This window comes from Cellulomonas sp. T2.31MG-18 (genome assembly GCF_964266755.1).
In the GTDB taxonomy this organism is placed as follows: Bacteria; Actinomycetota; Actinomycetes; order Actinomycetales; family Cellulomonadaceae; genus Cellulomonas.
Genome location: NZ_CAXWGW010000003.1, coordinates 285,549 through 343,219, shown reverse-complemented (window position 1 = coordinate 343,219; position 57,671 = coordinate 285,549). Strand labels below are relative to the sequence as shown.

Below are 57,671 nucleotides of genomic sequence, written 5' to 3'. Positions count from 1 at the left end.
AGTGGGATGCATGCGTCCGTCGGTGACAGCGTCGTCGTCCACGGCCGCACGGTCGGCAGCCACGACCGCAAGGGCGAGATCCTCGAGGTGCACGGTCCGGGCGGGACGGAGCCGTTCCTGGTCCGGTTCGACGACGGGCACGAGGCGTTGATCTTCCCGGGACCCGACCTGTCGCTCGTGCACCACGAGCACGGCGAGGCGCCCCGCGCGGATCTCGCCCCCAGCTCCTGACCGGAGGACGGCGATGGCAGGCAACCGCGGCGCCACGGTGACGGGCGGCGGCGGCGCCGTCTACGGCCTCGGCATGATCGGCGCCCTCGTGTGGTTCTGGCAGCAGGTCGACGGGTTCTGGCCGCACGTCGTGGGCATCCTCAAGGCCCTCGTGTGGCCGGCGTTCCTCGTGTACGAGGCGTTCGGCGCGCTGCACCACTGAGGGGCGCTGCGCTCGCCGTGCGAGGCGGGACCGGCTCGTCCAGGGTGGTGGTCATGCCCAGCCAGCCCCGCCGCGTCGTCGAGGACCCCCGGGTCACCGTCGTGGTGGCCAGCAGGGACCGGCGTGCCGACCTGCTCGCCACCCTCGGGCGGCACCGTGCCCCGGTGATCCTGGTCGACAACGGCTCCTCGGACGGGACGCCGGACGCGGTGCGCCGCGCGCACCCGGACGTCGAGGTGGTCGAGGCCGGACGAAACCTCGCTGCCGCGGGCCGCAACGTCGGCGTGCAGCGGGCTCGCACGCCCTTCGTCGCCTTCGCCGACGACGACTCGTGGTGGGAGCCGGGCGCGCTGCACGCGGCCGCCGAGCTGCTGGACGCCCACCCCGAGGTCGCAGTGGTGCAGGTGGACGTCCTGGTCGGCGAGGAGAACCGTCGCGACCCGTTCTGCGACGAGCTCACGCGCTCGCCGCTGCCCCGCGACGGCGCACCGGCGATCCCCGTCCTCGGGTTCATGGCCTGCGCGGCGATGGTGCGGCGGGAGGACTTCCTGGCAGTCGGAGGGTTCGACGACGTGGTGCGGTTCCCGGGTGAGGAGGAGCGGCTGTCGTGGGATCTCGCCGCCGCCGGTCGTTCGCTGGTGTACCTCCCGGGTCCGGTGGTGCACCACCACCCGTCGCAGCACCGGCACGACCCGTTCTCGCGGCAGCGACGCGTCACCCGGTCGCGCGTCCTGTCCGGGGCGTTGCGGCTGCCGTGGCGGGACGCCGTCGGGCGGGTCGGGGAGGAGTGGCGTGCCGGCGCAGCGCGACGGCAGGGTGTCCTCGACGCCCTGGGGGATCTGCCTGCAGCGGTGCGACAGCGGCGGCCCTTGCCCGGGCCCGTGCTCGCGGACATCGCACTCACGTCCGGCGGCTCCACCTCGCCGAGGGTCAGCCGCCGGACGTAGCCCACGCGGCCGGCACGGGGGCCGGCACGGGGGCGTGCGTCAGGAGCCGCGGCGCGACGCAGCAGCGAGGACGACGGCGCCCGCCACCGCGGCAGCACCGGCCAGCACGCCCTTGTGCAACGTCGCCCAGACCTGGGCGCTCGAGTCCTTGGAGCGGCCGTCGAAGTCACCGTGCGCCCCGTGGTCGCCGGGCACCGGCTCGTACAGGTTGACGCCGAGCGGGGGCGTGGTGTCGGTCGTGGTCTGCTGCGCGTCGTAGCCCGTCCTGGCGAGGTACCGGTCCAGGAGCGGGGCGATCACCCGGTTGCCGAGGATCGTGCCGACCGTCGGGTAGCCCACCCAGGTGGTGCGGCTCGGGTGCAGCGCGACGCGGGCCACCGCCTCCGCGCCGACCTCAGGCTGGTAGATCGGCGGCACGGGCTGGGAGTGGTGGGGGAGCAGGTTCTTCAGCCAGCTGAACTGAACGGTGTTCAGCGCCGGCATGTGCACCATGCACACCGTGATGCCGCTCTTGCGGTGCAGCAGCTCGGTGATCACCGACTCCGTGAAGCCGACCATCGCGTGCTTGGCCCCGCAGTACGCGGACTGCAGCGGGATGCCGCGGAACGCCAGGGCGCTGCCGACCTGGACGATCACGCCGCTGTCCCGCGCGCCCATGTGCCGCAGCGCCGCTCGGGTCCCGTTCACCACCCCGAGGTACGTCACGGCGGTGACGCGCTCGAAGTCGTCGGGCGGGACGTCGACGAACTGGCCGAAGACGCCGGTCATCGCGTTGTTCACCCAGAGGGTGATGGGGCCCAGCGTCTGCTCGACGCGGTCCGCCGCCCGGTCGACGTCCTCGTGCACCGCGACGTCCGTCGGCACGCCGACCGCCCGTCGTCCCGCGTGCGCCACGTCGGCGACCGCGCCGGCCAGCCCGTCGGTCCCGCGTGCCAGCACGCCGACGTCCCACCCCTCGGCGGCCAGCGCGCGCACGATGGCGCGCCCAAGTCCTGCGGAGCCCCCGGTGACGACGGCGACCCCGCGGGGTCCCGGCTCGGCGCCGAGAGACTCCAGGGCCGGGTTCTGCTGCGTGCGGGACGACGTGCCGTGCTGCGTCGTGCTGTCCATCGGTGCCTCCTCGGCGCTCATCAGCGGCCCAGCTGCGAGAGCTTGTCCTTGAACAGGGTGGTGGCGATCGCCGCCTTGTGGGGCTGCCCGCGCAGGAACGCGGTGGCGAACTTGCGCGCCTGCTCGTAGCTGACCTTGCCGGGCATCGGCGGCTCGTTCGGGTCCACGACGACGTCCACGAGGGACGGCCCGTCGAACGACAGCGCCTCGTCCAGCGCCCCGCGCAGGGCGCCGGGGTCCTGCACCCGGACGCCGAACCCGCCGCACGAGCGCGCCCAGCCGGCGAAGTCCCCGGGCGGGCTGCCGAACCGCACCCCGTGCTCCGGGTAGCCGAGCACCATCTGCTCCCAGAGGATCTGGCCGAGGGAGTTGTTGTTGTTGATCACCACGGTGATCGGCAGCTGGTGCTGGGCCGCGGTGAGGAACTCGGCCATGAGCATCGCGAAGCCGCCGTCGCCGACGTAGGCGATCACCTGCCGGTCCGGGTAGGCGACCTGCAGCGCGTTGGCGTAGGGCAGGCCCGGCGCCATCGTGGCGAGGTTGCCGGAGAGGAAGAACTCCCGCCCGGCGCGGATGGTCCAGTGGCGAGCGGCCCAGGTCGCGATGGTGCCCGAGTCGCACGTGAGCACGGCGTCGTCGGACGCGAGCTCGTCGATCAGGCCGACGACGTACTGGGGGGCGATCGGGCTGCGCCCGGCGTCCTCGAGGGCCGTCATGTCGTCGCGCCAGGACGCCATCGCCGTCTGGTAGCTCTCGAGGTGGTCCGTGGCGGGCCCGCCGTCCAGCAGCGGGAGCAGCGCCGCGAGGGACTCCTTGGCGTCGCCCACGATCGGGACCTCGGTGGGCAGGCGCACGCCGGCACGGGTCGGGTCGGCCTCGATCTGCACCACCCGAGCGGCGCCCGGCGAGGGCAGGTGCTTGGTGTACGGGAAGTTGGTGCCGACCATCAGGAGCGTGTCGCAGCTCTCCATCAGCTCCTCGCCGGGGCGGGTGCCGAGCAACCCGATGCCGCCGACCGCGTACGGGGAGTCGTCCGGGATGACCGCCTTCCCGGGCAGCGTCTTGACCACCGGCGCGCCCAGGGCGGCGGCGACCGCCAGCACCTCCTCGCGCGCGCCGCGGGCCCCGGCGCCGACGAGCATCGCCGGCTTCTGCGCGCCGTTGAGCACGGCTGCCGCCGCTCGCAGGTCCTCCTCGCGCGGCCGGCCCGGGGGAGCGAGGTAGATCGGCGACGTGGCCGGCGGGCGGGCCGGTGCGACGTGGGCGTACGGGTCCTCGTCCGCGTCGGCGATCTGCAGGTCGTTGGGCACCGTCAGGTGGGCGACGCCGCGGCGGGCCAGGGCCGTGCGGATGGCGATGTCGACGACACCCGGCAGCTGCGTGGGGTTGGTGACCATCAGGTTGTACTCGGTGACGTCCTCGAACACCTTGTCGAGGTCGACCTCCTGCTGGTACCCGGTGCCCAGCACGCTGGTCTCCTGCATGCCGGTGATCGCGAGCACGGGCGCGTGGTCGAGCTTCGCGTCGTACAGCCCGTTGAGCAGGTGGATCCCACCCGGACCCGACGTGGCGAGGCAGACGCCGATCCGACCGGTCGCCTTGCCGTGCGCCGCAGCCATGAACGCCGCCGCCTCCTCGTGATGGACGAGGACGAACCGGATCTTGTCCTGCTGCCGTCGCAGGCCCTCCATGATCCCGTTGATGCCGTCCCCGGGGAGGCCGAACACGGTGTCGACCCCCCAGGCCGCCAGTCGTTCGATGAGGACCTCGGACGCGATCTTCGCCACGCTGGTGCACCGCCTCTCGGCCCCCACGGGCCGTCGCCGTCCGTTCGACGCTAAGTCGGCCTTCCCCGGGCTGCCACCTGGCGACCACGCGGCCGTCCCGATGTGGCGTCGCTCACGGGGCCGGTTCACGATTTGACCAGGTAGGTAAGCCTGACCTAACTTCGCACCGTCGTCGGATGGAGATGAGGGACTCGTGGGGATCGGTCGCACGCTGCTGCTGGGCTTCGTCGCCGGCGTCACGATCCTGCTCGGGCTGCCGGTCGGGCGGCTGCGCCGGCCCGCGCCGACGTTGCGCGCCGTGCTGAACGCCACCGCCGTCGGCGTGCTCCTGTTCCTGGTGTGGGACGTGCTGAGCCACGCGTGGGAGCCGATGGACTCGGCCCTCGGCGCGGTGCACGACGGGACCGGTGGGATCGGCCCGGTGCTCGGCCTCGGCGGCCTCTTCGTCGTCGGCCTCGCGGTCGGTCTCGGCTCGCTCGTGGTCTATGAGCGCTGGATGGCGCGCAACGCCGCGGTCCGGCCGGCCGGTGGGGGCACCGGTCCCGCCGCCGACGTCAGCGGCGACCCGGGTCGTCCGCCCGTCGCCGCCCCGACTGGCCGCGTCGCCTCGGCGCCGGCGGAAGGGCTCGGCACCGCGACCCTCGCACCGAGCCGGGCGACGACGGCCGCCCCGATGGCTGCCACGCCCGCGGCCGTGGGCGAGCACCTCTCGTCGTGGTCTCCCGCGAGGCGGCTCGCGCTGCTGATCGCCATCGGCATCGGCCTGCACAACTTCGCCGAGGGCCTGGCGATCGGGCAGTCCGCCGGGCGCGGCGAGGTGGGCCTCGCCACGCTCCTGGTGATCGGGTTCGCGCTGCACAACGGGACGGAGGGGTTCGGCATCACGGCACCGCTCGCCGGTGACGTGGACGCCGACGGCAACCGGCGCCGGCCGTCGTGGGCGTTCCTGCTGACCCTCGGGCTGATCGGCGGCGGTCCCACGTTCGTCGGCACCGCGCTCGGCCACGGGTTCACCAGCGAACCGGTCAGCGTGCTGTTCCTCACGCTGGCCGCCGGCTCGATCCTCTACGTCGTCACCCAGCTGCTCGGCGTGGCCGCCAAGGCGAAGCGTGCGGACCTGCTGGCGATCGGCCTGCTGATCGGCCTGGTGGCGGGCTTCGCCACGGACGCGATCGTCACCGCCGCGGGCGCCTGACCAGGCCCCTGAGCAGGCCAAAGCCCTCGCCGCGGCCGTCGCGTCCTGCGCGATACTGGTCGCCGTCACGGGTATCCGTGTTCGAGAAATGCGCTGAGGGCATCCGATGGCACGCCGCGTCACCATCGCCGACGTCGCCGAACGGCTCGGCCTCTCCAAGGCGTCGGTCTCCTACGCCCTGAACGACCAGCCGGGCGTCAGCCCCGAGACGCGCCGCCAGGTGCGAGAGATGGCCGCGCAGCTCGGCTGGTACCCCAGCTCGTCGGCACGGGCACTGTCCCGGGCGAAGACGGGCGCAATCGGGCTGGTGCTCTCCCGCGACCCCGACGTGATCGGCACCGAGCCGTACTACATGCGCGCGATGGCCGGCATCGAGTCGGTCCTGGTCGCGGCCGACATGGGCCTGATGCTGCGGATCGTCGGCACCGATCCCGGCCGTGACCTCGCCATCTACGAGCGGTGGGCGGGGGAGCGGCGCGTGGACGGCGTCATCCTGTTCGACCAGCGGGAGGACGATCCTCGCCTGCCTCTGGTCACCCGGCTGGGCCTGCCCGCCGTGCTCAACGGCGGCCCCGCCACGGGCAGCGCCGTCCCGTCGGTCACGTCGGACGCCCGGGCGGACGCCGCCCAGGTGGTCGCTCACCTGCGAGGGTTGGGGCACCGGCAGGTGCTGCACGTCACCGGCCCGACGCGGTTCATGCACGAGCGCCGCCGCGCGGCAGCCCTGCGCGAGAGCGCCACTGAGCAGGGCATGGAGGTCGAGTCGATCGAGTCCGACTACACCTTCGAGGCGGCCGCGCTGACGGTGGCCCGCCGGCTGGGCGGCGGACCCGCTCCGACGGCGATGGTGTTCGGCAACGACCTGATGGCGCTGGGCGGTCTGGACGCGGCCGTCGACGCCGGCCTGGCCGTGCCGGCCGACCTGTCGGTGGTCAGCTGGGACGACTCGATGCTGTGCCGGGTGGCGAACCCCCCGGTGACGGCCCTCGACCGGGACGCGTTCGAGTTCGGCCGCCTGGCGGCGACGATGCTGCTGCAGGTGATGGCCGGTGCCGCGCCGGAGGACGTCGTCACCCCGCCGAGCCGGCTGGTCATCCGCGCGAGCACCTCGACGGCGCGCGCAGCGACCCTCTAGCGGACCGTTGCACCCGCACGGTCCCGGGCGCATACTGCCGGGACCGCACTGAACCGGTTAGGTAACGAGTTCTGCACGCAGAGACAAAGGAGTCGTCTGGTGAGGGTACGTACCGCATTCGCTCTGGTGGCAGTTCCCGCCCTGCTGCTCGCGACGTCGGCATGCTCCGGGAAGTCCGGCTCCGCGTCCGCCAGCGGGACCGCGGGGGGCAGCGACGTGACGCTGACCTACTGGGCCAGCAACCAGGGCACCAGCCTCGACAACGACAAGGAGGTGCTGACGCCGGTCCTCGACGCGTTCACCCAGCAGACCGGCATCAAGGTCAAGCTCGAGGTGATCGGCTGGCACGACCTGCAGACGCGCATCCAGACCGCCGTCACCTCCGGGCAGGGCCCGGACGTGGTGAACATCGGCAACACCTGGGCGGTGTCGTTGCAGGCGACCAAGGCGTTCCTGCCGTTGGACGCCTCGGCGATGAAGACGATCGGCGGCGCCGACAAGTTCGTGAAGACGGCGCTGGACACCGGTGGCGCGGCAGGCACCGACCCCACCTCCGTGCCGCTCTACGGCCTGGCCTACGGCATGTACTACAACAAGGCGATGTTCGCGGCCGCCGGCCTGCAGCCCCCGACCACATGGGAGGACATGGTCGCGGACGCCAAGAAGCTGACCGACCCGTCGAAGGGTCAGTACGGCATGGCGCTGGCCGCCGGCAGCTACACGGAGAACAACCACTTCGCCTTCATCGACGCCGCGCAGAACGGCGCCGACCTGTTCGACTCGAGCGGCAAGCCGACGTTCACGTCCGACGGCGTGGTCAACGGGATCGTCCGGTACCTGAACCTGATGCAGACCGACAAGGTGGTCAACCCGTCCAATGCCCAGTACGACAACGGCACCAAGGCTGTGGCCGACTTCGCCACCGGGAAGGTGGCGATGATCCTCAACCAGAACAACGCCGACGCGACCATCAAGAAGAACGGGATGACGAGCGACAAGTACGGCGTCGTCGCGTTCCCGGCACCCAAGGACGCGAAGTCGCAGGTCGCCAGCCACGTCGCGGGGATCAACATCTCGATCTTCAAGAACACCAAGCACAAGGACCAGGCGCTGCAGCTCGTCAAGTACCTGACCAGCGCCGACGTGCAGGGCCAGCTGGACAAGCCGTTCTCCGCCCTGCCGGTGCTCAAGGACGCCAAGGCGGTGTTCACGGACAACGCCCAGGAGGCGGCGACCTTCACCGACATCTACAACAAGCGCGCCAAGCCGCTGCCGCTGGTCCCCGCCGAGGACCAGTACGAGAGCACCGTCGGCAAGGCGATGAACGCGATGTTCGCCTCGATCGCGACCGGCGGGACGGTGTCCGCCGCGGACGTGAAGGCCGCGCTGCAGACGGCGCAGGACCAGGTGGCCGCGTCGGTCGGGTAGTGCGGTCCACGGGTGGTGCGGGCGAGCACCGCACCACCCGTGGACCCGGCTCGGGGCTGGCGTTCGTCCGGCGGCTCCCGGCCACCCAGCTCCCGGCCACCTCGAGAGGACTTCCCCTGTGACGACGACCCTGCAGCGTCCGCGGAAGGCGCCGCCGGCATCCCCGGGCCCGCACGACCGACGTCGGCGTGCGGGGTGGTGGCTGCCCTACGCGCTCCTCGCCCCGGCCGTGGTGATGGAGCTGCTGATCCACCTGGTCCCGATGCTCACCGGCATCTGGATGAGCTTCACGCAGCTGACCAAGTTCTTCATCAGCAGCTGGACCCAGGCGCCCTTCGTCGGCCTGAAGAACTACCGCGTGGCGCTCGACGTGCACGGTGCCGTCGGCTCCTCCCTGCTGCGGTCCTTCGGCATCACGTGCGCGTACACGGTGCTGGTGGTCGGCATCTCCTGGGTGCTGGGGATGGCCGCCGCGGTGGTGCTGCAGCGACCGTTCCGGGGCCGGTCCGGTCTCCGCACGCTGTTCCTGGTGCCGTACGCGGTGCCGATGTACGCCGGCGTGATCACCTGGAACTTCATGCTCCAGCGGGACACCGGCGTGATCAACCACCTGCTGGTGGACGACCTCGGCATCGGCACCGGCACCGGCAAACCGTTCTGGCTGATCGGCTCGCGCGCGTTCGCCTCGATCGTCATCGTCGCGATCTGGCGCCTGTGGCCCTTCGCCTTCCTCATGCTGATGGCCGGGTTGCAGTCCATCCCGAGCGACGTCTACGAGGCGTCCGCGATGGACGGCGCGCACGCCTTCCGGCAATGGCGCTCCATCACGCTGCCGATGCTGCGGCCGGTGAACGTGGTGCTGGTGCTCGTGATGTCGCTGTGGGTGTTCAACGACTTCAACACCCCGTACGTGCTGTTCGGCACGGCGCAGCCCGCGGCAGGGGACCTGATCTCGTTCCACATCTACAACGCCTCGTTCCTCACCTGGAACTTCGGTGCGGGATCGGCGATGTCGGTGCTGCTGCTGCTGTTCCTGCTGCTGGTCACCGGGGTGTACCTCGCCGTCGTCAACAGGAGGTCGCAGCGTGCATGACACCCGCGCGTTCAAGGTGTTCCGCGCCGTCGTCGTCACCGTGCTGGCGCTGTTCACGCTCCTGCCGCTGTACGTGATGACCACGTCGGCGATGAAGCCGCTGCGCGACGTGCAGGGCCCGTTCACCTGGTGGCCGAGCACTGTGACGCTCGAGCCGTTCGTGGACATGTGGACGACCGTCCCGCTGGCCCGCTACTTCGTGAACTCCGCCGTGGTGGCGACGAGCGCGACGCTGGCCAGCCTGGTGGTGGCGATCTTCGCCGCGTTCGCGGTGTCGCGGTACCGCTTCCCGGGCCGTGCCGCGTTCACCACCACGGTGCTCTCGACGCAGATGTTCCCCGGCGTGCTGTTCCTGCTGCCGCTGTTCATCATCTTCGTCAACCTCGACCAGTCGACGGGCATCCAGCTGGTCGGCACCCGGGCCGGGCTGGTCATCACGTACCTGACGTTCTCGCTGCCGTTCTCGATCTGGATGCTGGCGGGCTACTTCGACGGGATACCGCGGGAGCTGGACGAGGCGGCGCGGGTCGACGGCTGCTCGCCGATGGGTGCGCTGGTCCGCGTGGTGCTGCCCGCCGCGCGGCCGGGGGTGATCGCGGTGGCGATCTACGGGTTCATGACCGCCTGGGGCGAGGTGCTGTTCGCGTCGGTGATGACGACCGACGTGAACCGCACGCTGGCCGTGGGCCTGCGCGAGTACTCGACGCAGACCAACGTCTACTGGAACGAGATCATGGCCGCGTCCCTGGTGGTCAGCGTGCCGGTGGTGGTCGGCTTCCTCCTGCTGCAGCGGTACTTCGTCGCCGGCCTGACCGCCGGTGCGGTGAAGTAGCGCAGGACGGGAGGACGAGGACACCATGCGGCGCACCCTGCACGAGGGCTGGACGCTCCGGCCGGCCGGCGGCGACGCTCCGGCACACGTCGCGGAGGCCGGGGCGGTCCCGGCGACGGTCCCGGGGACGGTCCACACGGACCTGCTGGCAGCCGGCCTGATCCCGGACCCGTACCTGGACGCCAACGAGCGGTTGCTGGCGTGGATCGGCAACGCCGACTGGCGGTACGAGACCAGGTTCACGTGGGTGCCGGGCGACGAGGACCGGGTGGACCTCCTCTTCGAGGGTCTCGAGACGGTGGCGCGCGTCGAGCTGAACGGCAGGACCCTCGGCGCGACGGCGAACATGCACCGCACCTACCGGTTCGACGTCGCCGACGCGCTGCGCGCCGGGGACAACGTGCTGACCGTCACCTTCTCCTCGGCGGTGCGCCACGCCGACGCCGCCAGCCTGGAGCTCGGCGCGCGCCCGCACACGAACGACCACCCGTACAACGCCATCCGGACCATGGCGTGCAGCTTCGGCTGGGACTGGGGACCCGAGCTGGTCACGGCCGGCATCTGGCGACCGGTCGGGCTGCACGCGTGGCGGGTTGCGCGGCTGAGCAGTGTCCGCCCGGTCGTCGACGTCGACGGCACCACCGGCACGGTACGGCTGCACGTCGACGTGGAGCGGGCGGGGCAGCCCGGAGCGTTGACCGTCACGGCCGAGGTCGCCGGACGGGCGGCGGTGCTGCACCTCGACCCGGCGGAGACCTCGGGCGTGGTCGAGCTGCGGGTCGAGGACGTCGCCCGCTGGTGGCCCCGGGGCCACGGCGACCAGCCGCTCTACGACCTCGCCGTCACGCTCCGCGGGGACGAGACGGACGGCGAGCCGCTCGATGCGTGGAAGCGCCGGATCGGCTTCCGCACGGTCCGCGTGGACACGGAGCCGGACGCCGCGGGGACGCCGTTCCGCTTCGTGGTGAACGACCGGCCCGTCCTGGTCAAGGGCGCGAACTGGATCCCGGACGACGCGTTCCCGCACCGCGTCGGCGCGGACCGCTACGCGCAACGGCTGGCCCAGGCCGAGGAGGCCGGCTTCAACCTGGTCCGCGTGTGGGGCGGCGGCGTGTTCGAGCAGGACGCGTTCTACGACGAGTGCGACCGGCGCGGCCTCATGGTCTGGCAGGACTTCCTGTTCGCGTGCGCCGCCTACAGCGAGGAGGAGCCGCTGCGCTCGGAGGTCGCGGCGGAGGTGGAGGACAACGTCCGGCGCCTGATGCCGCATCCGAGCCTCGTGCTGTGGAACGGCGGCAACGAGAACCTGTGGGGCTTCGCCGACTGGGGCTGGCAGCCACGGCTCGACGGCAGGAGCTGGGGCCTGGGCTACTACACGGACCTGCTGCCCGGCATCGTCGCGGCGCTGGACCCGGGTCGGCCGTACTCGGCGGGCTCGCCGTGGTCGGTGCACCCCGACCTGCACCCGAACGACCCCCGGCACGGGACCACGCACATCTGGGACGTGTGGAACGAGGTCGACTACACCACCTACCTCGCCTACCGGCCCCGCTTCGTCGCCGAGTTCGGGTGGCAGGGGCCCCCGACGTGGTCGACGCTGCGGCGGGCCGTCTCCGACGAGCCCCTCACTCCCGAGTCGCCCGGCATGCTCGCGCACCAGAAGGCCGCCAAGGGCAACGACAAGCTCACCGCAGGCCTGGTGCCGCACCTTCGCGTGCCCGACGACATGGACGACTGGCACTGGGCGATGAGCCTGAACCAGGCGCGCGCCGTCCAGCTCGGCGTCGAGCACTTCCGTGCGCTGGCCCCGCACTGCTCGGGCAGCATCGTGTGGCAGCTGAACGACTGCTGGCCCGTGACGTCGTGGGCGGCGGTCGACGGCGACGGACGGCGCAAGCCAGTCTTCTACGCCCTGGTGCACGCGAACGCGGACCGCCTGGTGACGGTCCAACCTGAGGGCGACGGCCTGGTGGCGGCCCTGGTCAACGACGCCGACGAGGCGTGGGCCGGTGCGCTGTCCGCACGGCGGCAGACCTTGGCGGGTCAGGTGCTCGAGAGCGAGGAGGTGACGGTTCTCGTCCAACCACGGTCGGTGGCGACGGTGCCGCTGCCGCCCGCAGTGGTCATCCCGGACGAGCCGTCGCAGGAGGTGCTCGTCGTCGAGGTCGGCGCCCGGCGGGCGCTGTGGTTCTACGTCGAGGACCGCGACTCCGTGCTCACGCTGCCGGCCTTCGACGCGTCGGTGACGGCGACGGGCACGGGCCACCGGGTCGAGGTGACCGCGACCTCGACGGTGCGGGACCTCGCGCTGCTGGTCGACAAGGTCGACCCGGGCGCGACGGTCGACGACATGCTGGTGACGCTGCTGCCGGGGGAGACCGTCTCGTGGCACGTCACCGGGACCGGGGACGACGCGGCTGCGCGGCTGCTCGATCCCTCAGTGCTCCGGTGCGCCAACCAGCTGGTGGTCGGGGCGCGCTGACCGGGTCGGCACCCGACCGGCATGCCACGATTCCGGGGTGACCAACGCGGAGATGCCCGTCGGCGCGGCCGAGCCGGGAAGTGGCACGCCGGCGGCCCCGACGGGCCCGACGGACGCTCCCGAACCTCACCGGTCGCACCGCGGGGGTGCGACCGCGCTGGCGCTGGGTGCACTCGGGGTGGTGTTCGGCGACATCGGCACCAGCCCCTTGTACGCGCTGCAGACCGTGTTCAGCATCGACCACAACGACGTGCAGCCCACGCCCGGTGACGTGCTGGGCGTGGTGTCGATGGTGTTCTGGTCCATCGCCGTGATCGTCTCGGTCAAGTACGTCGCGCTGATCATGCGGGCGGACAACGAGGGGGAGGGCGGCATCCTCGCCCTCGTCGCGCTGCTGCGGGACCGGCTGGGCGACCCGCGGCGGCTCGCCGCGGCGACGCTGCTGGGCATCCTCGGAGCGGCGCTGTTCTACGGCGACAGCGTGATCACCCCGGCGATCTCGGTGATGTCCGCGGTCGAGGGCGTGGTGGTCTCGGATCCCGCGCTGGTGCGGCTGGTGCTGCCGGTCTCGGTGGTGATCCTCACCGTCCTGTTCACCGTGCAGCGGTGGGGGACCGGGGCGGTGAGCCGGGCGTTCGCGCCCGTGATGGTCCTCTGGTTCGGGGTGCTGGCCCTTCTCGGGGTGCCGCAGATCGTGCAGAACCCGACCGTGCTGCGGGCCCTGTCACCGACCTACGCGCTCACGTTCGCCGTCCACCGACCCTTCGTCGCGTTCATCGCGCTGGGCGCGGTGGTGCTGACCATCACGGGCGCCGAGGCGCTGTACGCGGACATGGGCCACTTCGGGCCGCACGCGATCCGGCGGGCCTGGTACCTGGTGGTGTTCCCGGCGCTGGTGCTCAACTACTTCGGTCAGGGCGCGATGATCCTGCGCGACCCGAGCACCACCGCGAACCCGTTCTTCCGGCTCGCCCCGACGTGGGCCACCCTCCCGCTGGTCGTCCTGGCGACCCTGGCCACCGTCATCGCGTCCCAGGCGGTCATCTCGGGCGCCTACTCGGTGTCCCGGCAGGCGGTTCGCCTCGGTCTGTTCCCCCGGTTGGCAGTGCGGCACACCTCCAAGGAGGAGGGCGGCCAGATCTACGTGCCGGCGATCAACTGGATCCTCTTCTTCGGCGTCCTGGTGCTGATCGCGGTGTTCCGGAGCTCGGGCCGGCTGGCCACCGCGTACGGCCTGGCGGTCACCGGCACCCTGTTCCTCACCTCGCTTCTGTACCTCCTGCTCGCCAAGCGGGTGTGGCACTGGGCGCTGTGGAAGGTGGTCGCCTACAGCGTCGTCGTCGGCGGTCTCGAGGTGCTGTTCTTCGGCGCGAACCTGCTGAAGATCGTCAGCGGCGGCTGGCTGCCCCTCCTGATCGCCGCGATCGTCGTGACGCTGATGACCACCTGGCGCAAGGGCGCGGCCACGCTGACGGCACAGCGGACGCGCCTCGAGGGACCGCTCGACGAGTTCATCGCCATGGTGCGCGAGAAGGACGTCCAGCGCGTGCCCGGGTTCGCCGTGTTCCCGCACCCGAACAAGACGACCACCCCGCTGGCCCTGCGCTCGCACGTCACGTTCAACCGGGTGCTGCACCGGCACGTCGCGATCGTGCAGATCGTCAACGAGAACGTGCCGCACATCCGCCACGTCGACCGGGTGGAGATCGACGGCCTCGGCTACGGGGACGACGGGATCGTGCACGTGACCATCCACGTCGGGTTCAACGACAGCCAGGACATCCCCCGCGGGCTGGCGCTGGCGATCGGGAAGTCACCCGAGCTGGACGTCGACATCGCCGACGCCCACTACTTCCTCTCGGTGCTCACCGTGCACGCCACCGGGGCGCCGCGCATGACGGGGTGGCGCGAGCGGCTGTTCGTCTGGATGGCGCACAACGCCGCCAACCGCACGGAGGTGTTCCACCTGCCGCCCGAGCGCACCGTCGTGATGGGCGCGAACCTCGAGCTGTAGCCGGCGAGGTCAGCGGTCGAGGATCACCTGCAGCAGCCGGGCCGCCGCCGCACCGGGGGCTCCCGGACCCTGCCACACCGCGCGGATCCGTCGGCGCAACGGGCCGCCGTCGGACCGTCGAGGCTGCTCACCGGTGGCCAGCGGGACCGGCACCAGCCGCCCCTGGGCCAGCTCGGCCTGCACGGCCAGGCCGGAGATCACGGTCGGAGCGACACCGGACAGGGCCGCTGCGACCAGGGCCGTCGTCGAGGCGACCTCGACCGCGGCGGTCGGCGTCACGCCGTCCCGCGCGAGCCAGCGCTCCAGGACGTCCCGGGTGCCCGACCCCGGCTCCCGCAGGGCGAGCGGCACGCCCGCCAGGTCCCGTGGCCGCAGGGGAGCACTCCGACCGGCCCACGGGTGCGCCGCGCGCACCAGCAGCATCAGCTCGTCCGTGCAGATCGTCGTGCTGCGCAGACCACGAGGGGCGGACGCACCCTCGACGAAGCCCAGCGCGACGGCGCCCGACCGCACCTGCTCCGCCACGTCGGCCGAGTTGGCCATCCGCACCGCGATGCTGATCTCGGGCGCCTCGCGGGACATCCGCACCAGCCACTGCGGCACCAGGTGCTCCGCCACCGTCAGGCTCGCACACACGGTCAGGTGAGAGTCCTGCTCGCGGCGCAACGCCCGGGCCGCATCCGTCAGGTCGGTCGTCGCGGTCAGCACGCGGCGCGCCAGCTCGACGACCAGCAGGCCCTCGTCGGTCAGCCCGGAGCCGGAGCGCCCGCGGCGGACGAGCGCCAGGCCCAGTCGTCGCTCGAGGGCACGGACACCCTCGCTGGCCGAGGGCTGGCTGATGCCGCTCGCTCGGGCCGCGGCGCCGATGCCACCCGTGTCCGCGACGGCGACCAGGAGGGCGAGGCCGCGCAGGTCGGGGAGCGCGGACGGGAGGAAGGTCATAGCCACAGCCTATGACGGCATCGCGAACAGCCTGCTAGCGGCTCCCGGCGCGCGGCCCGACCCTGATGGGGTGACGACATCTGAGACGGACGCGCCCGCGCTGCCCACCCCTCCCATCGGCTCGATCCGCGGCGGCGGGCCGGGCCTCGTCGTCGCGGTGCTGCTCGGGGCGGCGGCGACATGGGTCGGCACCCTCGTGCCGGTCGTCGGCGGACCGGTCGTGGGCATCGTCCTCGGCGTGCTGTGCCGGGAGCTGCTGGTGCGGCGCGCACCGTGGTCGGTCGACCTGGAGACCGGGGCGCGGATCGCCTCGAAGCAGGTGCTGCAGGCCGCCGTGGTGCTGCTGGGCCTCGGGCTGTCGCTGACCCAGGTGCTGGCGACGGGCCGGTCGGCGCTCCCCGTGATGCTCGGCACGCTGGCGGTCGGGCTGGCCGGGGCGGCGGTGCTCGGCCGGCGCCTCGGGCTCGACCGGGAGACGCGCACGCTCGTCGGGGTCGGAACCGCCATCTGCGGTGCCTCCGCGATCGCCGCGACCAGCGCGGTCATCGGTGCGTCCGAGGTGGCCGTCGCGACCTCGGTCACCACGATCTTCCTGTTCAACGCCGTGGCGGCGGTGCTCTTCCCCGTGGTCGGCCACCTGCTGGGGCTGTCGCAGGCGGCGTTCGGCCTGTGGGCAGGCACGGCGGTCAACGACGCCTCCTCCGTGGTCGCCGCCGGGACGGTGTTCGGCGCGAGCGCGCTGGCGACCGCGGTGGTGGTCAAGCTGACCCGGACGCTGATGATCGTCCCGATCACCCTCACGTTGGCCGTGGGGGCCCACCGACGGGCCCGTGCCGCTGCCGGGGCGGCGGGGCAGCGTGGGCCGACGGTCCGCTGGACCCGGCTGGTGCCGCCCTTCCTCGTCCTGTTCCTCCTCGCCGCCGCCGTGAACTCGGCGCACGCCGTGCCGACCACCTGGCAGCCCGGTCTGGCGTGGACCGCACGGCTGCTGACGGCCGTCGCGCTCGCCGGCGTCGGACTGCTGACGCCGGTCGAGGGGCTGCGCCGCGCCGGCTGGAGGCCGCTCGCGCTGGGCGGCGGGCTGTGGCTGGCGGTCGCGAGCAGCAGCCTCGCGCTGCAGGGGCTGACCGGGCGCCTGTGAGGGTCCGGGTCCGCTCAGCCCTCCGCAGGGGGCGGCGCGAGCCCCGGACCCGACGCGTCGGCGACGTCGGCGACGTCGGGGTGCTGCCCGAGGGACCGCGCCGCCATGGCGGCACCCGCGGAGGCGGCTCCGATGGTGACCAGCGCCCCGAGCACCAGGGCCGCGGGGACCCCCGGTCCGAGCAGACCCGACTGGGTGCCCAGCGTCGCGGCGGCGACGGGGACACCCAGCTGCGCGGCCGCCAGGGCACCGAGGGACACGGGCTGCCCGACGGCTCGGGTCACGACGTGGGCCAGCACCGCCCCGAGACCGAGGGCGATGCCGAGCCCGACGAGCGCGGGCCGTCGGCCCAGCGCGTGCAGGTCGAGCGACGCACCCAGCCAGACGAAGAAGACGGGGCCGAGGAAACCCTCGGTGACCGCGAACAGCTGCCGCGCCAGCCGACGCGGCTCCCCGATGGCGGCGACCACCAGTCCGAAGGTGAACCCGGCGAGCATGACCGAGACGTGGCCGAGCTGGGCCACCGCGGCGAGCGCGAACAGGATCGTCAGGTTGCTCCGCAGCTCGAGGGCGAGCTTGCGACGTTCCGACACCCGGTGCAGGTGGTGCCGCCAGCCGCGCCGCTCGGCGGCCCGCAGCACCACGTACAGCACCACCGCCGACGCGACGACCGCGCCGGCGCCCAGCGCCGCGCGTGGTGCACCGGCCGGGTCGACGGCCAGGGGGACCGCGACGATGCAGGCGGCGTCGGCCACGGCGACCTGCGGCAGCAGCCGCAGCACGGGCGGCCCGTCGAGCCGCAGGTTCTGCACGGTCGGCAGGATCACCGCCGCCGACGACGACGCCATCAGGACCGCGTACAGCGCCGCGTGCCCGGTGCCGGTGAGCGCTGCGACGCCGAGCGCCAGCGGGACCGCGGCGACGACCACCACCCCGAAGCGCAGGAGTCCCACCGGCAGCGCGTCGCGCAGCCGCCGGTCGGCGACCGGGACGTGCGATCCGGCCACGAACATCACCAGCGCGAACCCGACGTTGGCGAGGAACGCGAAGGTCGGCTGGGACGCGTGCAGCGCACCGACTCCCATCGGTCCGAGCAGGATGCCGGCGAGCAGCTCGCCCACCACGACGGGCACGCCCCAGCGGCGCGGTGCGGCGAGAGCCGGACCGAGCAGGCCGGCGAGGCAGATCAGCGCCAGGGCGGCGAAGCTCATGCGGCGCCCTCCAGCCCGTTCGCCGAGATCCGCGGCACCGCCCCAGTCTGGCGGGCCCACCCCCAGCGTGGCGTGGGTGCGGCTGCGTGTCGTGGTCGCGGCTGAGTGGAAGCGGGCCGCACGCGGGAGTGCGGAGGCACCGGAGCGCGGTCAGCGGGCGAGCCGCTCCACGATGGTGCCGAACAGCCAGGGCGCCGCCTCAGCGACCGGCACGACGGCGCGCCGCGCGGGCGACGCCGCCCAGGTGACGAGCCCGGTGGTCAGCAACCGGTAGTCGCGCGTGGCGTGCAGCCAGGCGTGCTCGTAGGCGGTCGGGTCGTCGAGGTGCGCGATCGCCGCGCGCGCCTGCGCCAGCCCCACCCGCAGACCCTCGCCGGTCAGCGCGTCCACGTAGCCGGACGCGTCCCCGACCAGGCGGACGCGACCGGCGGTACGGGCCCTCGTCCGCTGCAGCAGCGGTCCGGCACCGCGCACCGTGCTGGTGGGCACGGCGCCGTCGAGCCGGCGTCGCAGGGACGGGAAGGAGCCCAGCACGGTGTCGAAGTCCGCTCCGCGCGGGCCGAGCAGCGCCACGCCGACCTCCTCGCGGCTCACGGGCGTGACGTACGCCTCCGCCTCGGGACCCCAGTGGACCTCGACGCGGTCGGTCCACGGTGCGACCGCGAAGTGCCGACGCAGCCCGAATCGCGGGGGCGTGGTGCGGCGCCGCGGTGGGCCGGCCTCCAGACCGACCAGACCCCGCACCGTCGAGTGCAGCCCGTCGCAACCGAGCAGCCACCGACCTCGCACACCCGCCGCCTCGACGCTCGTCGGCCCGAGCCGGAGCTCGGTGACGCGCGCGACGAGATGCTCGACGCCCAGGGCCGCCGAGCGGGCGAGAAGGGTCTCGTGCAGCACGGTCCGCCGCACGCCCCTGCCGCGCCCGCCCCGGAACTCGTGCTCCGCCCGCCGGCGCTCGTCCCGGTAGGTGATGCCCGTCAGCGGATGCCCCACGGGGTCGACGCCCAGGCGGGCGAGCGCCGTCAGCGTCCCGGGCATCAGCCCTTCGCCGCACGCCTTGTCGATCGCGCCGACGCGGGGTTCGACCACCAGCACGGACAGGCCGGCCAGCCGCGCCTCGATCGCGGCGGCGAGCCCGACGGGTCCGCCACCGACCACCAGCACGTCGGCGTCGACGTCGGCGCTCATGCGGAGGCGGCGTCGGAACGCGCCGCACCGGGTGCGTGCCGCAGCGCCGCCTCCTCGGCCGGGATCCGGAACCCCAGCAGCAGCACGGCGTTCAGCACCGTGAACGCCACCGCGGTGATCCAGGCGCCGTGCACCAGCGGCAGTGCGACGCCCTCCGCCACCACGGCGACGTAGTTGGGGTGTCGCAGCACCCGGTACGGGCCCGAGGTGACCAGCGGCAGGCCCGGCACCACGATGATCCGGGTGTTCCACCGCGGGCCCAGGGTGCCGATGCACCACCAGCGCAGCGCCTGGCTCGCCACCGCGACCGCGAGAGCGGTCCAGCCGAGCGCGGGCACGAACGGCCGGTGCGCCGCCAGCACCTCGGCCGCGCAGGCGACCAGCAGCGCGGCGTGCAGCGCGACCATCGGGGGGAAGTGCCCGCGGCCGTGCTCGGTGCCACCCCTCGCGAAGGACCAGGCGGCGTTCCGGGTGGACACGACCAGCTCGGCGAGACGCTCGAGGGCCACCACGCCCAGCACCACCAGGTAGGCCTCGACCGACACGGTTCAGACCTCCTCGGGACGACGCAGCACCACGACCTCCGCGCTGACCCCCGGGCCGAACGCGAACAGCACGGCGAGCTGGCCGGCGGACGGTTCCGCGTCGGCCAGCGTGTCTGCGAGCACGTGGAGCACCGAGGACGACGACAGGTTGCCCACCGCGGCGAGGGACCGGCGGCTGCGGTCCAGCGTCCCGTCCGTCAGGCCGAGCGCACGCTCGGCGGCGTCCAGGATGCGCGGCCCGCCGGGGTGCGCGATCCACGTGCGCACGTCGGCCACGGCCGCGCCGAGCGGCTCGAGGCAGGCCTCGACGTCGGCCCGCAGGTGCGCCTCGACGACGTCGGCCAGACCGGGTCCGAGCACGATGCGGAACCCGCTGCCGCCGATGTCCCAGCCGAGCATCCCCGCGGTGTCGGGGTAGACGCCGCTGCGCGTACCGACGACGTCCAGGCCGTCCCGGCCCTCGGCACGCCGGTCGCCGACCATCACCACCGCGGCGGCACCGTCGCCGAACAGGCCGCTGGAGACCAGGTTCGCCGGTGAGTCGTCACCGTGCTGGATGGTCAGGGAGCACAGCTCCACCGAGACGACGAGCGCGACGTGGTCGGGGTGTCCCACCAGGTAGTCGTGCACGCGGGCGACCGCCGAGGCGCCCGCCACGCAGCCCAGGCCGAACGACGGCAGCCGGCGGATGTCCGGGCGTAGCCCGAGCCGCGCGACGAGCAGGGCGTCGAGCGACGGTGCACCGACACCCGTGACGGTGGTGAACAGCAGGAAGTCGACGTCGGCCGGGCGCAGGTCCGCGGCGCTCAGCGCCCGACGCACCGCGTCCTCCGCGAGCCCCGTGCCGATGGTCTCGAACAGGTGGTTCGCCTCACCGAACCCGCGCAGCTCCGCGTAGCGCGGCAGCGGCAGCGCGAGGTGTCGCGTCCGGACCCCGCTGGCGCCGTGGAACCGGGCGAGCGCCGCGAGCCGGCCCGCGTCCTGCGACAGCAGCGGTCCGATCGACGCGGTGATCTCCGCCTGGTCGTGACGGTGCGCCGCGAGCACCGGTGCGACGGACACGACCCGCGACATCACGGCATCGTGCCACGGGATGCCGCAGGTCACCCGGTGGCGACGTCGACGGCTCGCGCGCCTGCCTCACGCGGCCACCAGCGGACGGTTCGCCCGAGGTGGTCCAGGTACTGCAGCCCGCCGTGACCGTGCTGGGCGGCCACGGTCTCGACCAGGTTCGGGATGCTCTCCTCGACGGTCAGCGGTGCAGCGGGACCTCCGAGGTCCGTGCGGACCCATCCGGGAGCCAGGAGCAGCAGGGTGCGCGGCTCGTCGTGATGACGGGCCGCGTAGCTGCGCATCAGCTGGTTCAGCGCCGCCTTGGACGCACGGTAGATCTCGAACCCGCCGCGCTCGTTGTTCGCGACGCTGCCCTGGCCCGAGGACATGACCGCGATGGTGCCCGCCGGCTCCACCAGGTCCTGGAACGCCTCCACCAGCCGCATCGGGCTCAGGGCGTTGGTCACCATGAGCCAGACGAACTCGGACGTGCTGACGGTGGCGACGGTGTCGCTCTCGTCGTCCGTCACGCCGGCGTTGACCAGCAGCAGGTCGAACCGCTGCGCGGCCAGCCGGGTACGGAGCGCGTCGACCTGGTCGGGCTCGGTGATGTCGACCGTCTCGACGATCAGCCGGCCGTCGGTGCCCGGCAGCACCTGGTGCAGCGCCGTCGGGCCCGAGCCCCGCACCGTGGCGACCACCGTCGAGCCGCGGGCGAGGTGCTGCTGCGCCAGCGCGAGGCCGAGCCCGCGGGAGGCTCCGATCAGCAGGACCCTGTGGTGCGGTTCCGTCGTCATGACCTCATCCTCGCCGCGGTGCACGACAGGCGGCCCCTCACGGCTGGTCCGGGACCAGCACGATGCGGCCGAAGACGGTTCCCCGGTCCATCTGCCGGTGCGCCTCCGCCGCCTGGTCGAGCGGCAGCACGGAGTGAACGACGGGTACGAGATCACCGCGGAACGCCGCGAGGAACAGCTGCTCGCGCACCCGGTTCCGCTCCGTGGCGCCCACCGTCGCGAGGCTGAAGGTGGCGAACGAGCGGGACAGCTGGAAGGTCCGCAGCAGCGTCGCGGCGAGATCCGCTGGTGGGAACCCCGCCACGGCGCCGACGAGGATGTAGCGCCCGTTGGGGGACAGCCGGTCGAGGAACGCCGGGACGTCCGCACCGCCGACGACGTCGACGGCCACATCGACGGTGTCGGCCGTGCCGGCGTCGCCCGCGCCGGAGCGGTCGAGCACGTGGGTGGCGCCGAGCTCGCGCAGCCGGTGACCGCGGTCGGCCGACGAGGTGGTGACGGCCACGGAACCGGCGCCGGCGCGCGCCGCGAGCTGGACGGCTGCCATGCCGATGCTGCCCGCGGCGCCGCGCACCAGCACGGACTCGCCGGGGGAGAACCGGCCGTGGGCCAGCGCGAGGTGCGCGACGGTCGCGGCGCTCCCGAGCGTCACGGCGTCCACCGACGAGAGGGCCGACGGGAGCGCCGTCACGTCGTCCACGTGCGCCACCGCGTGCTCCGCGTACGCCCCCGACGTCCCGGTCGCAGCCCACACACGTCGACCGAGCCAGGACCGGTCCACCCGCTCGCCGACGGCGCTCACCGAGCCGGCCACCTCGCCACCGGCCACCGTCCCGACGGCTGAAGACCCGAGCCCCCCGCGGCGGATCATCGCGTCGACCCCGCCGACGCCGATCGCCTCCGTCCGCACCAGGACCTCGCCCGGGCCCGGCGACGGGATCTCCCGCTCGACCACCCGCAACCCGCTCGGGTCCCCGACGTCCCCGATGACCACTGCCCGCACGGCCCGTCCTCCTCCCTGTGGCTGCTACCGTCCGGGAACGTTACGGACGCCCCCGTCCACTTGCAGGAAGTGGGACAGATGGCCCCGCAGATGACCCGGCTGCGTGCGGACGCGCAGGAGAACCGCGACCGGATCCTCGCCGCGGCCGCGGAGCTGTTCGCGGAGCGCGGCCTGCAGGTCGGGATGCGCGAGGTCGCGCGCCGGGCAGGCGTCGGGCCCGCGACGCTGTACCGGCGGTTCCCGACACGCCAGGCGCTGGTCGAGGAGGCGTTCTCGGCGGAGGTCGACGCGTGCCGACGCATCGTCGAGGACGGCTGCGCTCAGGCGGACCCGTGGACGGGTCTCACCGAGGCGCTGCGGGGCCTGCTGGTGCTGAACGTGCGGAACCGGGGGTTCGTCGACGCCCTGCTGTCCACCATGCCGACGGGGGCGCTCGCGCAGCATCGTCGGGAGCTGCTCGGCCTGCTCGACGGCCTCGCGGCACGCGCCCGTGATGCCGGTCGGCTCCGGGCGGACTTCGTCGTCGACGACCTGGTGCTCGTCCTGTCCGCCGGTCGGGGACTGGGTGCCGCGCGTCGCGAGCTGCTCCCAGCCGCCGCGCACCGCTTCGCCGACCTGGCGATCGATGCCCTCCGTGCCGACCCGGCCACTCCGCGCTGACCTGCGAAGCTCCTCAGGGGCCGCGTGTCGACCCGGCCGGGACGGGGCGAACGCCCTCGAGCTGCAGCTGCACGTGGCGGCGCCAGTGGCCCTCGGCGGTCATGTTGGCCATCGCCCCACGGGTGATGAGCACGAAGTCCTCGGCGTCGAAGTCGGACCGCAGCACGCCTGCGTCGACCGCACGCGCGACGACCCGCTGGACGACGTCACCGAGCGCGGCCTTCTGCTCCGCGATGGCGTCCCACTGCGGCTCCTGCGGACCGAGCAGCGCACGCCGGAACGCGGAGTCGGCCTCCACGGACTCGAGGTAGCCGTAGAGCAGCCGCTCGAAGGCCTCCGCCGGGTCGGTCAGCTGCTCCGCTGCGAGGGCGAGCTCGGTCGCTGCGTCGAAACGACGGCCGACGATCGCCGCGACCAGCGACCGCTTGTCCGCGAAGTGCCGGTACACCGTCCCGATGCCCAGGCCCGCGTGCGACGCGATCTCCTCCATCTGCGCGTCGTCACCCCGAGCCCCGAGCAGGTCCGCGGCGGCAGCCAGGATCGCCTCGCGGTTGCGACGGGCGTCCGCGCGCAGCGGCTGGCGCTCGGTGGTCATGGCTGCCGAGTGTAGTTGACGGGGGCGCCGTGGGCGGCGTTATGCTGAAGCGGAATTCCGGTTCCGTCTACGGGAGGTCCTCTCATGATCGTCGTCACCGCACCCACGGGGCAGATCGGCAGCGCGCTGGTCCGTCGGCTCCTGGAGCAGGACGAGCAGGTGCGGGTGATCGTCCGCGACCCCGGGCGTCTGGCGCCCGACGTCCGTGACCGCGTCGAGGTGGTCACGGGCAGCCACGCAGAGCCCGCCGTCCTGGACCAGGCGCTGCCCGGGGCCGACGCGCTGCTGTGGCTGGTCCCGCCGGACCGGTCGGCGCCGGACGTGCGGGAGCACTACCGCCGCTATGCGACGGTCGCCGCCGACGCTGTCCGCCGGCACGGCACAAAGCACGTCGTCGGGATCTCCAGCGCCGGCCACGGCTGGACGGAACCGGCGGGCGTGCTGTCCGCCGCCTTCGCGATGGACGACGAGCTCGCCGGATCCGGCGCCGCCTACCGGGCGCTGTCCATGCCGTTCTACATGGAGAACCTCCTGGGTCAGCTCGACTCGATCTGCAGCGCGGGCGTGCTCAGCCTCGCCGTGCCGGCCGACCGGCCCTTCGCGACGGTCGCCACGGCGGACATCGCCGAGGCCGCTGCGGCCCTGCTGACCGACCGGAGCTGGCGGGGTCAGGGCGACGTGCCCCTGTTCGGGCCGGACCGGCTGACGCCCGACCAGATGGCCGAGGTGATGAGCAAGGAGCTGGGCCGGCCGGTCGCCTACCGGCCCGTCACGCTCGAGGAGCTCGCCGCCGGCATGCGCACCGCCGGCGCCGGCGACCGGGCGGTGCGGGACACCACCGACGTCTTCGTGGCGCACGCCGGAGGCATCTACGACGCGGACTGGGCCGTGGCGCAGCTCGGGTCCACCGGCTTCGCCACCTGGTGCCGCACCGTGCTGGGGTCCCGGGCGCGGGCGCACCCCGCCTGGAGCTGAGCGGCCTCGTCGAGCAGCGCACCGATCGTTGCTACCGTGCAAGTTTCCGGGTGGCGCCGAGCACGGGAGGGGCGATGGTGCGCAGCGCGACCGAGGAGGCGCTCCTCGAGGCGGCCCGCGGCCTGATGCGCATCTCGCTGCACGCCGCCGACGGCGTCGGGGACGTGTCCGTGGTCCAGCTGCGCGCCCTGACGGTCCTGGACCACCTGGGCCAGGCGAACCTCGGCGACCTTGCCGATCGGATGGGCGTCACCCCGTCCACCACCAGCCGCCTGGTCGACCGGCTGGTCGTCGCCGGACTGGTGGAACGGGCGACGGCCGAGCACAGCCGCCGGGAGGTCACGCTGCGGCTGACGACCCACGGCCGCGCGACGCTGCGGCGCTACGACGACCTGCGTCTGGCGGCGCTGCACGGGCTGCTCGCCACCCTCCCGGAGCCGGAGCGTGAGGTGGCGTTGCGAGGACTGCTCGCGCTCGGCTCCGGTGCCGCCGCCGTCGGTCGGAGCTGAGCCGCTGCGGCTGGTAGCCGAAACGGGCGGCCGGCCGGCGATCAGAGGTCGGCGCTCCGGCTGTCACCCGACACGCCACTCCGCGGCTGCCTCGCGGAGCGTCATCCCGTGCCCCGGGCCGGTGCCGACCACCAAGGCGCCGTCCTCCACCGGAGGCGCGCCGTCGACGAGCAACGGCTCCAGCCGCGCGTGGTCGGCGAACCACTCGAGGTGACGCAGCGCCGGCAGCGCGGCCGCCACCGGTGCGTGCAGGGACGGCGCGCAGTGCCCGGACACCTGGAGGCCGGCGGCCGCGGCCACCCCGGCACAGCGGAGCCAGCCGGTGTAGCCACCGCACCGGGTGACGTCGAGCTGCAGGCAGTCCACCGAGGGCACCATGCGCGCGGCGTCGTAGACGTCCATGAGGTACTCGCCCGCGGCGATGTCGCACCCGAGCACCCCGCGCAGCAGTGCGAGCCCCTGGAGGTCGTCGCTGGTCACCGGTTCCTCGAACCACGTCACCCCGAGGTCGTCCAGCTCGAGGCCGACCCGGCGCGCCTCGCCGGGGGAGTAGCCGCCGTTCGCGTCGACCATCAGCGTGACGTCGTCGCCGGCCAGGTCACGCAGCTGCCGCACCCGGTCCAGGTCCCGGTCGCGCCGCTGCCCCCAGGACTCGCCGATCTTGATCTTCATCGCCCGGCAACCCACGGACCGCCACCAGCCGACCTGCTCGGCGAGCTGGTCGGCGTCGAACGTGGTGAAGCCCCCCGAGCCGTACACCGGCACCCGGTCGCGCACCCGACCGAACAGGTCGGCGAGCGGCACGTCGACCAGGCGGGCCTTGAGGTCCCACAGGGCGATGTCCACCGCGCTCTGGGCCTGGGCGAACAGCCCGCGGGTTCCGAGGTTGCGGCCGGCACGGTGCATCGCCTCCCAGGCGCCGGGGACGTCCAGCGCGTCCCGGCCCCGCACCACGTCCGCCAGCTCGGTCTCCACCAGCGCGGCGGCGGCGGGGGAGCTGTACGTCCAGCCGAGGCCGGTGCGACCGTCCGCCGTCACCTGGACCGTCACCGCCGTGGTGGCGTCCCAGGTGAACGTGCCGTCGGCCTCCGGCGTCGGGGTCGGGAACCGGTAGGCCGCGACGCGCACGTCCTCGATCCGCGCCGTCATCGGGGCCGCTCCGCGTCGACCAGACCCGTGCGGGCCGCGGCGATCATCCGGTCGGCCGCGCGTGCGGCCAGCGACATGATCGTCAGCGCCGGGTTGGCGGACCCCTGCGTCGGCAGCACGCTGCCGTCGGTGACGTAGAGGTTGGGCACCGCGAAGCTGCGCAGGTCGGCATCGACCACACCGTCCTGGGGCCGACGGGCCATCCGGGCGCCGCCGACCAGGTGGGCGTACCGCTGGACGGTCATCACCTCCTGCGCGCCGGCGGCCCGCAGGATCGTCTCCATGGACGCCTGCGCGGCCGCCATCAGCTGCCGGTCGTTGTCGCACCTGCTGTAGGAGAAGTGCGCGACCGGCAGCCCGTGCCGGTCCTTCTCGTCGGCCAGGGTGACCCGGTTGTCCGGCTGCGGGAGGAACTCGCACAGTGCACCCAGGGTCGACCAGTGGATGTAGTCGCGCATGTACTCGCGCAGCACCTCGCCCCAGTGGCCCTGCGCCGTGACGTGCTCGGACCAGGTGATCGGCAACGGGCTGACCGTCTGGATCGACCACCCGCGCTTGTAGGGCTTCGTCGGATCGGTCTCGTAGAAGGCCTCGCTCGAGACCTCCGGCGGCGGTGCCTTGTACATGCGGACCTCGGAGTCGAACCGGCCCGCGGTCTGCGGCGCGCCCTGCACCATCAGGTACCGGCCCACCTGGTCGTGGTCGTTGCACAGCCCGTCGGGGAACCGCCGGCTCGCGGAGAGCAGCAGCAGGCGCGGCGTCTCGATGCTGTACCCGGCGACGGCCACCGCCCGGGCGCGCTGCCGGTGCTCCAGCCCGTCGTGCAGGTAGGTGACGCCCGTCGCCAGGCCCGTGGCGTCGTCGACCAGGATCTTCGACACGTGGCACCGGGCCCGGATCTCGGCGCCGTGCGCGAGGGCGTCCGGCACGTGCGTGATCAGCGGGCTCGCCTTCGCGTCGACCTTGCAGCCCTGCAGGCAGAAGCCGCGGTAGATGCAGTGCGGTCGGTTGCCGAACCGCCCGTTGGTGATGGCGACGGGTCCGACCCGAGCCTCGATGCCCGCGGCCGCGGCACCCCGCAGGAACACGTCGCCGTTCCCGCCCACCGGGTGCGCGTGGTGCGGGTACTCGTGCGGGTCGCCCCACGGCCAGGGCTGGCCGGCGACCGGCAGCTCCTGCTCGATCTGCTCGTAGTAGGGGCGCAGGTCGGTGTAGGCGATGGGCCAGTCGGCGCCGACGCCGTCGGCGGTCCTGGTCCGGAAGTCCGACGGGTGGAACCGCGGCACGTAGCCGGCGAAGTGCACCATCGAGCCGCCGACACCGCGCCCGGAGTTGTTGCTGCCGAGCGGTACCGGGTCGGTCCCGCCGATCTGCCGGGGCTCCGTCCAGTACAGCCGGTGCGAGCCGCGCTCGTCGCTGACCCAGTCGCGGTCGGGGTCCCAGAACGGTCCGGCGTCGAGGCACACGACCTTCCAGCCCGCCCGGGCCAGGCGCTGCGTCAGCACGGAGCCGCCGGCGCCCGCACCGATCACGACGAGGTCCACCTCGTCGTCCTCGTCGTACCGCCGCATGTCGTCCCGCAGCCGGTGCTGCGCGCGGTCGCCGTCGTTCGGCAGCAGCCACGCCGAGTCGTTGCGCGCCCGGATGCCCGCGTAGTCCGGTCCCCTCACGCCGCTGACCCGTCGCCCGGCTCGTGGTCCCCGGGCCGTTCGTCGTGACCGAGCCGCCGGCGCACCAGCCCGGCGTGCCGGGCCCGGGCGCGCTCGACGCGCTCGGCGAAGGGCACGGGGTCGCGGTCGAAGCTGTCGGCCACCTCGAACGGCTCCCGAGCGTCGACCCCGCGGTTCTTGTAGCCGCGCGGGTAGGCCGGCCCGGGGAAGCCCATCTCGTTCCAGGCCCACGGGTGCGAGTAGAAGGCGGTGCAGCCGTACCGGGTCCACAGGCTCCACACGTGCTCGGCACGCAGGCCCCGCCACGGCGAACCGTCCGCGCCGAGCTGCTGCACCTGCTGCAGCAGGGCCGCCTGGTCCTCGCGCTCCAGCTCGGCGAAGGGCCGGCCCGCCACGTCGTCCGCGTCCTGGTCGAGCGCCGCCAGGCTGCGCCGCCAGGCGTCGCGGTCCTGCGGCATGTCGTCGTAGTGCCAGCCGTCGGTCTCGTCGGCGGCGAGGCGTGCGTCGATCAGCGCGACCACCGGGACCCGCGGCTCGGAGTCCTGGCCCAGGAGGAGGTCCATCAGTGCGACGGCGCAGGCGTTCTCCGCCGGGGAGAAGAAGGACAGCTCCACCGGTGGCGCCAGCCGAGCCAGCACGACCCCCGCGGTCACCATGTCCCACCGGTGCACCTCGTCGAGCACGTCGAAGCCCGGGAACCGGCCCCGGCCCTGTGGCGTCAGCCCGTGCTGGTCGGGTGCGCGGTACGGCCCCGTCACGCGCGGTCCTCGCGCCGCAGGATCGCGGCGAGCAGCCCCATGCCGCCGACCAGGCTGGCGAGCAGAGGCGCGAACAGCGGGGGCCCCATCTCCACGTTGTAGGACGCCATCTGCCAGCCGCCGGGCTTCTGCGCGATGCCCCGCCAGTGCAGGTAGGTGCCCTGCAGGCCGTTGACCACGATCGCCGCCGACGCCAGGGGGAGCACCGTCTTGGCCGCGCGCTTGGAGAACACGCCGGCGATGGCGGCCGGGATCGCGGCGGGCAGGATCACCACCGGCCACCACATCATCTTGTTGCCGAAGCTCGCCGAGTCGTGCTCGGTGTAGATCTCCGCCGCAGTGATCGCCGCGCCGGCCGCCGTCAGCGCGGCCAGCGTCTGCTCGAACCGACCGGTGCGGACGTCCGCCAGCATCCGGTCGAGGAGGTGCTCGGCGGCGCCCGCCGGGGCGGCGCCCCCGCGTCGGTGCGTGCTGCTGCGGACCATCCTGGGACCTCCGATCGGGCGGCCGGGAACCCGTTCATCGTTGGTCGATGGCAAATGTCCTGCAACTCGGCGGGCAGCCGGCGGCCCCGGCCGCGAAGGTCCGGGTGGAGCGCCGCCGGACGCGAACGGCGGCCACGGCAGCACCGCGACGTCAGCGGGTGCTCGCGGGCTCCGTCGTCCGCGCCGCTGCGACCCGACCCGGCACCTCGGCGCGGAGCCGGTCGAGGGCGGCCGGTGCGAGCGGGGTGCCGGTGAGGCGAGCCGCGTACAGGGCCGCACCGACGTCCGGCGGGTAGAGCGGCTCGCGCACGTCGTACCGGGCTGCGCTGCCCCGAAGCTGCCGGACGAACTCCTCCTGCACCACGTCCGACGTGAGCACGCCGCCGGAGCACGACACGGGCACGGGCTCGTCGTCGGCGAACTCGAGGTGCCGCCGCGCGGCGTGCACCAGCGCGGCCAGCTCGCTCGCCGCCTCCCGCAGGATCCGTGCCGCCTCCCGGTCTCCCTGGGCGGCCGCGTCCCCGACGACCCGCGAGAGGGCGGCGACGCGACGCCGGTCACCGTGCCACTGCCCGATGGTGACGTCGATCGCGTCGAGGTCCGACTCCAGCGAGAGCCGTTCCCGCACGAGCGTCGCCAGGGGACCTGCGGGCAGCCTGCCGTCGCTCATCTGCGAGAACACGCCCAGCCCCCGGACGGCGATCCAGTGACCGGATCCCTCGTCGCCGAACAGCTCGCCCCAGCCGCCCACACGGACCCGTCGACCGCCGCGCTCGCCGTAGCAGATGGACCCTGTCCCGCTGACGACGTTGATCCCGTCGGCCCCGCCGAGCGACCCCGCCCATCCCGCCACCATGTCGTTGCCGCAGGCGTAGCGGTCGTGGCCGAGTGCCGCGCGCGGCGCGGCGTCCAGGGCGGGCACGTCACGGCTGACCTCGCCGTACGCGGGCAGGGCGACGAAGGCGAACGCGATCTCGCCGGGGTCGGTGCGCGCCGACCGGCAGATCTGCGCCACCGCGTCGCGCAGGACCCGCTCGACGAGGGCCGGTCCTTCCGCCGAGCCCAGGTAGTAGCAGCTCGGCGCCTGAGTCCGGGCCGCCACGCGGCCCTCGGACGTCACCAGGACGAGTGCCGTCTTGGTCCCACCGCTGTCGATCCCGAGGAACACGCTCACCGACCGTCGTAGGGGTGCACCGTCACGCCCTTGACCACCCGGTTCACCTGGCCGGACGGCGACGGTGAGTCCGGGACGAGCCCGAGCGCCAACGACGAGTCCAGGGCGAACAGCTGGGCGACCAGCACGTAGGGCAGTGCTACCAGCACGTCCGGGGCCTCGTCGAGAGCCGGCACGGTCCAGGTGTCGGTCACGCGGTCGCTGGGCGCCGCCTGCAGCACGACGACGTTCTCCGGGGACATCTGCTGCCTGAGCTCGATCGCGATGTCCTCGTCGTACTGCCGCGTGTACGGGTCGTTCGACAGGTAGACCACCGCCAGGCTCCCGCCGTCGATCACGGACTTGGGGCCGTGGCGGAAGCCGAGGGACGAGTCGAAGTAGCTGACCACCGCACCAGCCGTGAGCTCGAGCACCTTGAGGGCCGACTCCCTCGCGAGCCCGGTCAGGGGACCGCTGCCCAGGTAGACCACCCGCCCGTAGCCACGCGCGGCGAGCTCGGCCACGGCGTGGCCGCGGTCCCGCAGCACGGCAGCACCGGCGTCCGCGACGCGGTCCACGACGTCGAGCCCACGAGCCTCCGGAACCAGCGCCAGCCAGGTCGCCAGAGCCATCGAGGTGAAGCTCGACGTCATGGCGAAGCCCTCGTCGTGGGTCTGCGGCGGCATCAGCAGGACCAGGGACCTGTGCGCGGACCCGTGCACGCGCGCGAGCTCGCCGCTGTCGTTGCAGGTGACGATCAGGTGGTGCACCGACGTGAGCACGCGGTCGGCGAGGACCGTCGCGGCGACGCTCTCCGGGCTGTCGCCCGAGCGTGCGAAGGACACCAGCAGCGTGGGCACGTCCTCGGCGAACGCCTCCGCCGGGTTGGACACGATGTCGGTGGTCGCGACCGCCTCGACCCGGCGGTGCAGCTCCCGGGTGAGGGCCGGTGCGAGCAGCTCTCCGACGAAGGCCGAGGTGCCCGCGCCCGTCAGGACGATCCGCAGGTCGTCGCGTGCCAGCAGCGGGGACAGGAAGGCGTCGACCGTCTCCCGGCGCTGCCGCGTGTCGACGGCGACCTGTCGCCACACGTCCGGCTGCTGGGCGATCTCCCTGCCGGTCGCGCCGGCCCGGGCGTCCTCCAGCCCGGCGGGCCTCGGGTGCGTCAGCGAGCTGCCGCCCTTCTCGGTGGTGCTCGGGGATGCGGTCACGACAGGCTCCTCGCTGGTTCCGTGGTGCAGGCATGTGAGTAGGCGCGAAGCACGTCGCGAACATGGTCGAGGGCGAGCGCCACCGGGTCTGCCGACAGCTGCTGCACCCGGACCCGCGCGTACTGGGCGGGCAGGTGGGCGCTGAGCACCGGCAACGGCACCGGGTGGTCGCGCAGGTTCTGGAACAGCCGGTCGACGGCGGACGACACGCGCGAGTCGGGCCAGTAGTAGCGGACGCGGTCGCTGTAGCTGTACCGCCGGGCGACCCGCTGGGCCTCCGCGTCGCCCTCGTAGTAGCCCTTCCACCAGCGGGGCTGCTCGAGCATGACCTCGTCGACCACGTCGGCCAGGCCGGAGCGCTCGTGCGCGGGCACGATCTCTGCCTCGATGGCGGCGAGCGCGAACAGGGCCTCGCGCAGCGCGAACGTCAGGCCGGGGCCCACCTTGAGCACCGCCCAGTGGTCCTGGACCAGCGCCGTGAGGCTCTCCGCGGTCTGGTAGTCGGTCGAGTGCGCCTCGAACACGAGCCTCTCGCCCTCGATCATGCGGCTGAGGCGGCGGGCGCGGTCGCGGTCGTAGTCGACGACCTGCACCGCGTCGAACTCGACCCCCGGCTGCACGACGAGCGCGACCACCCGGTCCCACGCCTCGGCGAGGCCCGCCTCGGTGAACGCGAGCCGATGCGCCTCGAGGGTGGCCTCGGCACGCTCCGGGGGAGTGGGGGTCAGACCGGCGATCTCCTCGTGGGCCCCGCCCGGGACGGGCACCTCGGTGCCGACCACGTACCGGAGGGTGCTCGCCCCGAACACCCGCCGCGCGGTCTCCTCGGCCACCGCTGCCAGCCGGGCGGCACGGTGCGCGACCAGCTCGTCGGTCAGCGGCAGCCGGTCGTCGGCGCAGGCCATGCTGCAGTCCAGGTGGATCTTGGTGTAGCCCGCCTCGACGTAGGCCCGGACGAGGTCGTCGGCCAGGCTCATCGCCCGCTCCGCCGGAGAGGTGCGCCACACGTTGGGACCCAGGTGGTCGCCGCCGAGGACGACGCGCTCCCGGGGCAGTCCGGCGCGGTCGGCGATCTCGTGCACGAGGTCGCGGAAGTCGGCCGGCCGCATGCCGGTGTAGCCGCCGAACTGGTCGACCTGGTTGCTCGTCGCCTCGACCAGGAGCACCCCGCCGTCCGCGGCTGCCTGCTCGCAGGCCGCCCGGAGCACCAGAGGGTTCGCGGAGCACACCGAGGTCACGCCGACGCTGAGGCCGCCGAGGTGCCGGTCCAGGATCTCGTCCAGCGCGTCGCTCATGCCGGATCTCCTTCGTGGTGGGTCGAAGCTGGGATGTGGGTCTGCGGGGACCTGTGAGGCGCGTCCAGGCGCCACGCGCCCCGACGCCGCGCGGCCCGGGCGGCGGTAGGGCGCCGGCACGGGGTCACTTGGTGCTCCCCGCGAGGAGCCCGTTGACGATGTAGCGGTTGAAGGCGAGCGCGATGACGGCAGGCACCGCGATCGCGAGGATCCCGGCCGCGCTCATCAGCGTGGAGGGCACGACGTGCCGGCCCTGCAGAGCCGCGATCAGGACCGTCAGCGGCTGCGTGGACAGGTCGGTCGAGAGGACGAGGGGGAAGAGGAACTGCGCCCAGCCGAACAGGAAGGTGATCAGGGCGATCGAGATGACACCCGGCACCGCGAGCGGCAGGACGAGGTGCCAGAACACCTGCAGGCGGCCGGCCCCGTCGATCAGGCCCGCTTCCTCGATGCTCGTCGGGATGCTCGCGAAGTAGTTGTGCAGCACCCACACGGCCAGTGGCAGGAAGCCCGACACGTACACCAGGACGATCCCGGTGTAGGTGTTGACCAGGCCGAACGCGCTCATGATCCGGTAGAGCGGGATCAGCGTCGTGTACGGCGGGAACGCCATCGTCGCCAGGACCGTGTAGAAGAGCACGGTGTGCCCGCGGAAGCGGAACCGGGCGAAGGCGTAGGCGGCCAGCGCGGCGAGCACCACGGTGACGACCGTCGCGGCGGCGCACTCGACGACGATGTTGACCAGCGACCGGCGGATGCCGTCGGCCACGCTGCCGTGCCCGGTCAGCAGCGCCCGGAAGTTGTCGAGGGTCGGGTGCAGCGGCACGTACTGCGCCGGTCGGGACCGCGCGGCGCTCTCCGTCTGCAGGCTCGACTTCAGGGCCCAGTAGATGGGGACGACCGACCAGAGCACGACGAGCACCAGGCCCGTGGCCCGCAGCGGATGGCGGCGCGGGCTCACAGCTCGACCCTCCGGTAGACGAGGCGGACGACGAGCAGCGACAGCACCACCGTCACCACGGCCAGCACCAGCGAGAGCGCGTAGCCCTGCCCGAAGTTGAGGTTCTGGAAGCTCACGAAGTAGGTCTCCATGGTCACGGAGGCGCCCGTGGACGCGGCACCGTTGAGCACGTAGGGCTGGTCGAAGACGTTCAGCGTCGCGATGAGCGCCTGCACCATCGCGACCGCGATGCCGGGACGTGCGAGGGGCAGGGTGATGGAGGTGAAGCGGCGCCACTGGTTCGCACCGTCGACCACGGCGGCCTCGTACAGCTCGCCCGGGATCAGCTGGAGCGCCGCGAAGATCAGCAGCGTCGACAGCGGCGTCATCTGCCACACCTGCACCAGGGCGATCAGGCCGACCGTCAGCAGGCGGTCGTGGCCGAGCAGCACGCCGTTGCCAGGACCGAGGTGGAACGTCGCGACCAGGCTGTTGATCAGGCCCGCGTTCGGGTCGAAGATGCCCGACCAGAGGATGCCCTCGACGACGCCCGGGAGCGCCCACGGCAGGATCAGGATCGCGATGACGACGCCGCGCCCGCGGAAGCGGTGCTGGAGCAGGACCGCCATGGCGACGCCGAGCACCGTGGACAACGTGACGCCGACGAGCACGTAGAGCGCGGTGTTGGCCGCGCTGTTCGTCACGGCGTGGTTGTGCAGCAGGTCGACGAAGTTCTTCAGGCCGGCGAACCGTGCCGGTGGGTCGAGCGCGTCGACGGTGAAGAACGACTGCACGATCGTGAACAGAGCCGGCACCAGGGCCAGACCCACGATGAAGACGGCCACCGGGGCGATGAGCACGTAGGGCAGTGGGTCGAGGCGTCTGCGCGGCGCCCGGGTGGTGCGGGCCGTCCGGTCCTTCCGGCCGGCCCGCACCACGTCGTCCTGCGTCGCGGTGTGCGCCCACGGTGCCGGCTGCGCCGAGCTCCGTGGGGACGACATCACGAATTGCCCGCTTGCTGGTCGGCGACCGCGGCGATCGCCGCGATGGCGTCCGCCACGCTCATCGATCCCGTCGCGGCCGCGTGCAGGTTGGTGTAGACCGCGTTGGAGAACGTCGGGTACCACGTCGGGGCGCCGTCCGGGAACACCGGCGAGGCCGTCTTGAGCATCGCGGCGAGGTGCTCACCGTCGGCCAGGCTTCCCGACTGCGCCAGCTTCTCCACCACGCTCAGACGTGACGGGACGAACGACGAGCCCCAGACCTTGTCCTGGCCGTTGAGGCCCGAGAAGTCCTCCTGCGTCGAGGCGCTGACGAACCACTCGATGAACTTCGCCGCGGCCTGCGGGTACTTGGCCTGCTTGGGGATCCCCATGCCGTCCGGGTTCGACAGGTTCGTGGTCGGCCCGCTCGCGCCGGGCGTGGCCAGGTACTGGATCTTGTTGACCACCTTCGAGCTGTCGGTGACGTTGTAGAGGCTGTTGATCAGGCCGGAGTAGTCGGACAGCGTGCTGGCCGCCTGGCCCTGCGCCATCAGCGTCTGCTCGCCCTGGCTGTCGTTGACGTTGATGTTGCCGGGCGGCACCAGACCGTTCTTGAGTGCGTCGACCATCCACTGCGCCGCCTTGTAGCCCGGTGAGCCCGCATCGGTGAACTGCGGCTTGCCCTTGGCGTCGAGCACGGTCCCGCCGAAGGCGTGCGTCGTCTCGTACCAGTAGGTCGACAGCCCCTCGGCCGCGGCGAACGGGATGTTGAGCGGGTGCTCGACGAGCCCCTTGTCCTTGATCTGCTGGAGGTCGCTCGTGTACTGCTCGATGGTCGTCGGCATCGTGGTGATGCCCGCCTTGGCGAACAGCTCGGTGTTCACCGTCGTGACCATGTACGAGGAGTCGTACGGCACCCCGACGATGTGCCCGCCGAGCGTGAAGGAGCCCAGCTGCGGCATGTCGGACTTGAGGGAGCCGGCGTCGAGGTAGCCCTCGAGCGGCAGGAACCAGCTGAGCTTCCCGAGCTGACCGACGCGCGACCAGTCCACGTTGGTGACGTCCGCGAAGTAGGTGTTCGCCGTGGCCGCCGCGGAGATCTTGGTCTGCAGGCTGTCCCAGTCGGAGGACGCCCACGTCACCTTGATGCCGGTGTCCTTGGTGAACTGGTCCAGGTCGGCGGCAGGCGGCGGGTCCGTCGGAAGGGCGACGGTGATGGTCACACCCGAGGTGGCCGTCGACGCACCCGTGGCCGTGGTGCCACCGCTCCCGCTGCTGCACGCGGTCGTGAGGAGCGCGACGGCGGTGAGCCCTGTGGCTCCCTGCCAGATCGCACGCGAACGCCTTGTGGTCATGGTCCTCGGCCCTCCCTTGGGTCCGGTCCAGCGCGCCGAGCCGGCGCTAGGTGATCACTTGCGCAACGCGCATCGCTCCGGTCGCGGCTCGTTGCTCAGTTCACGCAGACGGTAGGTCTGGTGGCGCGTCGGGTCAACGAATCTGCTCAGATTGCGCACGCGGTGACTCTGCGGCGTTCATTTGCGCATATCGGGTGCGCGTTCTAGCCTGTCCCCGTGCGCAAGAACGACAGACTCACCGCCATCCTGGCCCGGGCCGCCGAGACCGGGAGCGTCGACGTGACGGATCTCGCGGGGCAGCTCGGCGTCTCCGGGGCGACCATCCGCCGCGACCTGCAGTCGCTCAGCGCCCAGCACCTGCTGGTGCGCACCCACGGCGGAGCGGTGGCCGGCGACACCGGCCAGGAGCTGTCCGTGCGCGTCAAGGAGACGCGCAACCAGGCCCAGAAGCGCCGCATCGGCCAGGCCGCGGCCGCGCTGGTCGAGGACGGTGCCGTGGTGGGTCTGACCGGCGGCACGACGGCCACCGAGCTCGCCCGCGCGCTCGTGGGCCGCAGGGGGATCACCGTGGTGACCAACGCGATCAACATCGCGGCGGAGCTGGCGAGCAGACCGGAGATCACGCTCGTCGTGATCGGCGGTGTCGCGCGACCCTCTTTCGAGATGGTCGGCCCCGCGGCCGAGATGATGCTCGACAACTACCACCTCGACATCGCCTTCATCGGCGTCGACGGGCTGTCCGCCCAGGACGGCTGCACGACGTACCACGAGATGGAGGCGCAGACGGACCGCAACTTCCTGGAGCGAGCCCGGCGCACCGTGGTGATCGCGGACAGCTCGAAGATCGGCCGGGTGACCTTCGCACGGATCGTCCCGCTCGCCCGCGTGCACGACATCGTCACCGACGCCGGCGCGGACCGCGACCAGCTGCGGGAGCTCGCGGAGAGCGGTGTACGCATCCACACCGTGTAGGCGCAGATCTGAGCAGTTGTGCGCACCTCTTGCGTGAATGCGCAACGTTGGGGCAGAGTCGGCGCCCGTGACCACCATCGCGTTCCTCGGTGCGGGCAGCGTCGTCTTCACCCGTGACCTTCTGACCGACCTCCTGGCGTACGACGACCTGCCGGACCTGACGATCCGGCTGCACGACATCGACCCCGAGCGGCTCGAGACGGCCGAGGGCATCGCCCGCGCGACCGCCCGGCTCAGCGGCGCCGACCCGACCATCACCGCGCACCTCGACCGGCGCGAGGCGCTGTCCGGCGCTGACTTCGTGGTCAACTCCATCCAGGTGGGGGGATACCCGGCGACCGTCGTCGACCTCGAGGTCCCGGCGCGCTTCGGCCTGCGGCAGACGATCGGGGACACCGTCGGCGTCGGCGGCATCTTCCGCGCGCTGCGCACGTTCCCCGTCCTCGCCGCGATCGCGCAGGACGTCCTCGAGCTGTGCCCCGACGCGTGGTTCCTCAACTACACCAACCCGATGGCGATGAACATCGCGTACCTGCACGCGGTCGCGCCACGGCTGAAGGCGGTCGGCCTGTGCCACTCCGTGTACTGGACGGTGCGAGGCCTCAGCGACCTGGTCGGCGTGCCGTTCGACGAGGTCACGTACCGCAGCGCAGGGGTCAATCACCAGGCGTGGATCCTCACGTGGGAGCACGACGGGCAGGACCTGTACCCGCGGCTCGACGAGCGGATCGCCGGGGACCCCGAGCTCCGCCGCCGCGTGCGCGTCGACATGTACCGGCACCTCGGCCGGTACCCGACCGAGTCGAGCGAGCACTCTGCCGAGTACCTGCCCTGGTACATGCACCACGACGCGGAGGTCGAGCGGCTGCGCATCCCGGTCGGCGACTACCTGCAGATCTCCCGCGACAACGTCGCGGAGTACGAGGAGACGCGACGGAGGCTGCGAGCCGGGGAGGACATCGGGACGCGGGAGCACGAGGCTCAGGAGTACGCGCCGCAGATCATCCACAGCATCGTGACCGGTGTGCCGCGGGACATCGTCGTCAACGTGCCGAACGCCGGGCTGATCGACGGCGTGCCGGCGGCCTTCACCGCGGAGGTTCCCGCCGTCGTCGACGGGCGAGGTGTTCACCCGCAGGCGATGGGGGCGCTGCCCCCGCAGCTCCTGGCCGTGAACGCCGCGTACATCGGCACCGGCACGCTCACGGTCCGCGCCGCGGTCGAGGGTGACCCCCGGCTGGTCCGGCAGGCGGCGATGGTGGACGCCAACACGTCCGCGACACTGACGGTCGGCGAGATCTGGGACCTGTGCAACACGATGGTGGAGGCCCATGGGGAGCTCCTCGCCCCGGCGCTACGAGCGCAGGTGCACCCCTGAGCTCACCGCGCACCCGTCGGGGCGTTGTACCGCAGCAGGCCGGCGGTCCCGTCCGGACGAAGCTCGACCTCGGTGACCGTCGCGGGGTCGAGCCGGGGGAGCGCCCGACGGTAGTCCCGCAGCGGGATCCCGAGCGCCGTGCAGAGCACGAGCCGGACCAGGCTGCTGTGAGACACCACCAGAGGCGCACCGTCCGGGTCGCGGGCGACGACGTCGGAGAGGGCCGCGAGCCCGCGCGCGGCGACCTCCGCCGGTGGCTCGGCGGCCGGCCACGGATGCTCGACCGGGTCGGCGTCGTACGCCGCCAGGGCATCGGGCTCGGCCACGCGCAGCTCCGCCAACGACCGTCCCTCGGCCAGCCCGTAGTGCGGCTCCCGCAGCCGTGCGTCGACGACCGCCGCCAGACCGGTGCTCCGGGTCACCGCCGCCGCGGTCGCGACCGCCCGCCCGAGGTCCGAGCACGCCAAGGACGTGAAGCCCCTGCCGGCGGCCCACTCGCCGAGAGCGGTGGCCTGCGCACGCCCCACCTCGTCGAGCTCCACGTCGGTGTCACCGGCGTAGCGCGTCGACTCGGTCCACGCGGTGCGGCCGTGCCGCACCAGGGTCACGACGGTCATCGGGTCTCGCCTCTCCTGGTCGACCCGGGGATCATGCCACGCCTATCCGCATCACCTGGCCCAGGGCACGACGCCGCCCCACCTGCACCGCAGATGCGACCCCGGCGACCCCGGCCAGGACCGGCAGCAGCACCAGCACCCACGCCTGCGCGACGAGCACGGGGGCCGCGCTCTGCCCTGTGACGAGGCGTAGGTCGAGCGGTCCGAGGCAGAACGCGCCGAGCGCGGTCCCGGTGGCGAGGCCGGCGGCGGTGGCCAGCAGCGTCCACGGCAGCGCCTCCCCGACAGCGACCCGCCGTACCTGTCGGGTGTCCAGGCCCAGCACGCGCAGCACCGCCAGGGTCTGGTCACGGCGGGGGGCGTCGGTCGCCGTCGCCAGGACGACGACGAGCGCCGCGAGGCCGAGGAGCACGGGTACGGCCACCCGCAGGAGCAGCAGGAGGCCGGCCGTCAGCGGCTCGTGCCGCCGCTCGTCGAGCCACGCACCGCGACCCGTGACCGCCGCGGCATCCACGCCGGACCTCGCGACCGCTGCCTCGGCACCCGGACCGACCGCCCACAGCACGTCGGCGTCGACCTGCCCGCCGGCGACGGTGGAGAGCGCCGCGCGGTCGACCACCACGAGGCTCGCTCGCGGGCCGGCGCCGGCCAGCACCGAGCTGAGCGCCGGGGCAGGTCCGACGGCACGCAGCGGGACCGTCTGACCGTTCCACAGCAACGACGGGTTCGAATGGCCGTCGCGCAGCGGCGCGGCCGCCAGCACCGGCAGCGCCCGCCCGGTGGGTCCACCCGTCGCATCGGCGAGGGCCGCCATCGCCTGCGGCTCGGGGAGCGGAGTCGCGGCCAGCAGACGGCTGTACGCCTGCGAGTCGACCGCGAGGACGTCGACCCACTCGGTGCCGGCGACGCCGAACACCTGCACGTTCTGCTCGAGCCGTCCCACGGCGACGGCTCGGACGCCCGCGGCCCCGTCGAGCTGCGCCGCCAGCGCGTCGAGCGGGTGGTCCGCGTCGGTGTGGACCAGAACGTCGGCGCCGACCGAGTCCCATGAGCCCTCGACCTCGCCGGCCGTCACGGTGGCGCCGACCACCATGCCGAACGCGGTGAGCGCCGTGCAGAGCGTGAGCGCCACGAAGGGCGCCGCACCGCCGGCCGCGGCGCCGCCGGCCGACGCCAGCATGGGTCCCGCCCGCCGGAGCCGCGCAGTGACCGGGACCGCGACCGCGTGCAACGCGACGAGCACGCGCGCCCCGACGACCCCGGCGGCCACCGCCCCCAGTGCCGGTCCCAGGACGAGCAGGAGGTCGGCGCCGGTCGGGTCGACGGGCAGCCCGCGCCGGCGCAGCGTGACGAGCGCCGCCACGGCGACCACCAGGAGCGCCGTCTGGGCCGCCAGCACGCGAATCCGGCGGCTGCGCTCGCGCAGGCCCGGGTCCTCGATCTCCGCACGACGCGACGGTCGACCACGGACGGTCAGCACACCGAGGACGGGCGCCGCCGCCAGCGCCAGCACGAGGACGGGCAGCACCCAGGCCCACGACGGCGGCCCGGGCACGAGCAGGCGCCCCACGACGAGGCCCGTCGAGCCCGCGAGCACGCACAGCGCCGCCTGCTCCAGCGCCAGGCCGAGAGCCGTCGAGCCGAGGGAGGCGCCGCGGGCACGCTGCCGGCGAAGGACGGCGGCACGGCGACGGACCAGCAGCCACGAGCCGAGGGCCAGCACCCCGATCGACGCGGCCAGCACGCCCACGAGCAGCACGGACGCCTGGGCACCCGCCGCCAGCACCCGCGCCTGGACCCGTCGGGCAACCTGGTCGAGCTGCGTCCAGACGGTCGGCCGCGGCCCCGCCAGGCCCAGGTCGGTCGGAGCCGCCTGCAGCGCCGAGACGGCGCGCGCCACGGCCCCGAGGTCGGCGAACCGCAGCGCCTGCGGCCGGACCGGGAGCTCGATGACGCGGCTCACGGCCTGCGGATCGAGCGCCAGACGCACGTCCGGCACCGAGTGCGCCGAGAGGAGTGCCCCGAGGGCGACGGTCCGTCCCGCACCCGCCCCCCGCACGGAGGGCTGCAGGATCCCGGGGATCCGGGTCCACAGCGCGTCGCCCGGGTCCCGCGGCTGGAAGACGCCACTGACCGTGAGCTGGACGCTCAGACCGTCGGGCGCGCTGGCGGTGAGGCGGTCACCGGGATGTGCTCCGGTCAGGGCCGCCACGGGTGCGGAGAGACCCACCTCCACGGGCCAGGGCTGGCCCTGCGCGATGTCACCGCCGGTGGACGCGCCGGGTGCCCGCCCCTCGACCCAGTCGACACCGCCGAACCCGTCGCGCCACAGGTAGGCGAGCCGCAGCAGGGCCGGGCCAGCCGGCGTCGCCTCCGTGAGCTCGGTGGTGCTGATCTCGGCCGACGGGGGACCGAGGACGTTCGCCAGCGGCGTCGGGAGCGCGCCGCGGATGTGCCCGGCGTCCTCGGTCAGCTGGTCCGCCGTGCCGGGGTCGCGGACGGCCTCGACGACGTGCTGGTCGAACGGTGCCGTCACCGTCATGCCGGCCGACGGCTCGGCGGCGACTGCGACCTGCACCGCGTGGTCCGCCACGCGCCGGAGCTCACGAGGGGCGGCGTCGGCCAGGACGACGGCCAGCAGCAGCACGACGGCGAGGACGGCGAGCGGCCACGCGTCCTGGGCCGCCCGGCGTCCCAGACCGGCGAGGCCGCCTCCCGTCCAGATGCGCCGCGCCCGCCTGCCGCGGGACACCTCGACGGGCGTCACGGCTGCACGTCCATCCGCAGATGGGTGGCGCTGGCGCGCCGCACCGCAGCCCGGGCGACGGGTACCGCCACCACGGTGGACCCGATGACGAGCAGCCCGACGAGGACGGCGAGCGACGTCCACGGCCAGACGACCAGGGCCTCCGGCACCGGACGACCGCCGCTGCTGGAGACCACGAGCAGCGGGCCGAGCGCGCGGCTCACCCCGGTTCCCAGCAGCGCGCCCGCGCCGACGGCGACCACGCACACCGCGGCGTGCTGGGCGAGGAAGGTGGCGCGGACGGCTCGCCGGGACATCCCGAGCCCCAGCAGGCGGGCGACCTCGAGGTTCCGCGCGCCGATCATCGAGGCGACGTGCGCGGCCGTCCCGGACAGGGCGAGCAGGCACGCGGCGGCCACCAGGGTCCACATCGCCGCGACGAACGCGATCCGCAGCGGTCCGTCACGCAGCTGCGCGATGAGACCGTCACGCGATGTGGGCTGTCCGAGGCCCGCCGCCCTGACCGCGGCGGCGGCCGCCGACGGGTCGGGCACACCGTCGACCCACCACCGGTCGGTCAGCGGTTCGAGATCGTGCAGCGCCAGGAGCGCGCGATCGAGGGTCGTCCGGTCCACGAGCACCGCGCGGGTCCCCACGGCGGACGGCACGTACGGCACCACGCCGACGACGCGGGCGTCGAGCACGGCCTCGTCGACCATGAGGGACAGTCGGCCGCCCGGACCCACGCCGAGCTCGTCGGCCAGCGCCCTGCTGACCACCGCCGGCACCTCCTCGGCAGGTTCGCCCGCCACGAGCAGCAGGCTCCCGCTCGTGTACAGCAGACCGGTGAGCGACACCGACGCCGTGGCGGCGACCGTGGCTCCGTCCGCACCGTCGTGCTCGCTGACCTCGGCCCCGCGGGTGATCTGCCAGCCGTTCGGGGGCGACGCACCGAACCACGACGCCGGTGTGCCGGCTGCGGGCGTCGCTCCCCTGAGCACGACGGAGACCGTCAAGGTCGTCGTCTGGTCGAAGCCTCCCGGCGGTGCCGCACCCGGACCGAGGGCCAGCGCGAGGTCGAGGGCGGTCACCTGGACCTGGTCGGCCGCCGGCAGCCCGCCGGCACCGCCGAGGGGCACGTCCACCTGGTGCGGCCGCCCGTCCAGCGGGACCTGGGCGCCCGGGCGGACGGCCTGGCCGCCCCACCGGTCCCGCACCACCAGGGACGGTGTGACCAGCACAGGCGTCCCGTCGGCCGTGGTCCCGGTGATCTCCAGCGCTGCCGGGGCGTCGCCAGGCAGCAGCGGTCCTGCGGGTCGTGCGGTCGCGAGGCGTGCGGTGACGTCGTCCCAGGTGGTGCCGCGCGGTGGGGGTGCGGCACCGAAGCCGCGTCGGACGTCGGTCGCGACGAGCTGCGGCGCGGCCCCGGTGGCGTCGAGGCCGAGGTGGGTGCCGAGGGCGACGGGCCGCTGGGCCACCGCCATCGGGACCCCGCCGGTGGCGGCCGCCAGCGCGGGACCCTCGTCGCCGACGGCGACGTCGCCCGGGTCGACCTGCAGCTGCATGCCGACCTGGGCCTCGGCCTGAGATGCCTGGGACCGTTCCCACGTCGTCGCGAAGGTCAACCCGAACGTCCCACCCGCGGTGGCGAGCACCAGCAGGAAGGCGCCCGCGGTGGAGTGGTGCCGACGCGCCACCTCCCAGCCGGCGAGCGGCAGCACCAGCCGTCGCGACCGCGAGGCGTGCAGCTCGGCGAGCCGGGCCACCCACGGCAGCAGCCGCAGGGCCACGACGGCTCCGCCCACCAGGCACAGCACCGGGGCCGCCACCAGCACGGGGTCGACCGCGCTGCCGTTCGCGACACCGTGCGCGCGCAGCTGCAGGTACCCGACCACCGCGAGGCCCACCAGGATCACGTCCACACCGGACCGCGCCACCAGGCCCACCCGTGAACGCCGTCCGGGGCGTCGCGTCGCACGGAGCGAACCGACCACCAGCACCCCGCACAGCGCCACCGCCGCGCTCACGGCCGTCACGACCAGCGTCGCCGTGACGCCGGTCGCGGCCGACAGCCCCGCGTCCGCCAGCCGGGGGACCGCCGCCAACGACCGGTACGCGGTGACCGAGAGCGGGACGGCGGCACCGCCCGCCACCGCCGCCAACCCCAGGGCCTCGACGGTCGCCCGTGCCGCGAGCTGGCTCCCCGCGGCGCCACGGGCGCGCAGCAGCACCGTCTCGCCGGCCCGGCGGTCGGCCAGGAGCCGCCCCGCCAGACCGAGGGCGGTGGCCCCGAGCGCGGCGGCCAGCAGGGCCGCGACCAGCACCTCGGAGTCGGTGACCCCCAGCTGCTGGCGCATCCGCCGCAGCACGTCGGGGTAGTCGTCGGTCAGCGCCAGAGCCTGGGCCCGGGCACCGAGGTCCTGCTCGAGCGCCGTCCGCAGCCCGTCGAGACCGCCGCGAGCCGCGGCGATGCCGGTCACCGTCGCGCCGTGCAGGTCGGGCGTCACCACCACGTGGAAGCGGGCGACGGGGGAGTGCCCGACCAGGGTGCCGGGCGCGACCACGAGCGGACCGTAGGTCGGCAGACTGGCACCCCGCGGTGCGTACCCGGTCGCGCCCAGCGGGTCCCGGTCCCACGTCAGGTCCCCGCGCCGCGGCGTGAACGTGCCGACCACCTGCACGGTCAGCGGGTCGGCCGGAGCCTCGCGCAGGTGCTGCGGCGCCCCGGCCAGCACCACCGTCGAGCCCGGCGCGACGCCGAGCAGCCGCGCGGTGGAGTCGAGCAGGGCGACCTGCGTGAGCGCGGTGCCGTGCGCGGGCCACGTGCCGGCGGTCAGCACGGCGTGCTCCGTCAGGTCGTCGCCCTCGAGCAGGTAGGTCGCACGCAGGTCGCCGTCCGGCATGGGCGCCAGGTACCGCGGGGTGGACGTGGCCCAGACCGAGGTGCTCGTGGGGAACGGACGGAACGCCGCCGTCGCGGTCGCCGACACCTGGGCCACCGCCGCGGCCACCACGTCCGGCTGCGTCGCGTCGTCCGCCATCGTGACGGCTGCGGTGACGGCGACGGAGGCGGGAGCGGTGCTGCGGACGGCGGCCTCCAGCGCCTGCTCCTGAGCGGCGGTCAGCAGCAGCGAGCACAGCCCCACGAGCGTCGCCCCGGCCACGGCCAGCGCCGTGACGGCGGACAGCAGGCCTGCCTGGGCCCGGGCGCGTCGCAGCAGCAGGAACGGCGTCCGCACCCGCCGGACCACCGTCAGGTCCGCGGCCGGTCCGGCCGGCGCACCGTACCGGGACGGCCCTTCACGCATCGACGACCCGGCCGTCGACCAGTCGCACGGCCCGGTCGGCCAGGGCGATCATCACCGGGTCGTGCGTCGAGACGATCGCCGTCATGCCCTCCGCCTCGACCACGGCCCGGATCAGCGCCATCACGGAGAGACCCGTCTCGATGTCGAGCTGGCCCGTCGGCTCGTCCGCGATCAGCAGCCGCGGGGACACGGCCAGCGCGCGGGCGATCGCCACGCGCTGCTGCTGCCCGCCCGACAGCTCGGTGGGCCGTTGCGCGGCGTGGTCCGCGAGGCCGACCAGCTGAAGGAGGAGCTGCACGCGCCGCTCCCGATCGGCGACCGGCAGCCCGCGCAGCCGCAGCGGGACGCCGACGTTCTCGGCCGCGGTCAGCACCGGGATCAGGCCGAACGTCTGGAAGACGAACGCGACGGTGTCCCGCCGCAACCGCACCAGCCCGGCTTCGTCGAGCGCCGTGACCTCCACCCCGCCGACGCTCACCGATCCCGAATCGGGTGTGTCGAGCCCGCCGACCAGGTTGAGGAGGGTCGTCTTGCCCGACCCGGAACGGCCGACCAGCGCCACCAGCTCACCGGGCGCCACGTCGAACGACACGTCGTCCACCGCGTGCACGGCGTAGCGGCCCGCGCCGAACGTCCGACGAACGCCGCGCACCGCGACGGCAGCCCCGGTGGTCACCGCACCGACCCGTCGCCGTCGGAGCCCGACCCGCGCCGCCCGCCCGAGCCACCGCCGCGCCACATGCTGACGTGGTCCGCCTCGAGCACCAGCCGGACCCGGTGCGTCAGCGCGAGCGCCTCGCGGTACTCGCGCGGGACCTGCACCCGTCCCGCCCGGTCCATCACCGCGTACTCCTGCGCGGCGGCCGGGGCGGCACCGTCGTGCCCGGCCGTCGCCCGCAGCACCTCGGTGCTGGTCCGGCCGTCCCGGATGGCGACCGTGCGGGCGACCTGCTCGCTGACGGTCGGGTCGTGGGTCACCACCACCACCGTCGCCCCCGCATCCCGGTTGGCGGTCCGCAGCGCCTCGAACACCTCCTGGGACGTCGCGGTGTCCAGCTCGCCGGTCGGCTCGTCGGCAAGCAGCACGCGCGGCGAGTTCGCCAGCGCGACCGCGATCGCCACGCGCTGCTGCTCGCCGCCGGACATCTGCCGCGGCAGCCGGTCCGCGCAGTGCCGCACCCCGACCATGCCGAGCACCTCGGCGGCCCGCCGCTGGCGCTCCCGACGGCCCACGCCGGCGAAGGCCATCGGCAGCAGCACGTTCTGCACGCCCGTCAGGTACGGGACCAGGTTGTGGGCGGCCTGCTGCCACACGAACCCGACCATGGTCCGGCGGTACGCGACCCGGTCGCGGCGGGACATCGCCATCAGGTCCCACGGCCCCACCCGGACGCGGCCGGCCGTCGGCTGGTCGATCCCGGACAGCACGTGCAGCAGCGTCGACTTGCCGGAACCGGAGGCGCCGACCACCGCGACCAGCTCACCCTCGTCCACCAGCAGGTCGAGGCCCTGCAGCGCCTGCACCTCGACCGGCCCGCTCCGGTAGATGCGCACCAGGGTGTCGCACACGATCAACGCGTCGTGGCCGAACTGGGGCGCCTGCGGCGTGCGCGCACCCAGGCCCTCCAAGGTGCTCTCGGACACCGGCCTCCCCCTGGTGCTGCGGGCACCGGCGCCCGAGCGAGGCCAGGCTATCCGGCGGGGCGCGCCACGCCGGTCGACCCGGCGGGTGAGCGCTGCGGAGCGGACACGACGGAGCCCCGGGAGGATCGCTCCCTCCGGGGCTCCGTCGGCTGGTGCGCTACTTGTAGCTGACCGCCAGCTTGCTGCTCGTCGCCTGTGCGGGCGCCCGGACGGTCAGGGTCCGCGTCGCCGCGTCCCAGCTCCAGGCGTCCGTCCCGACGGTGTGACCGTTGACCTTGACCGTCGTGGGTGCGGTGGCGTCGGTGAACCTGACGGTCCACGACCGTCGGGCGACCTGGCCGGGGTACGAGCCGGCGGCGGGCTCGATCGTGAGCCGGTGGGTGTTCCCGTCCAGCACGTAGTCGATGCGGGTCGTGGCGTGCTGCGACGGGTCCGTGGTGGTGCCGTCGTCCTCGTAGAGGGTGAACGAGCCCGGGGCGCCCTCGGCGGCGGTGACCGTCACGGCGTCGAGCGGGTTCTGCACGTCGTCGGTCACGTCGGCCGTCCGCGTGGTGAGGATGCCGCCGGACCGCAGGAAGACGGGCATCGTGTCGAGCCCCGTCGCGATGTCGGCCGTCGTGCCGCCCTGGTACGTCGTGCCGGTGAAGTAGTCCGTCCACGAGGAGCCGGCCGGGAACCATACCTTGGTCGTCGCCGTCGTGCCGGGTGTGGTGACCGGCGCGACCAGGACGTCGGGCCCGTACAGGTACTCGCTGTCCGAGTTCGCGTAGGCGTCCTGCTGGTCCGGGTACTGCAGGTAGAGCGGCCGGACGACGGGCGCACCGGTGGCGTTCGCCTGCTGGGCCAGCGTGTAGGTGTACGGCAGCAGGTCCTCGCGCAGGTTGAGGAACGTGGTGGCCGACGCCTGGGCGTCCGCGCCGTACTGCCACGGCAGCCGGTCGCTGTGGTTGGAGTGCAGGCGGTCCACCGGCTGGAAGGTGCCCAGCTGCACCCACCGTGCGTACAGGTCGCCGGGCAGCTGCGTGGAGCCCGGCTCGGTGCCGGGCAGCTGGAGCCCGCCGGTGTGGCCGCCGACGTCGTGGCTGATGTTGGTCAGCCCGGTCGCCATCGACTCGCCCGGCGTGTACCCGATCTGGAACTTCAGCGAGTCCCACGTGGAGATCGTGTCGCCGGTGAAGTGCAGCGTGGTCCGCTTGTCGGCCCACGGTCCGGTCGGCACGGCCGAGCCGTTGCTGTACCCGCCGGCCTGGAGGGAGCCGTAGGCCCGGGAGAACGCGAACCCGCGGCCGATCCGGGACGAGGCGTCGGTGGCGTACTGCTGGTTGATCCACGAGTCGGGGGTCACGCCCTGCAGGGTCGACAGCGACTGGTCGCAGCACCAGTCGAGCCACCACAGGTCGTTGCCCGCCTTCGAGATCGGCTGGTGCAGGCCGAAGTAGGCCGTCAGCTGGGCCGGGTTGCCGAAGTCGAACACGTAGCAGCCCGCGCCGCCGCCGGAGCAGCCGCCCGGCGCGAGCGTCCCGCCGGCCGTCGCCTGCGCCTGGGCGAACTGCGGGTCGGAGCTGAGGATGCTGGGGTGCACGTTGAGGCTGGTGTGCAGCCCCTGGCCGTGCGCCCAGCTGAAGAAGGCGGTCGGGTCCGGGAACTTGGTCGGGTCCATCTCCCAGCCGTTCCACCGGTTCGGGGACTTGAAGTCGGTGTCGACGACGAGCACGTCGAGCGGCACGCCGTGGGCCCGGAACGCCGGGAGGATCGTGTTCTCGTAGTCCGCCGCCGTGCGGTCGTAGTACTCCGAGTACCAGACGCCGTAGGCCCAGCGCGGCAGGAGCGTCGTGGGACCGGTGAGCCTGCCGAGGTCCGCGAGGCCCCGTGCGTAGTCGGTGCCGTACGCGAAGACGTAGCCGTCCTGGTACGGGCTGCCGGCGTGCGACGGACGCTGCGTGACGGCCTTGGTCGACGGGTCGAGCAGGGCGGAGGCGGTGTCGTCGAGCAGGGACCAGCCGTCCTGGTACATCAGGCCGGGGGCTGTGGGTGCCGACCCGTTCTGGCCGTCCAGGCTGCGCCGGTAGCCGCCGAGCGGGGCGTGCGGAGCGAGGAGCGGGCCGTCGGTCGCCGTGACGGCGACCGTGTCCAGGTTGACGTTGCAGCTGGCGGCGTCCGGGCAGCCGAGGGTGACGGTGTTCTGGCCGGCCGCGAGGGTGACGGGGACGGCGACGATGCGCCAGGTGTCCCAGCTGCTGGTGGGCTGCAGCGTCACCGACCCGGGATCCGCCGACCCGACGGTGACCGACATCCGGCGGGGCTGGACCGGCTGGCTGCCCGCCGCCCAGTTCGAGTAGCGCAGCTGCAGGTCGTACGTCCCCGCGGCCGGCACGCCGGTGACCGTGACGGCATCCGCCGCACCGGCCTGCTCCAGACCGGCGACGAAGCCGGCACCGGAGTACTGGTTGTGGTCGGCGGCGAGCCTGGCACCGCCGGACAGCGCACCCGTCTCGGCCTGGCAGACGTCGCCGAAGGCGCAGGGGAGCGGTGCGGGGTTCGACGGGGCCGGGTACGCCGCCCCCTGGTCCAGCACCGCCAGGCTGTCGATGTTCACGTGCCCGGTGTCCCCGGGACCCTCCTGGACCCGCACGGTGTGCAGGCCGGTGGTCAGCGCGACGGGCACCCGGGCCAGCGCCCACGTGTCCCAGCTGCCGGTCGGTGGCAGCGAGAGCTGGGTCGGGGCACCGCCGTCGACCACCACGCTCATGGTCCGTGTGGTGTTCTGGCCGTCGCCGCCCCAGCTGTTCGCGTAGCGCAGCGCCAGGTCATACGTGGACGCCTGGGCCGGGTCCACGGTGAAGGTCACCGAGCTGCCGGTGCTGGCGATCTCGGCCACGAAGCCCCGTCCGGTGTAGCCCGCGTGGTCGGTGGCGACGGTGACCCCGGCCAGCGACACGTCCTCCGCCTCGCACAGCACGCCGACGGCGCACGTGGGCGGGACGGCCGAGGCCCACGGAGCGGCGTCGACCTTCTGCCGGCCCGCGTCGAGGGACAGCTGCAGGTTGTCCTTGCCGAAGGGCCCGGAGCCGACCTTGTAGCGCAGGGTGGCCGCGGCCGTCCGGATGGTCAGCCAGCCGTCGGTGGTGTCGGTGGTGAAGGGCGTCCGCCCGAAGCCGTCGCGGCCGATCACGTTGAACGTGGCCGAGTCCTCGAACCGGCCGGTGCCGGAGTACTCCGTGCGGATCAGGGTGGGGGAGAGCACCTCGAACCGTGCGTCACCGGAGGTCACCGCCCCGGACGTGGCGGTGGGTGCGGCCACCGTCTCGGCGTCGGCCGGGCCGGTCGCCGTGAGGGTGACCGCGGCGACGGCCGCCACGGCGACCGCCGCGGGCAGCAGCCGTCGCCGGTGCCGAGCTCTGCGTGCTGCGAGGGGGGATGTCACCGTTGAGCTCCCTTGTTCGAGACTTCGTCCAGGACGACTGCGAGCAGCGTTGCTAGGTCCGTGAGGCGTAGAGGGCAGCGACGTCGGCGGGCGTCAGCGCCCGGTCCCACACGTGCACGGCGTCGATGGCGCCGGGCCAGAAGTCGGTCTTCCCACCTCCGGCGAAGGCTCGGCCGATCGCCAGCGGACCGCTGGACGGATCGCCCTGCGCCTGGTGGTTGACCGCCCCCTGCGCCTGCCCGTCGACGTAGAGGGTGTAGGTGCCCGCGTTCGCGTCGTGGACCCCGACCAGGTGGTACCACCGACCGACCACGGGCGCGGCGTCCGAGAGCGCACGGCCCTCCCCGGTGGAGAACGCGAGGCGCTGGTCCGCGGCCGAGTACTGCAGGAAGAACCCGCTGGTCGTGGTGCCGTCCTGGCTCACCGCGGTGGCGAAGTGACCCGTCGAGTCCAGCCGCGCCCAGGCGGCGGCGCTGAAGCTCCCGACGGTGTCGAGCACCGGACCGCTCGTCTGCCCGTACTGGCTGCTCCCGTCCAGCTGGATCGCCGAGCCGGACACCCCGCTGACCCACCCCGGCGCGCCGACGAGCGTCGCGTCGTGCCCGCCGGCGGTGTCGTGCGCGACGGTGCCGGAGCCCTCGTCGAGCGGCCACGACGCGACCGGGTCGGTCTGACCGGCGGGGAAGGCCGTGCGGACGCCCTGCCGGGCGTGCGTGCTCGACGCGACGTGCGCCGGACCGAGGTAGTCCGCGGTGGCGACGACAGCGGCGAGGGTGCCGCCCCGGTCGCCCGCCGGCGGGGTCAGGACGACGTGGACCGTGGCGGTGGCGCCGCCCTCGATCGCGGGGACCGGGTCCGGACGGGTCGTGGTCCACCCGGCCGGCACCGCCAGCGTGACCGCGACCTGCCGCAGGGCCTGCGCAGTCGTGTTCCGCAGCGTGATCGGCACGGTGGTCGGACCGTCGACCGGCACCGGGTTGCCCGCACCGATCCCGACGGACATCGCGTCGCTGGACGGGCTCCACGCCTGGAGCTCCGTGACGCCGACGTAGGCGCCGGGCCGGTTGGTGAGCAGCAGGCGGATCCGGCTGGTCGTCAGGGCCGGGAAGGTGATCTCGTTCAGCCCGTTGCCCACGGGCGCGGCCTGGTCACGCGTCTGACCCGGCACGTCGGCCCAGGAGGCGCCGTCCCAGTACTGCAGCTCGTACGCCGCCGCCGGCCGGACCCCGCCGCCGTCGTCGTAGCCGTACCAGCGCACGTCGCTGACGGGCGTCGGCACCCCGAGGTCCACGCCGTACCAGTCCTGGGCGTTGGGCGAGGCGTAGTTGGTCCAGCGCGTGTTCTCGGGGATCTCGTTGAACCACACCTTGCCGTCGATCGCGTTCCATGGGTCGTCGAAGCGCCAGGTGTAGGAGGCGATCGGCATCGGGTAGCCCGTGCGCAGCGGGTTCGTCGCGTCGTCGACCAGGCGGGGCGACGCGTCGGTCGGTCGTGCGCCGAGGGTGACGGCGCCGACCTCGACGCTCAGCGGCGCCAGGGTCGCAGACGTCGTCGACAGGGCGCCGTCGACGTAGACGCGCAGGCCGGCGCCCTGGTGGTAGTGGCTGCCGTCGCGGTCCCACAGCACGGTGACCTGGTGACCGTGGTACGGCACGTTCTCGACGAGGTAGTGGTCCCAGGTCGACGGCACCAGCGGACGGATGTCGAGGTGGCTGGTGGTGCTGGGACGCAGGCCGAGCAGCCCCGACAGCACCAGGTCGTCGTAGGTGGAGTGGTTGTAGTCCTCGCTGTGGTCGTACGCGTCGTAGATCCAGCTCGGCTGGTCCGGGTCGTGGGCCTCGGCGACGTACGGGACGCCGTTGCGCATCTGCGTCGCGGCGTAGGTGTGCAGCGCGGCGGCGTAGTCGGCGCTGGTGACGGTGCTCTGCGCCGGGTAGTCGTCCAGCAGGTTCGCCAGGCCGGTCAACGTCTGCGAGGTGGCGAACGGCCAGCTCGGTCCGTCCCACCGGCAGCAGCTCCCGGCCCGGTACATGAACAGCGGGCTGCGCCGCTCCGCCGTCGTCGGCCCGAACGCGCTGGCGAACCCCTGCGGGTCGAGCAGCTGCGCCCAGGCGCCGGAGTCCCTCGAGTCGGCCGCGTCGAACTGCCACGGCACGAACCCGATCTCCTCGCGGGTGTCGAGCAGCTGGTGACCGGGGTTGCCGTCGCGCGCCATCGCGTAGTAGAAGCCGCGCGACGGGTCCCAGAGCCAGCGCTGCATCGCGGCCTTCAGGTCGCTCGCCCGGGTCGCGTACTCGGCGGCGAGGGCGGTGTTCCCCGCGAGCTCGGCGATCTTGCTGATCGCGACCGCGTCGCCGTACTGGTACGCGTTGATCGTCGGCCGGTAGCCCGCGCCGCCGTGGTACGGGTCGCTCGACCGGTACGACGACGCCGAGAACTCCATCGCGTCCCACACCGGGACCGACCAGTACAGCCCCAAGGTCGGGTCGAGCTGCTCGTCCCAGCCGCGGTACTGGCGCACCAGCTCGGGCAGCATCGCGACGAGCGGCCGGAAGTCCCCGCTGACCTGTGCCTGCCCGTAGGCGGCGGAGGCCAGCCAGAAGCTGTACTCGTGCGCCCAGTCGGTCGTGTCCGCGTTGTCGGCGTCGGTCGCGGGCTTGGGTCCCGCGCCCGGTCCGGTGAGCCAGAACCGCACGTAGTCCTGGTCGTAGCTGGTGTCACGCAGCCAGCGGCCCTCGGTGATCTGGTGCCCGGCTGCGGCGTCGATCGCCTGGTAGGGGGCCGCGTACCCGCAGCAGTCGAGGAACTCGGTCGAGATCCACCCGTCCGTCGGGTTCGTGTACCGCAGGTGCTCCTTGAAGGTGCGCCAGCGGTAGTAGTAGACGGACTGGATCGTCGAGTCGGGCAGGTCGACGAAGGGGATGTTCGCCTCGTACCAGGACTGGTCGTTGAAGCCGGCGAGGTAGGACGCGTCGTCGAGGAAGTGCGTCCCGGTACCTGAGGCGGCCGCGGCGGAAGCGCCGGTCCGCGCGGCGGCCGCCCGGTCCCCAGCGGCTTGGGCACCGGGGGAGACGGCGACGGCCGCCACGCCCAGCGCGAGAGCGCAGAGCACGGCCTTGGTTCGCAGGAACGCCATGACCGGACCCCCGTCTGCGATGACGACGGCACCGGCTCCGGTGCCTGCGGACGGCAGCCAGTGAACAGCAGCTCATGACTTCGGTCAATACCGATCAGACTCGAAAGGTGAGCCAGCGGGTGGAGGTGCAGGGAGGCCGATGTATCGAGGCGGGCCGCAGCCGGTGCGCCGGAGGTTGCGCACGTCTGAACGCGCAAACGGTCCAGTATCGGCAGGATCGATCAAGCGGCCTTCGAACGGAGCTTGCTCCGACTACGGGGGAGCGTCCGCTGCCGTCGGCCGATCCGTCGCCTCGCTCAGCTGCCGCGGCGCACGAAACCCTCGCTCAGCCGGCCCCCGACGCCGTCGAGCACCGTGTCGCACAGGCGGACCAGTCCGCTCACGTCGCCGCTCGCCACGGCGGAACGGTGACCGGTGAGCAGCTGCTCGGCGAGCTCAGGGTCGTCCTCCCGCAGCCTGCGCAGCAGCCACTTGCCCGTGCCGAGCCAGGCCCCACGGGAGCCGAGCGCCAGCTCCGCGGCCATCACCAGCACCTGACCGGCCACGACGTCGCGCTCCCCGGCGTCGGTCGCGCCTGCGAGGTCGTCGAGCGCATCCGTCAGCGCGAACCGGCGGTGCTCCAGCAGCTGCGCGGTCCACACCGACGGCCCGGCAGCCAGGTGCCTGCGCGCCAGCTCCTGCAGCTGCGCAACCTCGGCCCCCGCCAGCGGCAGGCCGGTGGCCAGCATGTGGGCCAGCGTGCACCGGCCCTGCTCGCGCTCTCGTTCGAACCAGTACGCGACCGACTCGTCCGTGTGGACGAAGAGCTCGACCGGCACACCCTCCACGCGGATCGCCTCGCGCACGCGGTCGTCGGGGCCGGCCAGCACGACGATGTCCAGGTCACTGGTGGCGGTGGCACGCCCGGCTGCGACGCTCCCGGCCAGCACGGCCGCCCGAGCCCCCGGGAAGCGTTCGACGACGATCCGGCGAGCGAACGCGACGAGGTCCATGCGCCAATCCTGGGGGCAGACGCGGCGACCACGCCTGACCTGCTCGCTCGTCGGAGCGCCCAGCGCTCGAGGGGGGACGAGGGGTGCGGGTCACGACGGTCGAGCTCGAGCGCCCTACCGTTCGAGCCGCTCGACCCGGGCGCGGGCGCGCTCCGACGCCCGTCCGGCCGATCTCGAGGCGTTCGCGGCCTGGCGCAGCGCCTCTCGGGCTTCCGTGAGTCGTACGGCCAGCTCGTCGTTCTCGTCCTGCACGGCCTGGAGCTCGTGCCGCAGCCTCTCAGCACGCTCAGCGAGGGCCGCGCGCCGCTCGTCCAGCTCCTGCACGGCCCGATGCGCGCCGGCCGCCTCCTCAGCGGCGCGGCGGTCCAGCCGTTCGGCCTCAGCCAGGTCGGCGCGCGCCTCAGCGAGCTCCGCGTCGCGTCGCTCCTCTCGACGCCGGTGAGGCTCCTCCTCGCGCTCCATGCCGCTCCCGGCGCCGGTGTCAGGGCCCGTTCGCCGCGTGTGGGGCAGCGGTGCCGCCCCCACCACCGCCACGGCCCCGTCGACGTCGACGGGACCGAAGCCCGACGTCTCCAGCGACGTGGTCAGCACACCCGACCTGACGGCGGCGGCGGCCGCCGGGTCCGCCATGGCCGCATGCACGGTTGCCTGCACCTGGCCGAGCACCGAGTCGCTCAGGTGCTGGCCCTGAGCCTCGGCGAGGGCCCGTGCCTGCTGGCCGATCGCCGTGAGCAGCCGCCTGCGCTCCCGGTCGAGCTCGCGGAGCTGCTCACCGGCCAGCGTCTCCTGCGCCTCGCGCAGCGCAGCCCCCAGCTCGACCAGCTGCTCCACCAGGTCCCGCTCGTGCCGGACGAGCAGGTCGACGGCCCAGGCCGCCACGCTCGGCTTCGGCAGACGGGCGACCTGCGCCGCGACCGTCCGGTCACCCTCGCGGCGCAGCTCCTTGGCGCGCGCGTCGCGGGCAGCCGTGAACCGCTCCAGGGGCAGGCCGTAGAGCTCGACGGCGACCGCACCGGTGGTCGTCACGCGACCCGCTCCGCAGCGCTCACCGCGTCAGTGTGCCGACCCGGTCCGGTCCACGCGTCCCGGGCCGCACCGGCGGCCCTGCGGCGGCGCGCCGGTTCGCCGACCTACGGGCGCGCGGAGTGCGTCGGCCCCGGCTTGGCGTGCGCCTGCTGAGAGATCTGCCGGCCGTCCACCCCACCGTCGCGGGCGTCCGCGGCGACGCTCTGCCCGAACGCCGCGGCGGAGGGGAGGTCGCTCGGTCCCGGGTGGGCGGTGGCGTGCGGGTTGGCGTGCGCGTTCGGCGCGTGGGAGGCCGACGCGGACGCGCTGACCGACGGCACCGGCAGGGCCGCTGAGCCGGTGAACTGCTGTGCCACCGCGGGCGCCGCCGCGGCCGTGCCGACCGCCACCGCGGCGATCCCCACGCCGACCGCGGCCTTGCCGGCCACGCTCAACCCCGCGACCTTCGTCAGCAACGCGCCCGTCAAGGTGCCGCTCATGGTGCCCTCCGCAACCGTGGGGCTGCGCCGTCGCAGCGCCTCTCACCGGTGATATCGGTGCCGGGCCCGCGCACGGTCACGCGGTGCAGCGAAGTTCACTCCAGCGGCGCAACGGCCGACCCACCGCAGCCCGGTCCGCGCCGCCCGGCTGCCGGTCTGCCCGACTCGCGCAACTGCTCCGCTCCCGGACCAATCCACCGACCAGAGGGCGCCGAACCACTGCTGTCCGCAGTACCCGCACGTGTGGGCGGAGCGTTCCGCCCTGACAGGGAGTCATCATGCGCACGAGCCTCAAGCTGGCCTCCGCGGCGATCGGGGCGGCCGCCCTGCTGCCCCTCGGCGTCACCACGGCGATGGCCGCCGACGGCAGCGGCAACGCCAACCTGGCACCCGTCGCCCTCAACGGCGTCAACGGCAGCGGGACCGCCATGGTCACCGTGAAGGGTGACGTGGTGAGCGTCACGCTGGCCGCCAAGGGCGTGCTCGCCGACCAGCCGCACGCCGCCCACATCCACTTCGGCGCCGACGCTCGGCACGAGTGCCCCGCAGCGGCGGACGACGCGAACAAGGACGGGCACCTCACCACCACCGAGGGTGGCCCGGCCTACGGCCCGGTCGTCGTGTCGTTGACCAAGACCGGCGACACGAGCCCGTCGAGCGCCCTCGCGGTCGACCGGTTCGACACGGCGCCCGGCGGCAACCTGTCCTACCAGCGCGGCGACATCACCGTGGCACCCGAGGTGGCCACCGCGATCCTGGCCGGTCAGGCGGTCGTCGTCATCCACGGCGTGGACTACAACGGCGACGGCAAGTACGACGGCACCGCGATGTCGGACCTCGACCCGAAGCTGCCGGCCGAGGCGACGGACCCCGCGCTGTGCGGTGTGCTGAAGGCGGCCCCGGTCGGCGCCATGGCGACGGGTGGCGGTGGCGCGGCCGCTCGGCCGGAGCAGGGCCTGCTGCTCGCCGGCGGTGCGCTGCTCCTCGCGGGTCTCGGCACCGGGGCGTACGTCGTGCGTCGGGCACGCACGCAGGCGTGATGTCCTCGGTCCCCGCCCTCCACGGCCGCCGCGGCATGCTCGCCGCGGCGGCCGTGGGGCTGGCCCTCGCCGGCGTCCTGACCCTGGTCGTGGGGCTGCGCGCGCATGCCGGGCCTCCGGCGCCGCCGCTGAGCCGGGTGGCTGCGACGTCGGTGCCGAGGCCGACCGACCCCGTGACGGACGCGCCGACGGACCTCCAGGTGCGGCAGTCGCCCTCGGCAACCGCCGCGCCGGCCGCCGAGCCCGACCTCGGCCCGATCCTGCCGGCGTCGCTCCCCGTCACGCTCGACATCCCCAGCATCGGCGTGCACACGACGAACCTCGTCCCGCTGAGTGTCGGCGCGGACGGCGTGCTGCCGCCGCCGACGGACTACGCGACCGCCGGCTACTACACCGGGGGCCCGACCCCGGGCCAGCTGGGAGCAGCCGTCATCGCGGCCCATGTGGACGGCAAGAGCGGGCCGGCGGTGTTCTACCGGCTCGGCGAGCTCGCCCCCGGCGCCCTGGTCCACGTCGCCCGCCAGGACGGCACCGTCGCCACGTTCACGATCGACAGGATCGAGCGCTACCCCAAGGCACAGTTCCCCACGCAGCTCGTCTACGGCAGCGCCACGTCGCGGGCCGAGATCCGGCTCATCACGTGCGGCGGTGCCTACGACCGCACCACGGGGCACTACGTGGACAATGTCATCGCCTTCGGCCACCTGGACCCGTGACCGAACGAGCCACCCGGCAGCTCGCCGCGCCCGGCGCGCCCAGGTGCCCGACACTGACGCTCATGCCCACCGCGTCGAGAGGTGCGCCCGACGAGGCGGACGTCGCACCCACCGCCTCC

The 57,671-nt window shown here is 73.5% G+C and carries 49 protein-coding genes (1 of these 49 only partly in view); 19 read left to right on the top strand and 30 right to left on the bottom strand.

The features are described from left to right. The first annotated feature begins 6 nt into the window (after positions 1–6). From ACFQTY_RS13725 to ACFQTY_RS13715, 3 genes are read left to right on the top strand one after another with little or no spacing between them, the layout of a single operon-like run. A complete protein-coding gene (locus ACFQTY_RS13725) occupies positions 7–231 on the top strand; it encodes a DUF1918 domain-containing protein (protein ID WP_378101360.1) in 225 nt (74 codons plus the stop codon). A 13-nt stretch (positions 232–244) separates the two neighbouring features. Then, entirely contained in the window at positions 245–433 is a 189-nt protein-coding gene (locus tag ACFQTY_RS13720) for a hypothetical protein (protein WP_378101358.1), read from the top strand. A gap of 53 nt (positions 434–486) precedes the next feature. Continuing rightward, entirely contained in the window at positions 487–1,380 is an 894-nt protein-coding gene (locus ACFQTY_RS13715) for a glycosyltransferase family 2 protein (RefSeq protein ID WP_378101356.1), read from the top strand. 39 nt (positions 1,381–1,419) lie between these two features. On the opposite strand, the gene ACFQTY_RS13710 is transcribed toward ACFQTY_RS13715, so the two are convergent. Both ACFQTY_RS13710 and ACFQTY_RS13705 read right to left on the bottom strand, forming a co-directional pair. Continuing rightward, positions 1,420–2,490 carry an SDR family oxidoreductase gene (locus tag ACFQTY_RS13710; RefSeq protein WP_378101353.1) on the bottom strand — a complete coding sequence of 357 codons (1,071 nt, stop codon included), beginning with the start codon at positions 2,488–2,490 and terminating at the stop codon, positions 1,420–1,422. Between the two features lie 20 nt (positions 2,491–2,510). Then, positions 2,511–4,277, bottom strand: a complete 1,767-nt coding sequence (locus ACFQTY_RS13705; RefSeq protein ID WP_378101350.1) for a thiamine pyrophosphate-dependent enzyme — start codon at positions 4,275–4,277, stop codon at positions 2,511–2,513. Between the two features lie 193 nt (positions 4,278–4,470). Between ACFQTY_RS13705 and ACFQTY_RS13700 the strand changes: the two genes are divergently transcribed. The 7 genes from ACFQTY_RS13700 (at position 4,471) to ACFQTY_RS13670 (ending at position 14,456) form a co-directional block, all read left to right on the top strand. Beyond that, complete coding sequence (locus tag ACFQTY_RS13700) at positions 4,471–5,472, top strand: hypothetical protein (RefSeq protein ID WP_378101347.1); 1,002 nt, start codon at positions 4,471–4,473, stop codon at positions 5,470–5,472. 106 nt (positions 5,473–5,578) lie between these two features. Beyond that, positions 5,579–6,607, top strand: a complete 1,029-nt coding sequence (locus ACFQTY_RS13695) for a LacI family DNA-binding transcriptional regulator (RefSeq protein ID WP_378101345.1) — start codon at positions 5,579–5,581, stop codon at positions 6,605–6,607. Between the two features lie 99 nt (positions 6,608–6,706). After that, positions 6,707–8,035, top strand: coding sequence for an ABC transporter substrate-binding protein (locus ACFQTY_RS13690; protein ID WP_378101342.1), 1,329 nt, complete (start codon positions 6,707–6,709; stop codon positions 8,033–8,035). 118 nt (positions 8,036–8,153) lie between these two features. Continuing rightward, complete coding sequence (locus tag ACFQTY_RS13685; RefSeq protein WP_378101339.1) at positions 8,154–9,128, top strand: carbohydrate ABC transporter permease; 975 nt, start codon at positions 8,154–8,156, stop codon at positions 9,126–9,128. Then, the gene (locus tag ACFQTY_RS13680) at positions 9,121–9,960 is read left to right on the top strand and encodes a carbohydrate ABC transporter permease (RefSeq protein WP_378101336.1); all 840 of its coding nucleotides are present in this window, start codon (positions 9,121–9,123) and stop codon (positions 9,958–9,960) included. The genes ACFQTY_RS13685 and ACFQTY_RS13680 overlap by 8 nt, the downstream gene beginning before the upstream one ends. Before the next feature lie 25 nt (positions 9,961–9,985). Further along, positions 9,986–12,442, top strand: a complete 2,457-nt coding sequence (locus ACFQTY_RS13675) for a glycoside hydrolase family 2 protein (protein WP_378101333.1) — start codon at positions 9,986–9,988, stop codon at positions 12,440–12,442. Positions 12,443–12,479: 37 nt separating this feature from the next. Beyond that, positions 12,480–14,456 (top strand): potassium transporter Kup, encoded by a 1,977-nt coding sequence (locus tag ACFQTY_RS13670; protein ID WP_378101330.1) that lies wholly within the window; start codon positions 12,480–12,482, stop codon positions 14,454–14,456. Positions 14,457–14,465: 9 nt separating this feature from the next. Here ACFQTY_RS13670 and ACFQTY_RS13665 read toward each other — a convergent pair whose 3' ends face one another. Beyond that, positions 14,466–15,398, bottom strand: a complete 933-nt coding sequence (locus tag ACFQTY_RS13665; RefSeq protein WP_378101328.1) for a LysR family transcriptional regulator — start codon at positions 15,396–15,398, stop codon at positions 14,466–14,468. A gap of 70 nt (positions 15,399–15,468) precedes the next feature. On the opposite strand from ACFQTY_RS13665, the gene ACFQTY_RS13660 reads away from it, so the two are divergent. Further along, positions 15,469–16,539, top strand: coding sequence for a YeiH family protein (locus ACFQTY_RS13660; RefSeq protein ID WP_378101325.1), 1,071 nt, complete (start codon positions 15,469–15,471; stop codon positions 16,537–16,539). A 14-nt stretch (positions 16,540–16,553) separates the two neighbouring features. Here ACFQTY_RS13660 and ACFQTY_RS13655 read toward each other — a convergent pair whose 3' ends face one another. From ACFQTY_RS13655 to ACFQTY_RS13630, 6 genes are all read right to left on the bottom strand, one after another. Then, positions 16,554–17,750 carry a cation:proton antiporter gene (locus ACFQTY_RS13655; protein WP_378101322.1) on the bottom strand — a complete coding sequence of 399 codons (1,197 nt, stop codon included), beginning with the start codon at positions 17,748–17,750 and terminating at the stop codon, positions 16,554–16,556. 150 nt (positions 17,751–17,900) lie between these two features. After that, the gene (locus ACFQTY_RS13650) at positions 17,901–18,938 is read right to left on the bottom strand and encodes an NAD(P)/FAD-dependent oxidoreductase (RefSeq protein ID WP_378101319.1); all 1,038 of its coding nucleotides are present in this window, start codon (positions 18,936–18,938) and stop codon (positions 17,901–17,903) included. Then, positions 18,935–19,483 carry an isoprenylcysteine carboxyl methyltransferase family protein gene (locus ACFQTY_RS13645; protein WP_378101316.1) on the bottom strand — a complete coding sequence of 183 codons (549 nt, stop codon included), beginning with the start codon at positions 19,481–19,483 and terminating at the stop codon, positions 18,935–18,937. Before ACFQTY_RS13645 ends, ACFQTY_RS13650 begins: the two co-directional genes overlap by 4 nt. 3 nt (positions 19,484–19,486) lie before the next feature. After that, complete coding sequence (locus tag ACFQTY_RS13640) at positions 19,487–20,557, bottom strand: type III polyketide synthase (RefSeq protein ID WP_378101313.1); 1,071 nt, start codon at positions 20,555–20,557, stop codon at positions 19,487–19,489. Between the two features lie 29 nt (positions 20,558–20,586). Further along, complete coding sequence (locus tag ACFQTY_RS13635; RefSeq protein WP_378101310.1) at positions 20,587–21,333, bottom strand: SDR family NAD(P)-dependent oxidoreductase; 747 nt, start codon at positions 21,331–21,333, stop codon at positions 20,587–20,589. A gap of 37 nt (positions 21,334–21,370) precedes the next feature. Then, positions 21,371–22,336, bottom strand: a complete 966-nt coding sequence (locus ACFQTY_RS13630) for a zinc-binding dehydrogenase (protein ID WP_378101307.1) — start codon at positions 22,334–22,336, stop codon at positions 21,371–21,373. Positions 22,337–22,414: 78 nt separating this feature from the next. Here ACFQTY_RS13630 and ACFQTY_RS13625 point away from each other — a divergent pair, with 78 nt between their 5' ends. After that, positions 22,415–22,996, top strand: a complete 582-nt coding sequence (locus ACFQTY_RS13625) for a TetR/AcrR family transcriptional regulator (RefSeq protein ID WP_378101304.1) — start codon at positions 22,415–22,417, stop codon at positions 22,994–22,996. A 13-nt stretch (positions 22,997–23,009) separates the two neighbouring features. Here the strand turns inward: ACFQTY_RS13625 and ACFQTY_RS13620 are convergent, their stop codons facing one another. Next, positions 23,010–23,591, bottom strand: a complete 582-nt coding sequence (locus ACFQTY_RS13620; protein ID WP_378101301.1) for a TetR/AcrR family transcriptional regulator — start codon at positions 23,589–23,591, stop codon at positions 23,010–23,012. 84 nt (positions 23,592–23,675) lie between these two features. On the opposite strand from ACFQTY_RS13620, the gene ACFQTY_RS13615 reads away from it, so the two are divergent. Further along, complete coding sequence (locus tag ACFQTY_RS13615; protein ID WP_378101298.1) at positions 23,676–24,566, top strand: NAD(P)H-binding protein; 891 nt, start codon at positions 23,676–23,678, stop codon at positions 24,564–24,566. 74 nt (positions 24,567–24,640) lie between these two features. Continuing rightward, positions 24,641–25,075: a MarR family winged helix-turn-helix transcriptional regulator gene (locus ACFQTY_RS13610; RefSeq protein ID WP_378101295.1), complete on the top strand. Its 435-nt coding sequence runs from the start codon at positions 24,641–24,643 to the stop codon at positions 25,073–25,075. 63 nt (positions 25,076–25,138) lie between these two features. Here ACFQTY_RS13610 and ACFQTY_RS13605 read toward each other — a convergent pair whose 3' ends face one another. The 10 genes from ACFQTY_RS13605 to ACFQTY_RS13560 form a co-directional block, all read right to left on the bottom strand. Next, a complete protein-coding gene (locus ACFQTY_RS13605) occupies positions 25,139–26,224 on the bottom strand; it encodes an enolase C-terminal domain-like protein (protein WP_378101292.1) in 1,086 nt (361 codons plus the stop codon). Beyond that, entirely contained in the window at positions 26,221–27,894 is a 1,674-nt protein-coding gene (locus ACFQTY_RS13600) for a GMC family oxidoreductase (RefSeq protein WP_378101289.1), read from the bottom strand. Before ACFQTY_RS13600 ends, ACFQTY_RS13605 begins: the two co-directional genes overlap by 4 nt. Beyond that, positions 27,891–28,652: a gluconate 2-dehydrogenase subunit 3 family protein gene (locus ACFQTY_RS13595; RefSeq protein WP_378101287.1), complete on the bottom strand. Its 762-nt coding sequence runs from the start codon at positions 28,650–28,652 to the stop codon at positions 27,891–27,893. The genes ACFQTY_RS13600 and ACFQTY_RS13595 overlap by 4 nt, the downstream gene beginning before the upstream one ends. Then, complete coding sequence (locus ACFQTY_RS13590; RefSeq protein WP_378101284.1) at positions 28,649–29,137, bottom strand: hypothetical protein; 489 nt, start codon at positions 29,135–29,137, stop codon at positions 28,649–28,651. Before ACFQTY_RS13590 ends, ACFQTY_RS13595 begins: the two co-directional genes overlap by 4 nt. A gap of 151 nt (positions 29,138–29,288) precedes the next feature. Continuing rightward, positions 29,289–30,311 carry an N-acetylglucosamine kinase gene (locus ACFQTY_RS13585; protein WP_378101281.1) on the bottom strand — a complete coding sequence of 341 codons (1,023 nt, stop codon included), beginning with the start codon at positions 30,309–30,311 and terminating at the stop codon, positions 29,289–29,291. Then, positions 30,308–31,501, bottom strand: a complete 1,194-nt coding sequence (locus ACFQTY_RS13580) for an SIS domain-containing protein (protein WP_378101278.1) — start codon at positions 31,499–31,501, stop codon at positions 30,308–30,310. Before ACFQTY_RS13580 ends, ACFQTY_RS13585 begins: the two co-directional genes overlap by 4 nt. Beyond that, complete coding sequence (locus ACFQTY_RS13575; protein ID WP_378101275.1) at positions 31,498–32,796, bottom strand: D-tagatose-bisphosphate aldolase, class II, non-catalytic subunit; 1,299 nt, start codon at positions 32,794–32,796, stop codon at positions 31,498–31,500. The genes ACFQTY_RS13580 and ACFQTY_RS13575 overlap by 4 nt, the downstream gene beginning before the upstream one ends. Before the next feature lie 124 nt (positions 32,797–32,920). After that, complete coding sequence (locus tag ACFQTY_RS13570) at positions 32,921–33,757, bottom strand: carbohydrate ABC transporter permease (RefSeq protein WP_378101272.1); 837 nt, start codon at positions 33,755–33,757, stop codon at positions 32,921–32,923. Beyond that, a complete protein-coding gene (locus ACFQTY_RS13565) occupies positions 33,754–34,737 on the bottom strand; it encodes a carbohydrate ABC transporter permease (RefSeq protein ID WP_378101268.1) in 984 nt (327 codons plus the stop codon). The genes ACFQTY_RS13570 and ACFQTY_RS13565 overlap by 4 nt, the downstream gene beginning before the upstream one ends. Then, complete coding sequence (locus ACFQTY_RS13560; RefSeq protein ID WP_378101265.1) at positions 34,737–36,074, bottom strand: ABC transporter substrate-binding protein; 1,338 nt, start codon at positions 36,072–36,074, stop codon at positions 34,737–34,739. Before ACFQTY_RS13560 ends, ACFQTY_RS13565 begins: the two co-directional genes overlap by 1 nt. Positions 36,075–36,290: 216 nt before the next feature. On the opposite strand from ACFQTY_RS13560, the gene ACFQTY_RS13555 reads away from it, so the two are divergent. Continuing rightward, positions 36,291–37,046 carry a DeoR/GlpR family DNA-binding transcription regulator gene (locus tag ACFQTY_RS13555; RefSeq protein ID WP_378101262.1) on the top strand — a complete coding sequence of 252 codons (756 nt, stop codon included), beginning with the start codon at positions 36,291–36,293 and terminating at the stop codon, positions 37,044–37,046. Positions 37,047–37,113: 67 nt separating this feature from the next. Beyond that, entirely contained in the window at positions 37,114–38,424 is a 1,311-nt protein-coding gene (locus ACFQTY_RS13550) for an alpha-glucosidase/alpha-galactosidase (protein ID WP_378101259.1), read from the top strand. A gap of 2 nt (positions 38,425–38,426) precedes the next feature. On the opposite strand, the gene ACFQTY_RS13545 is transcribed toward ACFQTY_RS13550, so the two are convergent. From ACFQTY_RS13545 to ACFQTY_RS13500, 10 genes are all read right to left on the bottom strand, one after another. Then, positions 38,427–39,041, bottom strand: coding sequence for a histidine phosphatase family protein (locus ACFQTY_RS13545; RefSeq protein WP_378101256.1), 615 nt, complete (start codon positions 39,039–39,041; stop codon positions 38,427–38,429). A 31-nt stretch (positions 39,042–39,072) separates the two neighbouring features. After that, a complete protein-coding gene (locus ACFQTY_RS13540) occupies positions 39,073–41,808 on the bottom strand; it encodes an FtsX-like permease family protein (protein WP_378101253.1) in 2,736 nt (911 codons plus the stop codon). Then, positions 41,805–45,095 (bottom strand): FtsX-like permease family protein, encoded by a 3,291-nt coding sequence (locus tag ACFQTY_RS13535; RefSeq protein ID WP_378101250.1) that lies wholly within the window; start codon positions 45,093–45,095, stop codon positions 41,805–41,807. Before ACFQTY_RS13535 ends, ACFQTY_RS13540 begins: the two co-directional genes overlap by 4 nt. Next, positions 45,088–45,771: an ABC transporter ATP-binding protein gene (locus ACFQTY_RS13530; RefSeq protein ID WP_378101247.1), complete on the bottom strand. Its 684-nt coding sequence runs from the start codon at positions 45,769–45,771 to the stop codon at positions 45,088–45,090. Before ACFQTY_RS13530 ends, ACFQTY_RS13535 begins: the two co-directional genes overlap by 8 nt. Beyond that, positions 45,768–46,739, bottom strand: a complete 972-nt coding sequence (locus tag ACFQTY_RS13525; protein ID WP_378101244.1) for an ABC transporter ATP-binding protein — start codon at positions 46,737–46,739, stop codon at positions 45,768–45,770. The genes ACFQTY_RS13530 and ACFQTY_RS13525 overlap by 4 nt, the downstream gene beginning before the upstream one ends. A 157-nt stretch (positions 46,740–46,896) precedes the next feature. Continuing rightward, positions 46,897–50,163, bottom strand: coding sequence for a TIM-barrel domain-containing protein (locus ACFQTY_RS13520; protein WP_378101241.1), 3,267 nt, complete (start codon positions 50,161–50,163; stop codon positions 46,897–46,899). Between the two features lie 52 nt (positions 50,164–50,215). Continuing rightward, complete coding sequence (locus ACFQTY_RS13515; RefSeq protein WP_378101238.1) at positions 50,216–53,299, bottom strand: LamG-like jellyroll fold domain-containing protein; 3,084 nt, start codon at positions 53,297–53,299, stop codon at positions 50,216–50,218. 296 nt (positions 53,300–53,595) lie between these two features. Continuing rightward, positions 53,596–54,291: a nucleotidyltransferase domain-containing protein gene (locus ACFQTY_RS13510; protein WP_378101235.1), complete on the bottom strand. Its 696-nt coding sequence runs from the start codon at positions 54,289–54,291 to the stop codon at positions 53,596–53,598. 114 nt (positions 54,292–54,405) lie between these two features. Then, on the bottom strand, positions 54,406–55,317 hold the full coding sequence (locus tag ACFQTY_RS13505; RefSeq protein ID WP_378101232.1) for a hypothetical protein: 912 nt from the start codon (positions 55,315–55,317) through the stop codon (positions 54,406–54,408). Positions 55,318–55,421: 104 nt separating this feature from the next. Then, positions 55,422–55,796: a hypothetical protein gene (locus tag ACFQTY_RS13500; RefSeq protein ID WP_337972709.1), complete on the bottom strand. Its 375-nt coding sequence runs from the start codon at positions 55,794–55,796 to the stop codon at positions 55,422–55,424. A gap of 278 nt (positions 55,797–56,074) precedes the next feature. Here ACFQTY_RS13500 and ACFQTY_RS13495 point away from each other — a divergent pair, with 278 nt between their 5' ends. The 3 genes from ACFQTY_RS13495 to sigK form a co-directional block, all read left to right on the top strand. Further along, positions 56,075–56,836 (top strand): CHRD domain-containing protein, encoded by a 762-nt coding sequence (locus ACFQTY_RS13495; protein ID WP_378101229.1) that lies wholly within the window; start codon positions 56,075–56,077, stop codon positions 56,834–56,836. Further along, complete coding sequence (locus tag ACFQTY_RS13490; protein WP_378101226.1) at positions 56,836–57,552, top strand: class F sortase; 717 nt, start codon at positions 56,836–56,838, stop codon at positions 57,550–57,552. The genes ACFQTY_RS13495 and ACFQTY_RS13490 overlap by 1 nt, the downstream gene beginning before the upstream one ends. Positions 57,553–57,614: 62 nt before the next feature. Then, on the top strand, positions 57,615–57,671 hold the beginning of the coding sequence (gene sigK / locus ACFQTY_RS13485) for an ECF RNA polymerase sigma factor SigK (RefSeq protein WP_378101224.1). It continues 537 nt past the right edge of the window; the window shows 57 of its 594 coding nt (coding positions 1–57); the start codon lies at positions 57,615–57,617; its stop codon lies off the right edge, out of view.

Excerpts from the sequence above, each read along its gene's own strand:
- ACFQTY_RS13725 (WP_378101360.1), top strand. The coding sequence starts at position 7 with ATGCATGCGTCCGTCGGTGACAGCGTCGTCGTCCACGGCCGCACGGTC.
- ACFQTY_RS13720 (WP_378101358.1), top strand. The coding sequence starts at position 245 with ATGGCAGGCAACCGCGGCGCCACGGTGACGGGCGGCGGCGGCGCCGTC.
- ACFQTY_RS13715 (WP_378101356.1), top strand. The coding sequence starts at position 487 with ATGCCCAGCCAGCCCCGCCGCGTCGTCGAGGACCCCCGGGTCACCGTC.
- ACFQTY_RS13710 (WP_378101353.1), bottom strand. The coding sequence starts at position 2,490 with ATGGACAGCACGACGCAGCACGGCACGTCGTCCCGCACGCAGCAGAAC.
- ACFQTY_RS13695 (WP_378101345.1), top strand. The coding sequence starts at position 5,579 with ATGGCACGCCGCGTCACCATCGCCGACGTCGCCGAACGGCTCGGCCTC.
- ACFQTY_RS13675 (WP_378101333.1), top strand. The coding sequence starts at position 9,986 with ATGCGGCGCACCCTGCACGAGGGCTGGACGCTCCGGCCGGCCGGCGGC.
- ACFQTY_RS13665 (WP_378101328.1), bottom strand. The coding sequence starts at position 15,398 with ATGACCTTCCTCCCGTCCGCGCTCCCCGACCTGCGCGGCCTCGCCCTC.
- ACFQTY_RS13655 (WP_378101322.1), bottom strand. The coding sequence starts at position 17,750 with ATGAGCTTCGCCGCCCTGGCGCTGATCTGCCTCGCCGGCCTGCTCGGT.
- ACFQTY_RS13650 (WP_378101319.1), bottom strand. The coding sequence starts at position 18,938 with ATGAGCGCCGACGTCGACGCCGACGTGCTGGTGGTCGGTGGCGGACCC.
- ACFQTY_RS13640 (WP_378101313.1), bottom strand. The coding sequence starts at position 20,557 with ATGTCGCGGGTCGTGTCCGTCGCACCGGTGCTCGCGGCGCACCGTCAC.
- ACFQTY_RS13635 (WP_378101310.1), bottom strand. The coding sequence starts at position 21,333 with ATGACGACGGAACCGCACCACAGGGTCCTGCTGATCGGAGCCTCCCGC.
- ACFQTY_RS13625 (WP_378101304.1), top strand. The coding sequence starts at position 22,415 with ATGGCCCCGCAGATGACCCGGCTGCGTGCGGACGCGCAGGAGAACCGC.
- ACFQTY_RS13620 (WP_378101301.1), bottom strand. The coding sequence starts at position 23,591 with ATGACCACCGAGCGCCAGCCGCTGCGCGCGGACGCCCGTCGCAACCGC.
- ACFQTY_RS13615 (WP_378101298.1), top strand. The coding sequence starts at position 23,676 with ATGATCGTCGTCACCGCACCCACGGGGCAGATCGGCAGCGCGCTGGTC.
- ACFQTY_RS13610 (WP_378101295.1), top strand. The coding sequence starts at position 24,641 with ATGGTGCGCAGCGCGACCGAGGAGGCGCTCCTCGAGGCGGCCCGCGGC.
- ACFQTY_RS13605 (WP_378101292.1), bottom strand. The coding sequence starts at position 26,224 with ATGACGGCGCGGATCGAGGACGTGCGCGTCGCGGCCTACCGGTTCCCG.
- ACFQTY_RS13590 (WP_378101284.1), bottom strand. The coding sequence starts at position 29,137 with ATGGTCCGCAGCAGCACGCACCGACGCGGGGGCGCCGCCCCGGCGGGC.
- ACFQTY_RS13575 (WP_378101275.1), bottom strand. The coding sequence starts at position 32,796 with ATGAGCGACGCGCTGGACGAGATCCTGGACCGGCACCTCGGCGGCCTC.
- ACFQTY_RS13565 (WP_378101268.1), bottom strand. The coding sequence starts at position 34,737 with ATGTCGTCCCCACGGAGCTCGGCGCAGCCGGCACCGTGGGCGCACACC.
- ACFQTY_RS13560 (WP_378101265.1), bottom strand. The coding sequence starts at position 36,074 with ATGACCACAAGGCGTTCGCGTGCGATCTGGCAGGGAGCCACAGGGCTC.
- ACFQTY_RS13545 (WP_378101256.1), bottom strand. The coding sequence starts at position 39,041 with ATGACCGTCGTGACCCTGGTGCGGCACGGCCGCACCGCGTGGACCGAG.
- ACFQTY_RS13535 (WP_378101250.1), bottom strand. The coding sequence starts at position 45,095 with ATGCGTGAAGGGCCGTCCCGGTACGGTGCGCCGGCCGGACCGGCCGCG.
- ACFQTY_RS13515 (WP_378101238.1), bottom strand. The coding sequence starts at position 53,299 with ATGGCGTTCCTGCGAACCAAGGCCGTGCTCTGCGCTCTCGCGCTGGGC.
- ACFQTY_RS13510 (WP_378101235.1), bottom strand. The coding sequence starts at position 54,291 with ATGGACCTCGTCGCGTTCGCTCGCCGGATCGTCGTCGAACGCTTCCCG.
- ACFQTY_RS13500 (WP_337972709.1), bottom strand. The coding sequence starts at position 55,796 with ATGAGCGGCACCTTGACGGGCGCGTTGCTGACGAAGGTCGCGGGGTTG.
- ACFQTY_RS13495 (WP_378101229.1), top strand. The coding sequence starts at position 56,075 with ATGCGCACGAGCCTCAAGCTGGCCTCCGCGGCGATCGGGGCGGCCGCC.
- ACFQTY_RS13490 (WP_378101226.1), top strand. The coding sequence starts at position 56,836 with ATGTCCTCGGTCCCCGCCCTCCACGGCCGCCGCGGCATGCTCGCCGCG.